Genomic DNA, 55,920 nt, shown 5'->3' on the forward strand with positions numbered 1-55,920 from the left:
TCGCTCCCTGAGCCGCACCAGGCAGATCTCGCGCACCAGCGCGGGCATCTGCATGGGCCGTATGGCCAGGCCGTCGCGCCGGAACTGGAACAGCGCCAGCGCCGGCACCACCGAGACGCCCAGGCCCGCTTCCACCAGCGCGGCCACCGTGGCCAGGTGCTCCACTTCCATCACCCCGTGCAGCTTCAGCGGATGCATGGCGGCGTCCAGGTGCTGGCGCACGCTGCTGGTCCGCGACAGCTGGATGAACGGCAGCCCGGCCAGCGCCTGCGGGGCGATACGCCGCTTGGCGGCCAGCGGATGATCGGCGGGGCATACCAGATGGAAGGTGTCATGAACGAGCGATTCCACGCGCAGGTCGGCGTCCTGCGCCGGTGCCGGTGCCAGCGCGAAGTCGGCCTGTCCGCGCCGCACCATGTCGATGCAGCCATCGGCCAGCTGGTCGTACAGCTCCAGCGAGATGCCCGGATAGCGCCGATGAAAGTCCGCCAGCAGCGGTGGCAGGTCGCCGCCCGCCAGCGACGGCAGCGCGGCAATAGCCACGCGCCCCTTGCGGCGTTCCGCGTGATCGCGCAGGTCCTCGAAGGCGCTCTCGAAATCGACCAGCAGCCGGCGGGCCACCTCCTCGAAGCGCTTGCCGTCGGCGCTCAGGTCCACATGTCGCGTGGTGCGCTCGAACAAGCGGCTGCCGGCCTGGTCTTCCAGCGTCTGGATCAGAGTGCTGAATGCCGATTGCGACAGATGGCAGGCCTGCGCCGCCCGGGTGAAATTGCGATGCGTGGCCAGCGCCACGAAGGCGCGGAGGTGCTTCACGGAGAGATTCGACAGCATGGTGGGATAGTGCGGCGGATTCATCCAGGAAGTCGATAGATTAATCCAAATAATCCGTTTTCGCGTAGCAGAACCCGGCCCTAGAATGAGACCGCTGCCTACTGGTCGGTGCATGGCCGGTAAGCATTGCCGATTGCCCCATTTTCCAGACGTTGCCAACGCCCATGACTGCTCCCCTGCTGATCGGGTCCGGGGCCGGATTCTCCGGCGACCGTACCGACGCCGCCCTGCCGGTGGTGCGTACGCTGATTGCCGCCGGCGGCCCGGCGGCGCTGATTTTTGAAACGCTGGCCGAGCGCACGCTGGCGCTAGCGCAACTGGCGCGCCGCGACAACCCCGAGCACGGCTACGAGCCGCTGCTGGACCAGTTGTTGACGCCCGTGCTGGGCCTTTGCCTGGCCAACCGCATTCCGATCATCGGCAATTTCGGCGCCGCCAATCCACGAGCCGCCGCGCGGCGCATCCTGGCGCTGGCGGCCGAACTGGGCCTGGCCGCGCCGCGTGTGGCCGTGGTGGAGGGCGACGACCTGTCGCATGACGCCGGCCGCGCCATGCTGCGCGGCATCGTCGGCGACGCGTTTCCTGAGGCGCGCTTTGTCTGCGCCAACGCCTATATCGGCGCCCAGGGCATTGCCGACGCGCTGCGTGACGGCGCGCAGGTGGTGGTATGCGGCCGCGTGGCCGACCCCGCGCTGGCCGTGGGTCCGGCGATGGCCCATTTCGGCTGGGCCTGGGACGACTGGACCCGCCTGGCCGCCGCCACCATGGCCGGCCATCTGCTGGAGTGCGGCGCACAGGTTAGCGGCGGCTACTTTGCCGACCCTGGCATGAAGGATGTGCCCGACGTCCACGACGTGGGCTTCCCGATCGTCCGGCTCGACGCCGAGGGTGGCATCGAGGTCTTCAAGGCGGCCAACACGGGCGGCTGCGTGGACCTGCGGACGGTCAAGGAACAACTGCTGTACGAAGTACACGATCCGTGCGCCTACCTGACGCCTGACGTGGTGGCGGATATCGGCCAGGTGACGGTCGAGCAGATCGCGCTCGATCGTGTGGCCGTGCGCCATATCCGCGGCCATGCGCGGCCGGCGGAGCTGAAGGCCAACCTGTTTCACTTGGGCGGTTGGTTTGCCGAGGGCGAGATTTCCTACGCGGGCCCCAATGCCGCCGCCCGGGCCCGCCTGGCCGCCGACATCGTGCACAAGCGCATGCAGGGGTTGGGGTTCGATGTGCCGATCCGCTTCGACCTGATCGGCGTGCTGAGCGTGTTTGGCGACGATGCCGGCACCATGCTGGCCGCGCCGCAGGCTGGCGAGGCCGAAGCGCGCGACGTGCGCATGCGCGCCGCGCTGGCGCATGAGGACAAGGCCGTGGCGCAGGCACTGCTGCGCGAAGTCAACGCGCTCTACACCTGCGGCCCGGCGGGCGGCGGTGGCGTGCGCACCGCGCTGCGCACGCGCCTGAACGCCACGTCGTGCCTGGTGCCGCGCCAGGCGGTGGCTGCGTCCCATTCGTTCGTCACTGCCTGACCGGAGCCCGCCATGACCGCAACCCAGCATGCGCCGCTCTACCAGTTCGCCCACGGTCGCACCGGCGACAAGGGCGACCGCTCCAACATCAGCGTCATTGCCTACGACGCGCGCGATTTCGACCACCTGGTGGCCCATGTCACCGAAGACGCCGTGCGCGTGCTGTTTGCCGCGCGCCAGCCCCGGGCTGTGAAGCGCTACGTCGTGCCGTCGATCCAGGCCATGAACTTCGTGATTGATGGCGTGCTCGATGGCGGCGTCAACGATGCACTGAATCTCGATACCCACGGCAAGGCGCTGGCCTTCCTGCTGCTGGGTTTGCCGATCCCCTTGCCGCCGCGGCTCGCCGGCGGCGCCGCATGATTGCCGAGCCGTCCCATATGTCAAAACGATTCGAGGAGACACAGATGTACGGAATTCGCAGGCCGCTGGCCGTTGCCGCTGCTATCGCCACGTTCGCGTGCCTGGCCTTGCCCGCTGGCAGCGCATGGGCGGAGTTCCCGGACAAGCCGATCCGCTTCGTCGTGCCGTTCGCGGCCGGCAGCGCTACGGACCAGCTTGCGCGGGCCATCGGGCAGGCCATGACGGTGGACAGCAAGGTCACCGTCGTGGTGGACAACAAGCCGGGTGCGAACGGCTTTATCGCCGCCACCGACGTGGCCAAGGCCACGCCGGACGGCTACACGGTGTTGATCACCACCAACACCACGCACGCCGCCAACGAACACCTGTTCAAGAAGCTGCCCTATGACCCGGTGAAGGACTACGCGCCGCTGTCGGCGCTGGGACGCGGCGGCCAGATCATGGTGGTCAACCCGCAGGTGCCGGCCAAGACCGTGGGCGAGTTCATCGCGCTGGCCAAGAAGGAGCCAGGCAAACTCAGCTTCGGCAGCGGCAGTTCGTCGTCGCGCATCGCCGGCGAGTTGTTCCAGCAGATGGCGCACGTGCAACTGCTGCACGTGCCGTACAAGAGCAATCCGCTGGCCATTACCGACCTGCTGGGAAACCAGATCCAGATGATGATCACGGACACCGCGACCGGCCTGCCGCAGGTGAAGACGGGCAAGCTGCGCGCGCTGGGCGTGTCGGGCAAGGCGCGCTCGCCGCTGGCGCCGGATGTGCCGACCATCGACGAAGCCGGCGTGAAGGGCTACGAGATGAGCTACTGGTTCGCTGCCTACGCCCCGGCCGGCACGCCGCCGGCGGTGGTGACGAAGCTGAACCAGATGCTGGTCAAGGCCGCGAAGAGCGACACCGCGTCGAACTTCTACAAGTCGACCGGCACCGACGTGTTCACCAGCACGCCGGCCGAACTGGCGAAGTTCCAGACCCAGGAATCGGACAAGTGGGGCCGCATCATCAAGGCCGCCAACATCCAGCCCGAATAAGCCCGCAAAGCCTCCTCCTCCCGCGCTCCCTTGCTGCCCGCCCCTGCGGCTGAAGGGGGCGCCGGGACGGCCCCGCCGGACAGCCCAGCCAGGCCGGTCATCACGCCTTTTCTTGTCCAGTTCCGCCCCCGGATAGCGCGTTTCCGCGTCCGCAGAAACGGGTACGCCTGTCGCCATACCCTACGCGCTCGCAGCATCGTATGACCGATGACCTCCGGCCCGGGCAACCTCGCGTGAAATAGTCGACGGACTTCGCCCCACCATTCTCGCGATCTGACGCAGGCTGCACCCCTCGTTTAGCAGGCGATGAATACAGTGACGCTCTTCGATATCAGTTGACTGTAGCTTCGTCCCATCCCAACACCCTAACATCAGGGTGTTGCACTTCATTCTAGAGACCGCCCAGCTATTCCGCCAAAGCATATGCGATGCATTTGCGACCCTTCGATACCGCAGCGTGGCGGCGCGCCAAGGTTACATATGAGGAAAGAAGTGATGATTCCGATTCCAATGATCATCCCGAAAAATGAGTGTTTTTATCGGGCGGTAGCGTCACATTCGCCCGAAATGAGATGACAAGGATTCCTTTTTCTGTTGGTAGGTGAAATATCGCTGGATCGGTTAAATCGGCAGTTTGATCGACTGCCCCTTACCTCCCGGCAATGCCAAAAGCAAAACACCCCAGCGCTGTCTCCAGGATCTGGGGTGCTCACCTCCGACACACCGGAGGCCGATTCAAAACTAGCTGGCTGGCCAGCTAATCCATCGTTACGGCGTCAGCTTCGACCGATAGTCCACCGCATACGGCAGCTTGCCGGGCTTGGACGAACTTACCGGTTGCGACAGTGCCGTGAACTCGGTTTCGTTGAATGTGCTCAGGCGGCCCAGCGTGGCGGCGGTCTTGTCGGCGCTGACGATGGTGTCGGGCGACAGGGCGACCATCGCTTCGGCGGCCTTGCGCACGGCGGCCAGGTAGGCCGTGGTGTCGTTCAGGTTCACCTGCTTCAGGTCCACGACCTTGCGCAGCCAGTCGCCCCAGTAGAACTCGGTAAATTCCGTGGCGCCGGTGGGCTGGCTGTAGCCGATGTCGCGCGTGAAGTAGACCAGCGAACGGTACGGGTCGTTGCCCAGGCCGTTTGCGAGGCCCAACTGGCGCGGCAGGTCGGCCGGGTAGGCCGGGCGGTTGTCGCCGTCCTTGAGCCAGACCAGCTTGCGTGCGCGCATCGTGCGGAAGAACTGGGCGCGATTCAGATTCGACAGGTTGTCCTGCACGCGAATCCACATCTTGGCCTGCGGGCCGCCGGTCGGCGCTTCCCAGACTGTGGTGAACGCATGGTGGCCATCGGTCAGGTACGGCTCGCCGTACGGGCCCACCACCAGCGTCTTCATGTCTTCGGGCTTCTCGCCAACCGTCTTCGTGCAAGTGAACGAGTTCAGGTTGTCGATGCGCGAATCCGTTTTGATGCCGTCCTTGGCGGTCTTGTTCTGGCCGTTGTTCTCGCAGGCGTCGTCGAAGTTCTTGACCGAATCCACGGCGTAGCGGCCCAGCTTGTAGTAGATCTGGTCGCGGCCGATGGCTGGCTGCGTCGGGCGCAGGTCCGCCATGGTGACCAGGATGTTCTGCTGGGCCGTGGCTTGCAGGTACGTCGAAATCGGCGTCGGCGCCGGCAGCGGCGTGCAAACGGCCGGCAGCACGCGCTGGGTGCCCGGCACCTGGCGCAGCTGGTAGGCCAGCTTGGTGCTGACGGGCAGCCAGGCCAGCGATGCGGTTTGCATCTGGCTGGCCACCGGCTCCTGCCATGTGCCCGAGATCAGGCCGAAGGCGGCGCCGCTGGCAAAGCCGTTGTAGATCAGCGGCACGTCCGACGGGATGTTGTCGGCTGCCAGCACGTTGCCGCCCACCGAAATGATGTTGCGGCGCGTGCGGCCGGTGGTGGCGTTGGCATCGTCGAGTTCGGGCTCGGCGCAGATCCAGTCGCCGTCCACCGCGTTGGCGGCCAGCGACGTCGCGGCGCGCACCACCCAGTTGCCGGTGGCGGCAGAGGCGCTGGCGCCCGTTTCGTCGACGAACAGGGCCGTGCTGCCTTGCTGCTTGCCGACGAAGACGCGGCCCACCTTGCTGCCGGCGATGGTCAGCGCGAAGGCGCCCGGATAGCGAGCCTGGTCGGCGTCGGCGCTGAGCGTGCCGGTCTGGCCGCCCGTGCAGTTGGCGCTGTAGCCCTGGCTTGCGCACACGCGTACCGAACCGTCGGCCTGGATCGCCAGTTGGCCGGCCGCGGCCGTGTCACCTGCCTGGCGCAGATAGCTGTAGGTGCCGGCGATGTCCTTCAGTTGGGCGCCCTTGTTTGCGGCAGAGATATAGCCCTGCAGCAGGCCGTTGCCGGTCTTGACGTTGGGCACCTGGCCCAGTGCGCCCGAAAGCAGGCCATCGTCCAGCGTGAAGCTGAACGTGATCGATGACGCGGCGGCGGCCAGCGCAGCCGGCACGTCGGCGCCCGAGGCCGTCAGTTTCGATACGCGGTAGGTGTCGCCGTTCTGCGTGTACTGGCCCACCAGTGCCCCGGCCAGGCCGAAGCGGGAATCGAGGAAGCGCAGGGTGATCTGGCCGGCGGCAGGCTGGTCGAGCTGGACCGATACCGTGTCGCCAAAGCTCACCGAACCCACATAAAGCGATCCGCCTGCCAGCGGCTTGACCTCGGCTGGCGTCGCGTCGGTGTTGGTGCCGCCGCTGGCGGTGTTGCCGTCATCGCCGCCGCCACAAGCGGTCATCGCCGCCGTGGCCAGCAGCAGCATGGCTGCCGTGCCGGCGCCGCGTTGCATCCACTGTCCAGGTTTCCTCGTCCTGCTTTCCATGTTTCTTCCCCGTTGTCGTTGTTGTGTCGATCGTTGCGTGCGCCGCGGGTGGTCGATGTGGCCGGTGCGACCAGTGCGGCGTGTGCGGCACGTGGCCGCGCGACAGTCTATGAACAAGGGATGACGTACCTGTGACAGCCTGACGTATCGGCATCCCCGGATTTTTCATCGGGATTCGCCTAGAGTGATCGGAGCGGGGCAACGCGGAGGGAAGGCGATGGCACACGGATTTCGGGGAATGTCGCACGGACGGCGCAGGCTCTTGATTGCGGGCGGGTGGTCCATGCTGCTGGCGGTGCCGGCCGGGCACGCCGTGGCGCAGTCCGCGCAAGGCAAGGCGAAATCGAAGATTGGCGTGGTCGGCTCGGGCCGGCTGGGCGGCGCGGTGGGCAGCCTGCTGGTGAAGGCGGGGCATCCGGTCATGTTCGCGTCGCGCCATCCCGACGAACTGAAAACGCTGACCGATTCGCTCGGGCCGCTGGCTCAGGCAGGCACGGTCGCCCAGGCCGTGGCGTTTGCCGACGTGATACTGCTTGCCGTGCCCTATGGTGCGGTGCCGGATATCGGCCAGCAGAACCGCTGGCAGGGCAAGATCGTGCTGGACGCCACCAACGCCGTGGCGGCGCGCGATGGCGCCATCGTGGACGAGGTCAAGGCCAACGGCATTGGTGCCACCACGGCCAAATACCTGGCCGGTGCGCGGATCGTGCGGGTGTTCAATTTCACGGGCGCGTCGGAGTTCACGCGCGAAAGTCACCGCAAGCCGCCGCTGATGGCCGTGCCGATGGCCGGTAACGATGCCGAGGCGCTGTCCGTGGCGGCCGGGCTGGTGCGCGATGCGGGGTTCGATCCGGTGGTGGTTGGCGGGCTATCGAGTGCCGACCGGTTTGCGCCCGGTGGCAAGCTGTTCCGCCAGATGGGGACTGCCGAAGAATTTCGCCGTGCGATGGACCAGTAGCTGGCCGGGGCGGCAGGGTGGAAGCCGCTGCGCCTTAGCGCCGGCGCCACTCCATCGCCACCATGGATGGCGTGAAGCCCAATTGGCCGAAGAATGCCGCTTCGGAAGAGCGCGCGGCTCGCAGAACCCAGGTGATGTCCGGGTCGTTGCCCATGACATGGCGCAGCAATGCGCGGCCAATGCCGCGGCGGCGATGTTGCGGTGCGACGGCGACCATGGAGATGTAGCCGTTGGAGATGTCGTCGCAGAGGGCGCGCGCGAAGCCGATGACCTCGCCGTTTTCCACGGCCACCGCCACGCGTTGCGAGTTGGCGATCAGTTGCGCGAAGCGCTCGGGATTGCCGACCCGTTGTTCCCAGCCGTTGGCAGCCAGCAGCAGCCGGGCTGCCTCTACCTCCGCGGGCAACGGATTACGGATTTCCATCGACAATTCCTCCTGCGTCATTCCGGAGCGCAAGCATGCAGACCCTCCATAAGTGGGGGGCGCAGAGCCGCTGCGCCGCGTTTTCGCGCGATGTGTCGCGCAATTTGTCGCGCATTTCGGCGACAGAGTGTAGCGAAGCCGATGCGGCGACGTCAAACAACTTTGTCCGGAAAATGCGACCGTCCACACGCTTGTGCAATCCCGGCACCGGGCGCGCAACGGCCTGTTGCGCGCCGAAAGCTGGCGGTATGATGGCTGTCATGAACGCCCCGATCTTCTCCTCCGCCCACCCGGCCGATCAGCTGGCCGAGTTCAGCGATGCCGATAGCGCGATGGCGCGTATCCGCGAGATCTACGACAGCTCCGTGGCGGCCGTGCGTGCGCGCTTCGACGCGTTTGCCAAGGGCAAGCCGCTGCCGTCGGCGGCCCACGCGTGCTACCCGTATCTCGGCATCTCCGTCAACCTGGAAACGATGGTCACCGATAGCCGCCCGTCATGGGGCACGGTGGCCTACCCCGGCGTTTACGGCACCACGGTCACGCGGCCGGATCTGCTGTGCGACTACTATCGCGACCAGATTGAACGGCTGATGCGCTATCACCGCGTGCCGGTGGTGGTGGGCCTGTCGCGCCGGCCGATTCCGCTGCCGTTCGTGATCGAGGCATCGACCACCGACATCAGCTTCACGCAGGCCCGCGAACTGGAAGCCTCGTTTGTGCTGCCCGAGCTGAGCCGCATCGACGATTCGATTGCCAACGGCACCTATGAGCCCACGCCGGGCGAAGCCTGGCCGTTGTCGCTGTTCCCGGCCGAACGCGTGGACCTGGCGCTGCAGCGCCTCTACCACTACACGGGCACGGCGCCCCATCACTTCCAGCGTTTTGTGCTGTTTACGAACTATCAGCGATATGTCGACGAGTTCGTGACGTTGGGGCGAAACCTGATGTCTGGCGACGGTGGCGACGGCTACGTGCGATTTGTCGAGCCAGGCGATGTGGTGCAGGACGTAGGCGGTGCGGAGCCCGACGACGCGACGCGCCCGAAGGCGCTACCGCAGATGCCTGCCTATCACCTGGTGCGCGAGGACGGGCTCGGCGTGACGCTGGTGAACATCGGCGTGGGGCCATCGAACGCCAAGACCATGACCGACCACCTGGCCGTGTTGCGTCCGCACTGCTGGCTGATGGTGGGCCACTGCGGCGGACTGCGTCGCTCGCAGCAGTTGGGCGATTACGTGCTGGCGCACGCCTACGTGCGCGACGATCATGTGCTGGACCACGACCTGCCGCCGTGGGTGCCGGTGCCACCAATCGCCGAAATCCAGGTGGCGCTGCAGGAGGCGGTGGCCCGCGTGACGGGTTTGTCCGGCACCGAGATGAAGACGCGCATGCGCACCGGCACGGTCGTGTCGACCGACGACCGCAACTGGGAACTGAAGTCGAAGGCGCTGTACGCCCGGTTCAACCAGTCGCGAGCCATCGCCATCGACATGGAAAGCGCGGCCGTCGCGGCCAATGGGTTTCGCCTGCGCGTGCCGTATGGCACGTTGCTGTGCGTATCCGACAAGCCCCTGCATGGCGAGCTGAAACTGCGCGGCATGGCCAATGCGTTCTACCGCCAGCGCGTCAGCCAGCACATGACGATCGGCCTGGAAGCCATCCGCATCCTGCGCGAGAACGGCGTCGACGAGTTGCACTCGCGCAAGTTGCGCAGCTTCGACGAACCGGCGTTCCGCTAACGCCTGGGGCCTGATGCCCGCGGCCCCGCCTCACGCCCTCAGGGAAAACAGAAATAAAAAAGTGCGCGGGGTTGCCGCGCGCAGTGAGGCGGGAAGGACGTCGGTTAGGCGGCCTTCCCTCGAGGAGACAAAATAGAAAGTCTCGGAGAAATCCTAGGTCTGAAGGCCAATCAGAAGCGATAGCCCACGCCGGCGCTGAACAGCCACGGATCGAGGCTGACCGTCGACACCTTGACTCCATTGGCGTAGACGTTGCTGGAAATCCAGACCTTCTTGGCGTCGACGTTCAGGAACCAGTTCTTGGTGAGCTTGTAGTCCATGCCGATCTGCAGCGCCGGGCCCACGCTCCACTTGTCCAGACCCAGCGTGCCACCGGCCAGGTCGGCACCGTAGACGCGCGTGGCGTTCACGCCGGCGCCCACATACGGACGGAAGGTGCCGTTCGGCAGGAAGTGGTACTGCAGCAGCAGGCTCGGCGGCAGGTGCTTGAACGTGCCGATCTTCGTGCCATCAAGGCTCACGTCCTGCTTCTGCGGGATGGTCAGCACCAGTTCGGCCGCGATATGCGGCACGATGAAATAGGTGATGTCAACTTCTGGGATCCACTTGTTGTTGACATGGATGCGATCCGATGCGCCAACGCCGCCCACGGGGTCGGACTTGTTGGCCATGTCGAGATAGGTGCCGCGCAGGCGGACCATCCAGTTGCCCTGCGCCTCGTCAGCGGCGGCGGCAGGCGCCGAAACGGCACCCATGGCGGCGGCGACGAGCGCCATGCAGATGGAGGAAACGAGGGTCTTGCGACGGGGAGAAGTTGCAGTGGTCATGTTGGTCAGGCACAAAACATCGAAAAGTGCGACCAGTGTGTCTTGTGCGAGGCACCCAAACCTTGATGCAGGACAAGTGAAGCGCAGCCGACACAAATTGCGTGGAACTGCGTCGTCAATGTGCGACAACGCCGGCGGCGCAGCCCTGCGAGGGCTTGCGGCACGCGGCGGATACTTCTATGGACATGCGGATTTATTCGTGGCGGACGCGCTTTGCCGCCCTTACGCTGTGGGCTCGTGGTTGTGCACCGCGCATGTCGTGGGCGTCCACCAGGACGTCTTTTCAGGTGTGCCCTGTGGGGGCAGGGCACACCGTTTTTCCGGTCAAGCAGCCTTGGCCCGGTCCTGGTCCTGCTGGGGGTCCCGTGCCTGCAGATGTCGGTTGACACCCGACACCATGGCCTTCAGCGACGCCGTGACGATGCTGGCGTCCACGCCGGCGCCAAAGCCCGTAGGCGAATCATCAACGCGCACTTCCACATAGCAGGCCGCATTGGCGTCGGCACCGGTGGTCATGGCGTGCTCGTGGTAATCCATCACCCGCACGGCAATGCCCAGGCCGCGTGAGAAGGCGTCGACCGCCGCGTCGATGGGCCCGTTGCCCGCACCGCGCACCCGAACGGGCTGGCCGTCGCGCGTCACTTCCATTTCGATTTCCACGGCGTTGTCGCGGGTCGACACCATGCGGTGCGACACATAGCGCAGCGGCGCGTCAACGTCGAGGTACTCGCGGCGGAACAGCGCGTAGAGGTCCTCGGCGCTGGCTTCGAGCCCGGTCTCGTCGGTCATCACCTGCACCGCACGGCTGAATTCGATCTGCAGGCGGCGCGGCATGTAGATGCCATGGGCCTGCTCCAGCAGGTACGCCATGCCGCCCTTGCCCGACTGGCTGTTCACGCGGATCACCGCGTCGTAGCTGCGGCCCAGGTCGGCGGGGTCGATCGGCAGGTAGGGCACTTGCCAGACCGCGTCGGGCTTCTGCTGTGCAAAGCCCTTGCGGATGGCGTCCTGGTGCGAGCCCGAAAAGGCCGTGAATACAAGATCGCCTACGTACGGATGGCGCGGATGCACCGGCAGCTGGTTGCAGTGCTCCACGCACTGACGTACTTCGTCGATATCGGAAAAATCGAGTTCGGGGTCCACGCCCTGGGTGTAGAGGTTCAGCGCCAGCGTGACCAGGTCGACGTTGCCGGTGCGCTCGCCGTTGCCGAACAGGCAGCCTTCCACGCGGTCGGCACCGGCCATCACGGACAGTTCCGCGGCCGCCACCGCCGTGCCGCGGTCGTTATGCGGATGGACGGACAGCACGATATGTTCGCGACGCGCCAGATGCCGGTGCATCCATTCGATCTGATCGGCAAAGATGTTGGGCGTGCTGCATTCCACCGTGGTCGGCAGATTCAGGATCATCGGGCGCGTGGCGTCCGGCTGCCAGACGGCGGATACGGCGTCAGACACTTCCAGCGAGAAATCGAGCTCGGCGAGGCTGAAGGTCTCGGGCGAATATTCGTAGGACCAGGCCGTACCCGGCATGGCGTCGGTGAGTTCGCGGATCAGGCGCGTACCGGACACGGCCACCTCCTTGATCTCTTCGCGCGACGCGTTGAACACGATGCGGCGCCAGGCCGGGGCAATCGGGTTGTACAGGTGTACGGTGGCACGTTTGGCACCCCGCACCGATTCCACCGTGCGGCGAATCAGGTCTTCGCGCGCCTGGGTCAGCACCACGATGGTGACGTCGTCCGGAATGCGGTCTTCCTCGATCAGCATGCGCACGAAATCGAAATCGGTCTGCGATGCCGATGGGAAGGCGACCTCAATTTCCTTGAGTCCAACTTTCACCAGCTGCTCGAAGAGGCGCAGCTTGCGGGCGCTGTTCATCGGCTCGATCAGCGCCTGGTTGCCGTCGCGCAGGTCAGTGCTCATCCAGCGCGGGGCGCGGGTGATCTGGCGCGATGGCCAGGCGCGGTCGGGCAAATCGACAACGGTGGCGGGACGGTACTTGGCGGCGGGGTTGCGCAACATGGGCATGGGTATCTCCTTCCTCGCTAAGGAAGCATCAGGAAGCGGCTCGGCATACGAGGGCTTCGCGTGAACGGGAAAAACGGAAAAAGGGTGGCGAAAGGTTGCCGAACTGCCACGGGGGCCCTAGGCCCGGCAACCGATCGGTAGGCCTAGCAGTAGCGAGGAAGCGCCCAGCAGAGCGCGGCACGACGTCAGGCCGGCCAGCGAACCATCAACGCACGCGCGCACGGCGGCACCGATGCGCGAGGCATCTGCGGCGTGGCGGAGGTCGAGGGCGTTGGCTGGCATCGTGCAAGAAGAGGATATCGCGTCGCCATCTGGCGAGCACGAACACGCAGAGCGTAGTGCAAAACAAGCGGCAGCGTCAACCGTCGGTATGTCGTCTGACTAGTCTGATTCGGCCTGGAATGCGCGGTGCCGCACGTCAAAGCCTTACCCCGAACGGATGACTTCCACCCGATATGTGGGGTAGCGCTCAGCCCTCTGGCCAGTACATCGCCATGCACATCCCGCCTAGGCTGACAGCAGCAGGAACGGGATCGATAACGAGACAGAGGGGCAATCATGCGTACACGTACGTGGGCGGGGTGGATCGCGTGCATGGCGATGGCCATGCTGATGGCGGCGTGCGGTGGGGGGGGCGGCAGCTCGGGCGCCGGCACGACGGCACCGGCGGGTAGCGGTGGCGATGCCGGCGGCAACGCGGGCGGCGGCAACACGGCCGTTGCCAAGTCGTACACGCTGGTCATGAACCGCACGTCGGGGCAGGTGGCCGTGGGCAGCACGATCTCGCTGACGGCATCGGTTGTCGACGATCTTGGCAACGATGTCACGGGCGCCACGACCTTTGTCTGGACCAGCAACAACAGCTCCGTGGCGGCGGTGGCCAACGGCACTATCCCTGGCAGCGCCGTAGTGACCGGCGTGGGCGTGGGCAACACGGCGGTGAACGTGGTGGCAACGGTGGCCGGTGCCAACGGCACCACTACCGTGCTGCCGCAGGTGGCCGCCACGATCACCGTGGTGGCCCCTGGCGTGCGCACGTACAGCCTGGCGCTGCCGTATCCGGTGCTGTCGATGACCGACGGGCAGGTGCTGCCGGTGACGGCGTCGCTGGTCGACAGCGACGGCGCAGACCGCTCCTCCGCAGCCACCGGGTGGACGTGGCGCAGCAGCACAACGGCGGTTCAGGTGACCGGCGCCGCCAACGTGGGTACGCTGCGCGGCGTGAATGCCAGCGATACGACGGCGCAGTCGGTGGTCACCGTGCAGGTCACGGCGCCCGACGGCAACACCCTGACCGGGGCGTTCCTGGTGTCGGTGTTCAAGACCAGCGTGTCGACCTATCGGCTGGTGCTCTCGCAGTACGGCAAGCAGATCAACGCGCTGAACGTGCTGAACGGCTATCCGCAGACCTACGACTCGCGCGTGCTGCGCAATGACGAGAGCGACGCGACGGCCGACTTCACCGGGCTGTGGACGTACATGACCACCTCGCCGTCGCTGGCGATGATGCCGAATTCGGCCACGCGTGTGACCACGGTCAGCACCAGCCGCCCGACCGGCATCGCCCCGCTGCAAAGCGTACTGGAGGAAATGGCCGGCAGCCTGACGCTTACCGCCAAGCCGCGCGCCCAGTTGCTGGTGACCGAGCAGCCGACCTGGGGGCTGATCTACAGCGGCCCGGACCCGTTCGTCGTGCCGGGTGGCGGGGCGCCGGTTTCCGCGCACCTGCTGCACCGTGGCATCGACGAAGGCGTCATGGGCTGCAATGGCACGTGGAACTGGCAGGTGGGCAGCGGTCCGATCTCGATCGTGTCGTACTTTGGCAATCTCGCGTCGCTGGTATCCTCCGGATCTGGGCCCTTCACGGTGATCGTGTCGTGTACCGCCGGAGCCGAAGCCATGCCGGTGTCGCTGACGATTCCGGGCGTGGCGCAGTAGGGCCGGGCTTGACCGGAAGAAAGCCCGCCGGGTGGGTCCGGCGGGCTTTTTCTTTGGAAAGGCATCACGCAGAAATGGGTACGCTTTTGCCCGATCCAGTCGATTTGCGCCCCTCTCCCGCCTGCGGGAGAGGGGCCGGGGGAGAGGGTAGGAAGGCTCAAATTGCCGCTTCAATGCCTTCAGGGCGGGCCTTCTCACCCACCCCTCTCCCACGGGTGGACATGCGGAGGCGCATCAAGAGCGGCGCCGCGCTGGCACGCAGAAACGGGTACGCAGGGGGTGCCGCGCCAAAGCAAAACGGCGACCCCAAGGGATCGCCGTTGCCGTATCCGCCCTGCCAGGGCCGGTGCCGGAATCAGGATTTGCGCACAAAGCGGATGATCTGCTCGTTGCTGCCGCCGGAACCGGCGCTGCCCGTACCGCCAGAACCGGAGCCCGACGTATTCGAGTCGCACGTGCCGCAGCCGCTGTTCGTGGCGCAGCCGCTGGCGCAACCCGCGGCCTGGCTTGGGGCCAGGCGCCGCGCCAGCCATCCGCGCCAGCCGCTGGCCGATACACCGCCCAGCATCGTCGCCAGGCGCGCCTTCACGCGCTCGCGGGTTTGCGGCATGTAGCGGCCCGCCACGTGGATGGCGCAGCCCAGCACGATCAGGGGCACGATCAGGGTTTCAAAGGCGTGATAGAGCGTCATGGCCGTTTGACTCGATGGCGGCGAGCCAGTTTCCTCGCAATCAGGTGAGCGCCAGCGCCACGCGGTACGTGATGAACGACGCGAGATAGGCCAGCCCGGCCAGGTAGGCGGCCGATGCCGCCATCACCTTCCAGGAGTTGGTCTCGCGACGGATCACCGCCAGCGTGGAAACGCACTGTGGCGCGAAGACATACCAGGCCAGCAGCGACAGCGCCGTGGCCAGCGACCATTGCGCCGCGATCATCGGCGCCAGCTGCACCGCCACGGCATCGTCGCTGCCCGACAGCGCGTACACAGTGGCCAGCGCGCCCACCGCCACTTCACGTGCGGCCAGGCCCGGCACCAGCGCGATGCAGATCTGCCAGTTGAAGCCGATCGGGGCGAATACGTGTTCCAGCGCGCGGCCGATCATGCCGGCGAAGCTGTAGTCGATCGGCGGCATGGTGGCGCCTTCGGGCGGCGACGGGAACGTGGCCAGGAACCACAGCAGCACGGTCAGCGTCAGGATCACCTTGCCCACGCGCGACAGGAAGATGCGCGCACGCTCCCACAGGCCAATGCCGATATCGCGCGGATTCGGCACGCGGTACGACGGCAGTTCCATCAGCAGCGGATGGTCGGTGCGGTCGCGGCGGAACCACTTGAGCACGTAGGCCACCAGCAGCGCGCTGACGATGCCGGCCACGTACAGCACGAACAGCACCAGGCCCTGCAGGTTGAACAGGCCCGCCACGGTACGTTCGGGAATGAACGCGCCGATCAGCAGCGCATACACGGGCAGGCGCGCCGAGCAGGTCATCAGCGGCGCCACCAAGATGGTGGTCAACCGGTCGCGCGGGTCCTGGATCGTGCGCGTGGCCATGATGCCCGGAATCGCGCAGGCAAAGCTCGACAGCAGCGGAATGAACGACCGGCCCGACAGGCCCGCGCTCATCATCAGCCGGTCCAGCAGGAACGCGGCGCGCGGCAGGTAACCCGATTCCTCGAGCGTCAGGATGAACAGGAACAGGATCAGGATCTGCGGCAGGAAGACGACCACGCTGCCCAGGCCCGCGATCAGGCCATCCACCAGCAGGCTTTTCAGCATGCCGTTGGGCATCATGCCGCCGACCCATTCGCCAATGAAATGCACGCCGCCTTCGATGCCGTCCATCATGGGCTCGGCCCACGAGAACACGGCCTGGAACATGAAGAACAGCAGCACGGCCAGAATGACCAGGCCGAACACCGGGTGCAGCACCACGCGATCCACGGCGTCGTCGAAGCGTGCGGTGCGCGTGGGCATCGTCACGGCCGCGTCCAGCAGACGCTTGACTTCGGCGTGGGTGTCCAGCTCGGACACGCTGTCGAGTGCCTGCGCCGGGGGCGCGGGCGGCAGCGTCTCGTCGAACAGCTTCACCAGCGCGGCGGCGCCATCGCGCTTGACGGCCACGGTCTGCACCACGGGCACGCCCAGCGCCTGCGACAGCGCGTCGCGATCGATCACGATGCCGCGGCGGGCCGCCGCATCGCTCATATTGAGCACCACCACCATGGGCAGGCCCAGGCGGCGCAGTTCCAGCACGAAGCGCAGGTGCAGGCGCAAGTTGGTGGCGTCGACCACCGACACCAGCAGGTCGGGCCGTGCCTCGCCGGGACGCTGGCCCATGCAGACCTCGCGTGTGATGGCTTCGTCCAGGCTGGCCGAATGCAGGCTGTATGCGCCGGGCAGGTCGAGGATGCGCACGGTGCGGCCGGCCGGCGAGACGAACTGGCCTTCCTTGCGCTCGACGGTCACGCCGGCGTAGTTGGCCACTTTCTGGCGGCTGCCGGTCAGGCGATTGAACAGTGCGGTCTTGCCGCAATTGGGGTTGCCTACCAGCGCGATGCGCAAGGCGGAGGCATTCTGGGCAACTGACATGATGGGAATAGGGTCAGGCGAAGGCGGGCAGGCCCTCAGGCGATGCGCTGGGCGTCGGCGTCGGAAGCGTCGGTCGTATCGGCCGTCCTGGCCAAATCGGCCTGGCCTGCCGGTGCGATGTTCGACACGGTGGCGGTGGCCACTTCCACGGCAATGCGATCGGCCTCCGAACGGCGCAGCGCAAAGCGCGTGTAACCCACCTGGGCCACCAGCGGATCCTTGCCAAACGGGCCGAAGGTGACAATCTGCACGGATTCGCCGGGCACGAAGCCCAGATCCCGCAGACGTCGCGCGACGGGGTCGTTAAGGGTGGCATCGTCCACCGATTTCACGATGGCGACCGTGCGCCGGGGCAGTTCAGACAACCGCATATGCTTCCAGTCCAAGGGCGGGATCGCCGCCGCGCGACAGAGAAAATCCTGTCGGGTACGTAAATAGAAATCGTTCTCGATTGTATAGCATTCGCGCCATTTGCGCGCTGAAGCCACACAGTTGTTAGCTGTTTGTAATGTGGACGGAATAACTCGCGCTGCCGGACGTTTACCGTGTAACGACACTCTCCCTGCCGCCTCCGCCGCCTCTATACCGATGGACAACGATTTCTCAGACGATGCGCTGCGCGAAGTGATTCCAAGGCTGCGCCGCTTTGCGGTGTCGCTGACGCGGAACGAGTCCAGCGCGGACGACCTGGTGCAAGCCTGCCTGGAACGCGCGCTGTCGCGCCGTGTGACGCGGCAGGACGGCGGGGACCTGCGCGCCTGGCTGTTCTCGATCCTGTACCGGCTGTTCATCGACAGCCAGCGCCGTGCCAAACGGTACGCGGGCCTGCTGACGCTCTTCGGGGTCGGGAGTGACGAGGACAGCGTCCCGTCTACCGAAGATGTGGTGCTGACCCGATCGGCGCTGGACAACTTCAATCGGCTGTCCGCCGAACAGCGCGCGCTGCTGATGCTGGTGACGGTGGAAGGGCTCAGCTACCAGGAGGCCGCCGATGCACTCGACGTGCCCATCGGCACGGTCATGTCGCGCATCTCGCGGGCGCGCAAGGCACTGCGCGAACTCACCGACGGCAAGGTCGTCCATCCACCCCTGCAGGTGCTCAAATGAATACCCTGATGCCCACCGAACCGGAACTGCACGCCTACGTCGATGGCGAACTGGACGAAACGCGACGGCTGCAGATCGACGCACTGATCGACAGCCACCCGGAACTGGCGCGCGAAGTGGAACAGATCCGGCAGGACATGCAGCGCCTGCGCGCCAGCATGGAGCCGCCTCCGGCCGACACACCGGCCCGGCTCGACCCGTTCCGCATCCGCCGCGGCCTGCGCGACCGCTTGCGCCACCGCGCGGCCATCGCCGCGTCGCTGGTCATGGCGCTGGCCGTGGGCGGCATGGGCGGCTGGCAGTCGCGCGAGATTGCGCTGCGCCAGAGCTATCCGCCGATGGCCGATGCGATGTCGGCCTATCGCCTGTTCGCCGTCAGCGCCACGCCGCAGATGGTCGACGTGAAGGTCGATGCCCAGGCCACCGATGAGCGCGAGCTGCAGACATGGCTGAATCGCCATTTCGTGCAGCCGGCGCCGCTGCCCGATTTCTCGGCCTATGGGTTCCATCCCGTGGGGGGGCGGTTGATGTCGTCCGAACAAGGCCCGGCCGCGATGATCCTGTACCAGAACCCGCAAATGCAGTCGATCGTTTACTACGTGCGGCCGCAGGGCGATCTGCGCCTGCGCAACGGGTCGCGCACCGAGGGCAACCTGATGGCGCAGTACTGGCGCAACGGCCGCTATCTGTATGCCGTGGTCAGTCCAACCGATAATCCGGCCGCGCTGCCCGTGCAGCGCGCCGTGGCGCCGGGCGATACCTGAAAAGATGCCTGCCGGCGGAAATAGTGGCCGGGGGTCGATCGTCATACTGGGGCACAGAGCATGACCGCAGCTCCATGCATGTGCTCCAGGATGAAAGGATCGATGATGAAACGGAACCACCCCCTGCTGGCCGCCCTGGCCACTACCGCCACCGCCTTCACTTTCGCGCAAGGCGCGATGGCGCAGGACACCCCCGCACCGCAGACCCCGGCCACCGCCGCCACCCCCACCGCAACCGCCCCCGTCAGGAACATCGTGCTGGTCCACGGCCTGTACGCCGATGGATCGAGCTGGGAGAAAGTCATTCCGCTGCTGCAGGCCAGGGGCTACCACGTGACGTCGGTGCAGAACCCCACCACGTCGCTCGATGCCGATGTCGACGCGGTCAAGCGCGCGCTGGCCCTGCAGGACGGCCCCACGCTGCTGGTCGCGCACTCGTATGCGGGCATGGTCATCAGCCAGGCCGGCGACGACCCGAAGGTGGCCGGCCTGGTCTATATCGCCGCGCGGGCGCCCGATGCCGGCGAAGACTATCCGGCGCTGACGCGCAGGTTTCCGGCCGCGCCCGCTTCGGCAGGCCTGCAATGGTCGGCGGACGGCTACGGCAAGCTGTCCGAGCAGGCGTTCGTGAATGACTTTGCCGGCGACCTGCCGAAGCCGGAGGCCGAAGCCTACTTCGCCGTGCAGCAGCCGATGGGTAAGGCCATCACCATGGCCCGCACCACCGTGGCGGCCTGGCGCCACAAGCCCACGTGGTACGCCGTGTCGACCCAGGACCGCACCATCAACCCCGACCTGGAGCGTTTCATGGCCAAACGCATGGGCGCGTTCACGATCGAGATTCCGGCGAGCCATGTGTCGTTGATCTCCCATCCGAAGGACGTCGCCGACCTGATCGTGCAGGCGGCCAGCGGGCAGGGCACGGCCAAGGTGGCCAGTACCGGGGCGGGGAAGGCGCTCTACGCCGCGACGGCCACGCGCGACCTGTTCTCCGATGGCGCCTGATCAGGGATTACCCCTGTTTCGCGCAGGAATCAGCCGGCCTGGGCACCTTTCTCTTGCGAATACCTGGCGAATAACACATTTGCGGTATTGGTACGGCGCGCCCCCCCGGCATAAGCTGCACGCACGCTGAACACCCCGTTCCACGCGTACTTCAGAGCCACTGGCCCTTGGGCCGGTGGCTTTTTCTTTTGCCCCGCGCTTGCGTTCCGCCGCTAGATGCCGGCTTGGTCCGCCGCCGTCCTGACGGTCGCCACGAAATGGTCGCGCGCTGGATGATCGGGTGCCTGCTTCCACACACAATAGACCTCCGACGGCACCGTGGCGTCGGCCAGCGGCCGAAATGCCGCCCCCGCCATGCCGGATCGCGCCATGGCGGCCGGCACCACGGCCACGCCCATGCCCTGCGATACCAGCGACACCACCGACAACCAGTGGCGCACCTCGTGCCGGATCCGGGGATAGAAGCCTTGCGCGGCGCACATGTCGAAGATGCGGCTGTAGTAGTCGGGCGACGCCTTGCGCGAAAACAGCACGAATGGCTCGCCGCGCAGGTCGGTCAGCGCCACCATGTCGCTGGCGGTCAGCGGGTGGTCGGCCGGCATGCAGCAGACGAACGGTTCGGAATGCGCCAGCGTAGCCGCCAGTTCATCGGGCACCCGGCTGGTGTGGACAAAGCCCGCATCAAGCTCGCCATGCAGCAGCGCGTCTATCTGTTCCTGCGAATTGAGTTCGGTCAGCGCCACATGGATGCCCGGATAGCGCCGCTGGAATTCCTGCAGCCGCTGCGGCAGCCCGCGATACAGCATCGACCCCACAAAGCCCACCCGCAGGCGGCCTACCGCGCCAGCCTCGATCTCGCGCGCCAGCAGCCGCGCCGATTCGGCCTGTGCCAGCAGGGCGATAGCCGATTCCTGAAATGCCCGGCCGGCGGCGGTCAGGCGTACCCCGCGACTGTCGCGCTCGAACAGGCGCGCGCCCACCGAGGCCTCGAGTTGCTGGATGTTGAGCGACAGCGGCGGCTGGGAAATCGACAGACGCCGGGCGGCGCGGCCGAAATGCAGTTCCTCGGCCAGCACGAGGAAGTAACGCAGGTGACGGAATTCCATGGCGATACAAATTTCGTATTGATCAAGCCAATTTTAGAATTGGACGCGAATCGCTGGCGATCAAATAATGGATCCCAAACCATCCCGCCCCGTTCTGCAGGGCAGGGAGCCAACGGAGACACCGCATGCCGACCAGCGCCACCCGCCCCGCCGCATCGCCACCCGCACCTTTCAGCCAGCCTCAAGCCCAGCCAGACGCCCATCCGGTGCCCGACCGCCACGGATCGAGCCTGTTCACGGCGGACCCCGACCTGCGTGCGCTGCTGCCGCTATACCTACCGGCCGACCTGTTCACTCACCTGCTGCCGCACCTGGAGCGCATGGGCGCGCTGGCTGGCGGCGTGCTCGACGAACTGGCCAACGTGGCCGACCACGAGCCGCCGACGCTGTCGCACCGCACGCGCACCGGGCTGGACGACCAGCGCATCCACAAGCATCCGGCGTACGTCGAACTGGAACGCGTGGCGTTTTCGGAGTTCGGCCTGGCCGCCGCGTCGCATCGCGGCGGGGTGCTGGGCTGGGACAAGCCGATGCCGCCGGCAGCCAAGTACGCGCTGACCTATCTGTTCGTGCAGGCCGAATTCGGCCTGTGCTGCCCGCTGTCGATGACCGATTCGCTGACGCGCACGCTGCGCAAGTTCGGCGACCCGGCGCTGGTCGACCGATTCCTGCCCAACCTGACCACGCAGGTGTTCGACGACCTGTACCAGGGCGCGATGTTCATGACCGAACAGGGCGCGGGTTCCGATGTGGCGGCCACGGCCACGCGAGCCATTCGCGACGACAGCGCCGAAGGCGGCTGGCGTCTGGTGGGCGACAAGTGGTTCTGCTCCAACCCCGACGCCGCGCTGGCCATGGTGCTGGCGCGTGTCGAGGAGGCCGATGGGACGGCGGTCGACGGCATCAAGGGCGTGTCGCTGTTCCTGCTGCCGCGCACGCTGGCGGACGGCAGCGCCAACCACTACCGGATCATCCGTCTCAAGGACAAGCTTGGTACGCGCTCGATGGCCAGCGGCGAAATCCGGCTGGAGGGCGCGCACGCGCACCTGGTGGGTGAACTGGGCCGTGGCTTCGTGCAGATGGCCGACATGATCAACAACTCGCGGCTGTCGAATGGCGTGCGGGCGGCGGGCCTGATGCGCCGCGCGCTGACCGAGGGGCAGTTCATCGCCCGCGAGCGCCGTGCCTTTGGCAAGCGGCTGGCCGACATGCCGCTGATGCGCCGCCAACTGCTCAAGCTCACGCTGCCCACCGAGCAGGCCCGCACGATGGTGTTCCAGACCGCCGAGGCGCTGCGTCGCGCCGATGCGGGCGAGGCCGACGCCTATCCGCTGATGCGCATCCTGACGCCGCTGATCAAGTTCCGCGCCTGCCGCGACGCCCGCAAGGTGACCGGCGATGCGATGGAGATTCGCGGCGGCTGCGGCTACATCGAGGAATGGAGCGATCCGCGTCTGGTGCGCGACGCCCATCTGGGATCGATCTGGGAGGGCACCAGCAACATCGTGGCGCTCGACGTCTTGCGCGCGATTCGCCGCGAGGGTTCGCTGCCGGTGCTGCAGGCCCATCTGACCGCGCTGCTGCAGGACACGCCGATGCAGGCACAGGCGCACGAAGTCTTTACCGCGGCCATCGCCAATGCCGCCGCACTGGCCGCGCGTGCCGCCGATGCCGGTGCCGATGGCGACGTGCTGGCCCGCCAAGCCGCCTCGGCCCTGTACCACGTGACCAGCGCCGTGGCCATGGCCTGGGAAGCGGGCCGGATCGGCTCGGTGCGCCGCATGCGTCTGGCGCAGGCGGTGCTGACCCATCGCGTACTGCCACAAGACCCGCTGGGCGGTGGCGCCGAACCCGACTGGCTGGCCGACACCGTGGCACCGCCCGCCGATGGCGTGGTGCGCGCGGCTGGCCAGGTCGACCAGGTCAACGTGTTCTGACGTTCCACAGTCTGCTGTTCTGAACGGGCGCGCGCCCCAACCCTTAACCCGAATCGCGCGCCCCATATAAAAAGCTTCACCGGAGACAACGCATCATGCCCCAATGCCACCGCCGCGCGGCCCTGGCCGCCTTTGCCTCGATGGCCGCCTGCACGCTGTTTGCAACGGCTACCCCCGCCTTCGCGCAGAAGGATTTCCCGAGCAAGCCGATCATGCTGGTGGTGACCTACCCGCCGGGCGGCCCTACCGATGCGATGGCCCGGACGCTGGCCGCCGCGCTGAAAAACAGCCTGGGCCAGCCCGTGGTGGTGGAAAACCGCGCCGGCGCGGGCGGCAACATCGGTGCCGAGGTGGTGGCACGGGCCGAGCCTGACGGCTACACGTTGATGTTCGGCACGTCGGCGCCGCTGGCGATCAACGTGAGCCTGTATCGCAAGATCAACTACGACCCGGTCAAGAGCTTTGCACCGGTGATCCAGATCGGGCAGTTGCCCAATGTGCTGGTGGTGAATCCGGCCGTGCCCGCGAAGAACGTGCAGGAGCTGATTGCCTATGGCAAGGCGCATCCGGGCAAGCTCAGCTATGCGTCGTCGGGCAACGGGGCGTCGTCGCACCTGGCCGGGGTGCTGTTCAACAACCTGGCCGGCACCGACTTCCAGCACGTGCCGTACAAGGGCACCGGCCCGGCGCTGAACGACCTGCTGGGCGGGCAGGTGAGCATGACCTTCACCGACGTGCTGACCGCGCTGCCGTTCATCAAGAGCGGCAAGGTGCGCGCGCTGGGCGTGACCACCAAGGGCCGCTCGCAGGCGCTGCCCGACGTGCCGACGGTGGCCGAGCAGGGTGTTGCCGGGTTCGATGTTTCGGTATTCTTTGGCGTGGTGGCACCGGCAGGAACGCCGCCCGCCGTCATCGGCAAGCTGAACCATGCGTTCGCCGACGCGCTGCAGCAGCCTGAAGTCCGCAAGACGCTGCTGGCGCAGGGGCTGGAACTGGCGCCGTCCACGTCGCCGGAACAGCTGGGCAACTTCGTGAAGGCCGAGGTCGGCAAGTGGCGTGCCGTCGTGCAGAAATCCGGCGCACAGCTGGACTGACATAACGACAACAGCATCACAAGGAAGAGACATGACGCCATCCCAATCCGGCAAGAGCGGCGCGCTGGCCGGCATCCGCGTAGTGGATTTGTCACGCATCCTGGGCGGCCCGTTCTGCGGGCAGATCCTGGGTGACCACGGGGCCGACGTGCTCAAGATCGAACCCCCGCAGGGCGACGACACGCGCACCTGGGGCCCGCCGTTCCGCGACGGCGTGGCGTCGTACTACTTCGGCCTGAATCGCAACAAGCGCGTGATGAAGCTGGACCTGACCGCCGACGCCGACCGCGCAGTGCTACTGGCCCTGCTGGCCGATGCCGATGTGCTGGTCGAGAACTTCAAGACCGGCACGATGGAGAAATGGGGGCTGGGCTACGACGCGCTGTCGCAGCGTTTTCCGCGCCTGGTGCATTGCCGCGTGTCGGGCTTCGGTGCCGATGGCCCGCTGGGCGGCCTGCCCGGCTACGACGCCGCCATTCAGGCGATGGCCGGCATCATGAGCATCAACGGCGAAGCCGACCGCGACCCGCTGCGCGTGGGTTTGCCGGTGGTCGACATGGTGACGGGTTTGAATGCGGCGCTGGGCGTGCTGCTGGCGCTGCAGGAGCGCGAGCGCAGCGGGCGCGGGCAGTTCGTCGAGGCGGCGCTGTATGACTCGGGCCTGTCGCTGCTGCATCCGCATGCGGCCAACTGGTTCATGAACGGCAAGACCCCGGGCCGCACCGGCAACGCACACCCCAACATCTACCCGTACGACACGGTGGCCACGGCGACCGATCCGATCTTCCTGGCCGTGGGCAACGACCGGCAGTTCCGCATCTTGTGCGCGCACATCGGCGTGGCGGAATTGGCCGACGACGAGCGCTTTGCCACGGCCGGCGCGCGTTCGGTCAACCGGGCACAGCTGAAAGGCACGCTGGAATCGAAGCTGGCGGCGTGGGACGGCAAGGCGCTGGCCGACGAACTGTCGGCGGCCGGCGTGCCATGCGCGCCCGTGCTGTCGGTGCCCGACGCGCTGACGCATCCGCACACCGCGCACCGCGAGATGGTGGTGGAGATGCCTGGCGGCTACAAGGGGCTGGGCGCCCCGGTCAAGCTGAGCCGCACGCCGGCGACTTACCGGTATGCGCCGCTGACCGAGGGCAATGCGTTCCTGCCCAGAGAGGCGGCGAACGATTGAGGTGGCGCGCGGGATTGCTCCCCTCTCCCGCAGGCGGGAGTGGGGCTGGGGGAGAGGGCGAGCGGTTCAACCAGCGACAATTCGCAATGTGAACCTCAGCGCCCTCCCCCCCCGACCCCTCTCCCACTGCATGGGAGAGGGGAACCAACCCCCAGCGATGACACTTACCCCGGAATCATCCCCGTCAGCCAGTAGGCCTGGATCATCGTGATCACGCCCACGATGAACGCGAACAGCAGGCTGTGCTTGACCGTGAAGCGGAACAGTTCCGATTCCTTGCCCACCAGGCCCGTTGCCGCGCAGGCTACCGCGATCGATTGCGGCGAGATCATCTTGCCCGTCACGCCGCCGGTGGTGTTGGCGGCCACCAGCAGCGTGTCCGATACGCCGATCTGGTGGGCCGTGGTGTGCTGCAGCGAGCAGAACAGCGCGTTCGACGACGTATCCGAGCCCGTCAGGAACACGCCCAGCCAGCCCAGCAGCGGCGAGAAGAACGGGAACGCGGCGCCGGTGCCGGCCAGCAGCAGCGCCAGCGTGGACGACATGCCCGAGTAGTTGGCTACGAAGGCAAACGCCAGCACCAGGCCGATCGACAGCACCGGGCGGCGCAGTTCCAGCAGCGTCTCGACGAAGGTCAGGATGGCGTCGCGCGGCTTCATGCGCTGCAGCAGCACCGAAATGATCGCCGTCAGCAGGATCGCCGTGCCCACGGCCGACAGCAGGTCGAGCTTCAGCACGGCCTCGTAGGGCTTGGGCGATGCCACGATCGGCGCGGCCTTGATGACGAGCTGGTCCAGCATCGGCACCTTGAACTTCAGCACCGAACCAGCCAGTGCCCCGTTGCCGGCAAACAGCGCCTTGAACGACGGCAGGCTCCACACCGTGACGATGGCCGTCAGGATGCCGAACGGCGCCCAGGCGCGCACGGTCTGGCCAAACGTGTACGGCGATGGCTTGCGGCGCGATGGGGCACCCATGCCGCCGCCAAAGCCTGCCATGGCCACCGTGCCGCCAGACATCGTGCCGCCGGCCGTGCCGCGCGCCGCCTGCGAAGCCGAACGCGGCTGCCACACGCGCAGGAACGAAGCCAGCGCAATCAGGCTGACCAGTGCCGACGTGATGTCCGGCAGTTCAGGCCCGATGTGGTTCGACGTGAAGTACTGGGTCACCGCGAAGCTGCCACCCACCACGAACGCGGCGGGCCACGTCTCGCGCACGCCCTTCCAGCCGTCCATCATGAACACCAGCCAGAACGGCACGGCCAGCGACAGCAGCGGCAGTTGCCGGCCGGCCATCGCGCCGATGTGCATCGGGTCGATACCCGTGACCTGACCGGCCACGATGATGGGGATGCCCATCGCGCCAAAGGCCACCGGCGCCGTGTTGGCGATCAGGCAGAGCCCTGCCGCGTACAGCGGATTGAAGCCTAGGCCCACCAGCAGCGCGGCGGTAATGGCCACCGGCGCGCCGAAGCCTGCCGCGCCTTCCAGGAACGCGCCGAACGCGAAGCCGATCAGCAGCATCTGCAGGCGCTGGTCGTCGGTGATCGACAGCACCGACGCGCGGATCACGTCGAACTGGCCGGTCTTCACGACGATCTTGTACAGGAACACCGCCGTGACGATGATCCAGGCAATCGGCCACAGCCCGTAGGCAAAGCCGAAGCCCGCGGCGGCAAACGCCTGCTGCGCAGGCATGCCGTAGGCGAAGATCGCCACGACCAGCGCGAGCGCCAGGGTGACGGCGGCCGCCACATGGCCCCTCATGCGCAACACGGCCAGCGCGACGAAGAAGAACAGGATGGGTACGGCTGCTGCGAGCGCGGACAGCCAGAGGCTGCCCAGCGGCGTGTATAGCTGGGTCCAGGGTTGCACGGGATGTCTCCTCGTTGGTGTTTAAGTTCTTGAATTCTTGTAGGTGGCGGCGCCGGAGCCGGCGCGGCTACTCGGGCTGGTTCCGCTCGGCCAGCAGGTCCGACAGGCTCTTGGGCGCGGGCGTCAGCGGCTTGCGGTGCTGGGTCCAGCCCATCTGCGCCGCCGGCGTGAAGGCGCGCAGCCGCGTGGCGGCCCAGCGGAACACGCGATAGGCGGCCGGGTGCGCGAAGGCCCCGCTCCAGAAGCGCCACACCAGGTGTTCGCGCTTGCTGTACTTGGCGCCCTGGCCCTTCAGTGGGTGCGGCACGGCTTCGTCGGGGTTGCGGTTCGCTTCGGTGCGCAGGCGCACCAGCAACTGCGGAATCGGAATGCGCACCGGGCACACTTCGCCGCAGGCGCCACACAGGCTCGATGCGGTGGGCAGGTCGGCCGTGGCATCGAGGCCCAGCAGGTGGGGCGAAATGATCTTGCCGATCGGGCCCGGGTAGGTCGTGCCGTAGGCATGGCCGCCGATGCGCGTATAGACCGGGCAATGATTCATGCAGGCGCCGCAGCGAATGCACTGCAGCGTGGCGCGCAACTGTGCATCGGCATAGGCCTGGCTGCGGCCGTTGTCGAGCAGCACCAGGTGCACTTCGCGCGGGCCGTCCTGCTGGCCGGGCTGGCGCGGGCCGGAAATCAGGTTGAAGTAGGTGGTGATGGCCTGGCCCGTGGCCGAGCGCGTCAGCAGGCTCGACAGCGGCACGATATGCGCCAGGCTGGCCACCACTTTCTCCATGCCCATGACGGCCACGTGCACGTTGGGCACGGTCGTGGAAAGGCGGCCGTTGCCCTCGTTCTCGACGAGCCACAGCGTGCCGGTGTCGGCGGCCGCGAAGTTGACGCCCGACAGGCCGATGTCGGCTTGCACGAACGCCTGGCGCAGCGCGCGCCGGCCGGTCTGGATCAGCGCGTCGACGTCTTCGGTGTAGGGCGTGTCCGGGATGTTCTGCTCGAAGAGCGTGGCGATGTCGGCCTTGGTCTTGTGAATCGCCGGCATGACGATGTGCGACGGCTTTTCGCCGGCCATCTGGACGATGTACTCGCCCATGTCCGACTCGACACAGTCGATGCCGCGCTCGGCCAGGTAATGGTTCAGCTCCATTTCCTCGCTGGCCATCGACTTGCCCTTGATCACGCGCCTGGCGGCGTGGGTCTGGGCGATGCGATGGATGATCGCGTTGGCCTCTTCGGCCGTCTCGGCCCAATGCACCTGTACGCCGGACTTCGTCAGGTTGGCTTCGAGCTGGGTGAGCAGGTCGGGCAGGTTGGCCAGCGCATGCTGGCGCACCGCTTCGCCCAGGTCGCGCAGGTGTTCCAGTTCGTCGCCGTCGGGAAACTGCACGGCGCGCTTCTGCTGCAGGAAATCCATCGCGCCGCGAAAGCTCTGGCGCAGCTTGGGATCATCGAGCGCTTCGCGCGCCCGGGCGCGGAAGTCGGCGGTGGGAACGAAGTGAAGGGGCTGCTGGCTCATTGCGCGTGGCCTCCAACGAGGTCGTTGACGATGACTACCCAGAGCTGGCGGGGGCCATGCGCCCCGTAGGCCAGCGTCTGCTGGATGTCGGAGGTCTTGGACGGACCCGACACCATCACCAGGTTGGTGGGCATGCCATCGGTCCAGCGTTCGGCGCGCACGGCGCTATGCAGGTCTGGATGCAGCGTCGAGGCGTACACCAGCGCGATATGGACGGGCGGCACCAGCGACATCGTGCGCGGCGACCCGGCATCGGGCGCCAGCACCAGCGTGCCGGTGGCGGCCAGGCCCGAACGGGCCACCGTGAAGCCGGCGTCGACCGTATCGAACAACTCGGCTTTCCACGCCTCGATCGGGCGGTCGAAATCCAGCGTGGCGATGCCGGCGGGCAGCGCCCGGGCCAGCGCAGCGCCTTCGGGGCGGCCCGTGTCCAGCAGCAGCCGGCGCACGCCGTCCGCGGCCAGCCGCGAGGCGACCCATGCGGGCCAGCCTGCCGCGTCGGTACAGAGCACCTCGGCATGCGACGCGCTCAGCGCGGCCTGCATCGATTCCACCAAGGCGGCAACCGACGGGCGCGCGCCACGCCGAGCGTCGAAATGGTCGTCGATACGGCGATCCAGGGCAGCAGTGTCCGGGGCCAGGGTCGATCCGGAAGTGGGCACGGCGGCGCGCAGACGGCCCAGCATGCGCTCGCGCGCGGTCATGGCGGTCATGCGGCACCTCCGGTACGGCGCCAGAGGAACGACGCCAGGTGCTCCACCGGCAGCGGCGCGCCCGCATGGGCGGCGGCGTGGCCGATATTGAGCAGGCAGCCGCAGTCGGCGGACACCAGGCGGTCGCAGCCGGTGGCGCAGGCGGAGGCCACCTTGTCGCGCACCATGGCGCCCGAGATATCGGCGTGCTTGAGTGAGAACGTGCCGCCAAAGCCGCAGCATTCCGATTCCCGCACGTGCTCGACGCGGGTCACGCCCGGCAGCGCATCGACCAGCGCCACGCCGTGGGCACGCGTACCCATTTCGCGGCGTGCGCCGCACGAGGTATGCAGCACCACCCGTTCGTGATCGCCGGCCGGCACGTCGTCAAAGCGCACATGCAGCACATTGAGCAGGAATTCCGCCAGTTCGTAGACCCGCCCGGCGATGTCGGTAGCCAGCCGTGCGGCCTCCGGGTCATCGGCGAACAGCGTGGGCCAGTGGTGGCGCATCATGCCGCCGCACGACCCCGACGGCACGATGATCGGCCAGGGCTCACGGAACAGTTCCAGTTGTGCGCGGGCCACCTTGCGGGCCTGCTCGGGATTGCCACTGCTGTACGCGGGCTGGCCGCAGCAGCTCTGGCCGCGTGGAAAGTGGACGGTCAGGCCTTCGCGCTCCAGCAGGCGCACGGCGTCGAGGCCGGCTTGCGGAACGAACAGGTCGACGAGACAGGTGCCGAACAGATAGACCTGTTGCGGGACGGTCGTCGGGTATTGCCTGGATTGCATTGTCTGCCTCCGGTATGGCGCCGCTGCGGGTCACGCGCTTTGCGGCATTTTTGAGCGCATAATTCCCGCTCTCGCGCCGGAGTACAAATTGGTTGGACCAATCTGGCTTGGCGGGGCCGACGAAAGGGGACTGGGGAAGGGATCGATGGGGGGCAGCGCACGCAACCGCGTGGAAGACGTCATGCGCAGGCTGGAGACCGCGTTGCTGGACGGCACGTGGCCCGTTGGCACCCGCCTGCCCGCCGAACGCGTGTTGGCCGAGCAGTACGCGGTGGCGCGCAACACGATCCGCGAGGCGATCCAGCGGCTGGCGGCACGCGGGCTGCTGCAGAGCCGGCGCGGCGCCGGCGTATACGTCACCGATCAGCTGCGTACCGGCATTGCATCGCCCTGGGGCCAGCTGGTGGCCGACCATCCTGCCCTGCGCGACGACATCCTGGAGTTTCGCCGCGTGCTGGAGGGCGCCACCGCCTACTTTGCCGCGCTGCGCGCGGACGCCGCGGACCTGAAACGTATACGTGGGCTGCTGAAGGAACTGGAGCGCTCGCGCAAGACCGACGACAAGGCCGCCGAAGCCGATGCCGACGCGAAGCTGCACGACGCCATCGCGCAGGCGTCGCACAACACCATGTTCCTGCACCTGCATACCAGCGTGATCGGCATGTTGCGCGAGCACATCACGATCAACGGCACCGGCTTGCGCGAGGCGGACGACGAATCGTCGGACCTGCTGCTGCGCCAGCACCGCACGCTATGCGAGGCGATCCTGACGCGGCGGCCCGAAGAGGCGCGCACGGCCATGCAGACCCATATCGACTTCGTGCGCAGCAAGGTGGACGGCGAAAGCGCCTGAGCGGCGCCGCCGGGGAACGGGGCGGGCGCGCTAATGGCCGCAATGGGCCGCAATCGACCGTAATTGGTCGTACCAGTTGCTGCGTACCCGTTCCCAATGGAATCAGTGACTTGGCGCGGCGGGCTACACCAGCCCGGACGTCGACAGTTCGCGCTTCACATACGCGTAGAAGATGGGCCCGGCGATCACGCCAGGGATGCCGTACAGCGTTTCCATCACCAGCATCACCGTCAGCAGCTCCCACGCGGCCGCCTGTATACGCGCGCCGATGATGCGGGCGTTCAGGAAGTATTCGAGCTTGTGGATCACCACCAGGAAGAACAGCGACACGACGGCAATCGGCAGCGACACCGACAGCGACGCAATCACGATGGCCGTGTTCGAGATCAGGTTGCCCAGCACCGGCAGCAGCCCGGCGATAAAGGTGATGGCCACCAGCGTCTTGGACAGCGGCAGGTGCTGGTTGAACAGCGGAAGCGCCACCAGCAGGTAGATCGACGTCAGGATGGTGTTGATCGACGAGATCTGGATCTGGGCGAAGATGAACTGGGCGAACGACCGCTGCAGCGTGCTCGCGCGGTTGATCAGCGCGCTGGCCAGCGGCCGGCGGTTGGGCCGCGAGATGGCGCGGTACAGCGCCACCATGGCGCCGATGATCAGGCCAAGCACGATGTGCAGCAGGGTGCGGAGGATATCGGTGCCCAGCCGCTGCGCCATCTGGGCATGCTCGCGCATGGCCCCCAGCAACGTGGTGACCAGTTCCTCGGTGCCACTGGGCAGGTAATCGCTCAGCCAAGTGGGTAACTGGGTGCGGGACTGGTCGATGATGTCGGCGGCATGGTCAAGCAACCGCTCGAGGGTGGCGCTGTCCACGTTCAGAAAATGCACCAGTGCCCAGATGCCACCGGTCAGTACCAGCAGGATGATGGCGGACAGGATGGCCACGGCCAGCGCGTCGCGCCGGGAATGGGTCAGGCGGGGCGCCAGCACGTCGACCAGCGAGTACAGCAGCAGCCCGGCCAGCAGCGCTGCCACCAGGTTGGCATGCATGACCAGCAGCAGCGCGCCGCCGGTCAGTACATATGACACCGCCGTGACGCTAAACCAGCTTCCCGGCACCAGGCGGGTGCCGGCTGACGACGGGGACGTTGGGGGGGACGAGGATGTGGCGTCTTTCATGGCGCCATGGTCGGCGCGGTCTTCCGGGTTTTCCAGCTGCGGCATGTCTCGGCTGAACACGATTGATTTGGAATGAGTAGGCGGATTGTCGACGTGGCGCGTAACAATGGCAAGACAGCTTGAGCAGACAAGCGATCTTGCCGTGCCGGGCGCGAAACTTGCGTCGCCGCCGTGGCCTATATTGGGGAGCAGAAGACGGCGCAGCCGCGCCAGGAGACCGCGTACCATGGCCTTCACCCACACCGTCGGCGTCCGCCGGCACGTGTTTGCCGACCTGCGCACGCTGCTGGCCCGCGCCAGCCCGGCGCGATCGGGCGACGCGCTGGCCGGTATCGCCGCCGCCACCGAGGAAGAACGGATGGCGGCCCGCATGGCGCTGGCCGAGATGCCGCTGGCCCGCTGCCTGACCGAAGCCCTGGTGCCCTACGAGGACGACGAGGTCACGCGGCTGATCGTCGACAGCCACGACGCGGCGGGCTTTGCCGAGATCGCCAGCCTGACCGTGGGCGACTTCCGCAACTGGCTGCTGCGCCACGAGACCGATTCGGCCACGCTGGCACGGGTGGCACCCGGTATCACCCCCGAGATGGCGGCGGCCGTCAGCAAGCTGATGCGCAACCAGGACCTGGTGGCCGTGGCGCGCAAATGCCGCGTGGTCACGCGCTTTCGCGGCACCATCGGCCTGGCCGGCCGGCTGGCCGTGCGGCTGCAGCCCAACCATCCGACCGACGACCCGCGCGGCATCGCGGCGTCCATCGTCGACGGGCTGCTCTACGGGTGCGGCGACGCCACGATCGGCGTCAATCCGGCCAGCGACAACCTGGGCGCCATCGTCACGCTGCTGAAGCTGATCGACGACATCCGGGCCCGCTACGACGTGCCCACGCAATCGTGCGTGCTGACCCACGTCACCCATACGCTGCGGGCCATGGAGCAGGGCGCGCCGGTCGACCTGGTGTTCCAGTCCGTGGCCGGCAGCCAGGCCGCCAACGCGGCGTTCGGCATCTCGCTGGCGCTGCTTGACGAGGCGCGGCAGGCCGCGTTGTCGCTGGCGCGCGGCACGGTGGGCAACAACGTCATGTATTTCGAGACCGGCCAGGGCAGCGCGCTGTCGGCCAACGCCCACCACGGCGTGGACCAGCAGACCATGGAGACCCGCGCCTATGCCGTGGCGCGGCGCTTCGAGCCGTTACTGGTCAACACGGTGGTGGGCTTTATCGGGCCCGAGTACCTCTACGATGGCAAGCAGATCATCCGGGCCGGCCTGGAAGATCATTTCTGCGGCAAGCTGCTGGGCGTGCCGATGGGCTGCGACGTCTGCTACACGAACCACGCCGAGGCCGACCAGGACGACATGGACACGCTGCTGACGCTGTTCGGCGTGGCCGGCATCAACTTCATCATGGGCGTGCCCGGCGCCGACGACATCATGCTGAACTACCAGAGCACGTCGTTCCACGATGCGCTGTACCTACGCGAAGTGCTGGGCCTGCGGCCCGCACCCGAGTTCGAGGCCTGGCTGCAGCGCATGGGCATGCTGGACAGCGCCGGCCGCCTGCTGCCACCTTCCGCGCGCCAGCCGCTGCTGGCCATGGCCGAATCGCTCTGACCCCGATCCAGGAGACGCCATGCCAAACCGCCCAGCGCCCCCAGAAGATTCCGCCGACCCCTGGCGCCGCCTGCGCCAGTTCACGCGCGCCCGCGTAGCCATCGGCCGCACGGGCCATGCCCAGACCACCGAAACCGTGCTCGCGTTCGGCCTGGCCCATGCGCAGGCGCGCGACGCGGTACACCTGCCGCTGGATGCCCAGGCCATCGACGCCGCACTGCAAGCCGCTGGCCTGAGCGTGGTGCATGCCCATAGCGCCGCGCACGACCGCGACCAGTACCTGCGTCGCCCGGACCTGGGCCGCCGGCTCGACGATGACAGTCTTGCTGCGCTGGCCGTCGATACCCAACCGTGCGACGCGCTGTTCGTGATTGCCGATGGCCTGTCCGCGCTGGCGGCGCAACGGCACGCTGTGCCGCTGCTGCAGGCCGTGCTGGCGCGGCTGCCGTCATGGCGCATCGGCCCGGTGGTGGTGGCCCGGCAGGCGCGCGTGGCGCTGGGCGACGAGATTGGCGAACGGCTGCATGCGCGCCAGGTGGTGATGCTGATCGGCGAGCGCCCCGGGCTCAGTTCGCCCGATAGCCTCGGGATCTACCTGACCTACGATCCGCGCGTGGGGCGTACCGATGCGGAGCGCAACTGCATCTCGAACGTGCGGCCGGAAGGGCTGTCGTACGCGCAGGCGGCCGACCGTCTGGCGTTTTTGCTACGTGGGGCGGTGGCGCTGGGCAGGTCCGGGGTGGACCTGAAAGACGACAGCGTCGCCATTGCGGCGACGCTGCCAGGGGCGTGAAACGCCAGGAGGAGGGCTACGACATCATCACGCGCGAGAACTTGCCGCGCTGTGCGTCTTCCATCAGCATCATGAACTGGTCGCGGTCCATGTGGACCAGCTCCAGGTGGTCGCCCGCCTCGAACCAGATTTCCGGTTCGGCGAACAGGCTTTCGTCGACATAGGTCTGCATGCCGTACGACATCGCGCACGGCGGGATGGCGCCGAGATCGCAATCCTTGAAGACTTCGCGGATTTCGTCCTCGTGCGCCAGCACCAGCTTGCGGCCCGTCATCTCGCAGAGGGTCGATAGCTGCAGATGGTGGTTCGACGGGATCACGGCGGCCACGTAGCCGCCTTCATCCTCCAGCAGCAACGTCTTGGCCAGACGGTGCCCCGGGACATGGGCCGCGTGCGCCGTGGCCATGCTGCTGAGACTGTAGGGGTGACGAATGATGTCGAACCGGCTGTTCATGCGGCTGAGCCGGCCAGCCAGGGTGCCTGCCATTGCCATGATCGTCTTCCTTCCCGCGCGGGTGGTCGCGGTTTAGTCCTGAGTGTTCTCACTATAGGCACTGTCGCCGGGCATGCGAGGCCAGATTGCCTGCAGCTCGGTCTTCAGGAAGGTCAGCAGATAGCGCGTGGCCATGGTCTGGTAGCGGTTGGGCATCGTCAACATGTAGAGCTTGCTGCCGAACACGCTGATGCGATAGTCGGCCAGCAGCGGCACGAGTGTGCCGTCCGCCAGATCCCTGCCCACCGCATAGAGCGGAAAAATGCCGATGCCGAGCCCGCTGACCACCGCATCCTTCAGGAACGCGAAGTTCTCTGAGCTTAGCGTGGGCGCCAGCACCACCTGCTCGCGCTCCCCGGTGGCTTGGCGGATACCCGAAGCCTTCAGTTTCTGGCCAATCGGCGATGCGCAGACGATGGCATGGGCGCCAAGGTCGGCCAGCACTGTCGGCTTCGACCGGCCCGCCAGATAGGCGGGGGCGCCGCAGACAATCCAGTCGACCGTGCCGATCTCTGTGGCCACGACCGAATCGGGCGGGGTCGAGATGATGCGCAGCGCCACCTCGACATCCTCGGATACGAGGTTGTGGATGCGGTTGTCGAACACCACGTCGAGCGTGATGTCTGGATAGCGCTGCTTGAACTGCACCAGCAGCGGCGACAGCATGGCGTGCCCCAGGCCGGTGGGTACCGACAGCCGCACATGGCCCTGCAGGCTCTTGCCCATGCTGCTGATCAGCGCATTGGCCGCCGCCACTTCGCCCAGGATGTTGCGGCCATGCTCGTAGAGTCCGGCGCCGACGGGCGTGGGTTCCACGTGGCGCGTGGTCCGGCGCAGCAGCTGCACGCCCAGTTCTTCCTCCAGCGCTTTCAGGTGATAGCTGACATTGGCGCGCGTCATCTTGAGCTTGCGCGCGGCGGCGCTGAGGTTGCCGGCGTCGACGATATCGACGAACAGGCGCAGGGCGTTGAGATCCATGACGAGACTGGGGCGGGAATGAAAAAGGGGCCCGAAGGCCCCTCAGTTTGCCATGACGGCGAGGATGTGCGTCCCGGCTCCGGAGACTCAGTGCTCGTGGTGCAGGTACTTCGCCTGGCGCGGCAGGCGCAGGCTGACCAGGAATGCAATCACCATCATGACCGTGACATACCAGTAGAACGTGTCCTCCTGGCCTGCCTTTTTCAGGGCCAGCGCCACGTATTCGGCCGTGCCACCGAACAGCGCGTTGGCGATGGCGTAGGCCAGGCCCACGCCCAGCGCGCGCACTTCGGGCGGGAACATCTCGGCCTTCACGATGCCGCTGATCGACGTGTAGAAGCTGACGATGGCCAGCGCCACGCAGATCAGCAGGCCAGCCATTTCGGGGCTCGACACCGTCTTCAGCGCGGTCAGGATCGGTACCGTGGCAATGGCGCCCAGCGCGCCGAACAGCATCATGTTGTGGCGGCGGCCGATGCGGTCGGACAGCGCGCCGAAGAACGGCTGCATGCACATGTAGAGGAACAGGCAGACCGTCATCACGTAGCTGGTGGTCTTAATCGGCAGGTGGGCCGTGTTGACCAGGAACTTCTGCATGTACGTGGTGAACGTGTAGAAGATCAGCGAACCGCCAGCCGTGTAGCCGAGCACCGTGAAGAACGCGGCCTTGTGATGGCGGAAGATCTCGCTCACCGTGCCGGCGCCCTTGCTGTTGCGCTGCTGCGCGGTGGTGGTCTCATGCAGCGTGCGGCGCAGCAACAGGGCCACCACGGCGGTGATGGCGCCCACCACGAACGGGATGCGCCAGCCGTAGGATTTCAGTTCGGCTTCGGTCAGCAACTGCTCCAGCAGCACAATGACCAGCACAGCCAGCAGCTGGCCGCCGATCAGCGTCACGTACTGGAACGACGAGAAGAAGCCACGGCGGCCCTTGAGCGCCACTTCGCTCATGTACGTGGCGGTGGTGCCGTATTCGCCGCCGACCGACAGGCCCTGCAGCAGGCGCGCCACCAGCAGCAGCGCCGGCGCCCAGTTGCCGATGGTGTCGTAGGTGGGCAGGCAGGCGATCAGCAGCGAGCCGAAGCACATCATGACCACCGAGATCAGCAGCGAATTCTTGCGGCCGTTGCGGTCCGCGATGCGGCCAAATAGCCAGCCGCCGATCGGTCGCATCAGGAAGCCCGCCGCAAACACCCCGGCGGTGTTCAGGAGCTGTGCCGTGGGGTCGCCCTTCGGGAAGAAGGCCGGCGCGAAATAGATCGCGCTGAAGGCATAGATATAGAAGTCGAACCACTCCACGAGGTTGCCGGACGACGCGGCCACGATGGCAAAGACGCGCTTTCTGGTTTCTTCGGGGGACGGTGCCGTGCCGTTGACGGCGGAGGAGGCGATGTCTGTCATAGGACCTTCTGTTCTTGACTTGGCGGCGGGGGCGCCGCTGGATACGGACGAGGAGAGCGAGGTACGACGTGGACCGGCAAAACCGCCATGCCGGACTGGGGCGTCGCAAGTCGGGCCCGTGTGCCCGCCTAGCGTAGCGCGGAACGGCCTGTCACCCAAGGGGGGCGGCTTTCACAATCGCCCTGGCATGTTGCAAATGCCTTGCCACCAGCGGCTTTGCGCCGCATTGTCTGATTGGCTGGAAAGAGTTTTTACAAAGCGCGCCGTCCCGGCATGAAAATCCTGACTGGCCTGACCTCCGTCACCGGGCTGGCTTGCGTGGGCCGCACGGCTGCGCAATCATGCAGGGCGATTCTGAACGCCGTGCCTTTCAACTCCCTTTTCAATGTCCAATCCGCGCTTCCTGCCATTCCTGCTGGCACCCTTGCTGTGGCTGCCCGCCGCGGCCGCACTGGCCGAGGGCGATCCCAATCTCGTGCAGTGCCAGCGCATCAACCAGGCGCAATTGCGGACGGCATCCGAGGAGACGCTGCTGTTCCTGCGCTGCCGCGCGCGGCAGATTTCCTATGACGCCCCGCGACTCAAGGGGGTGACGCAGAAATTCCGAGACGACCTGGTGTTCTCCTGCTTGGACCAGGCCGACGAGATCGAGCATCAACTGCGGGTAAGCCACGGCTATACGCGTGAAACGCTGGCTCGCAAGAAATGTGATCATTGAGACTCGTTTGCCGATTGTCAAATTATATTGACGGTTCTGTCCAAGTTGACGTGGATTGTCAAAATCAATGGTCGGCGTACCATTGGCGGCCATTGTTGTTGTACCGACTCACCCGGAGACTGCCATGGCCCTCGACGCCGAATCCTTTTCCCTGCTGCGCGCGTCCGTGCAGCGTTTCATCGATGAGCGCCTGAAGCCGGCCGAAGATACCCTCGAGGAAATCGATGACGTGCCGGCCGACATCGTGGCCGACATGAAGGAGATGGGCCTGTTCGGCATCTCCATCCCGGAAAACTACGGTGGTATCGGCCTGTCGATGTCGCAGGAATGCGATGTGGTCTATGACCTCGGCCATACGGCATTCGCCTTCCGCTCGGTCTTCGGCACCAACGTGGGCATTGGCTCGCAGGGAATCCTGATGGATGGCACCGAGGAGCAGAAGCAGACCTACCTGCCCAAGATCGCCAGCGGCGAGCTGGTCATCTCCTTCGCGCTGACCGAGCCGAACGCCGGTTCCGACGCCGCGTCGCTGCAGATGCGTGCGGATCTCGATGGCGACCACTATGTCATCAACGGCACCAAGCGGTTCATCACCAACGCGCCGCGCGCCGGCGCCTTCACGCTGATGGCCCGCACGGGCGGCCCGGGTGCCTCGGGCATCTCGTCGTTCATCGTGCCGGCCGACACCCCGGGCATCTCGCTGGGCAAGCCCGACAAGAAAATGGGCCAGCGTGGCACCAAGACGTGCGACGTGGTACTGGAAAACGTGCGCGTGCCGGCCGCGAATATCATCGGCGGCGTGCCGGGCGTGGGCTTCAAGACGGCCATGAAGGTGCTGGATCGTGGCCGCCTGCATATCTCCGCGCTGGCTTGCGGCATGGCGCATCGCCTGATTACCGATGCAGTGGCCTACGCGAAGGAGCGCAAGCAGTTCGGCAAGCCGATTGGCGACTTCCAGCTGATCCAGGCCATGCTGGCTGACAGCCAGGCCGAACTGTACGCAGGCCTGTCGATGGTGCGCGACTGCGCCCAGCGCTACGACGCCAAGCCGGCCGGCCAGAGCGACCCCGAAGTGAGCATGCTGGCGTCCTGCACCAAGATGTTCTGTACCGAAATGGTGGGCCGCGTGGCCGATCGCGCCGTGCAGATCCACGGCGGCGCCGGCTACATCGCCGAATACAAGGCCGAGCGGTTCTACCGCGACGTGCGTCTGCTGCGCCTGTACGAAGGCACCACGCAGATCCAGCAACTGATCATCGCCAAGCAGCTGCTGCGCGACTGATCCGGCTGACAGCAGCGGACTGAACCGAGGGGATAGGAGACAGGATGAGCAAGATCCAGGTTGCGGCCCCACGGGGGGCGGTCGCTGCAGACCACGGCGCGGTGCATCGGCTCCGGGCCGTGGTGGCCACGTATCGCACCACGTTGCAGGCCTATACGCTGGTCGTGTCGGCCGACATGTTGATGGCCCTGTCGACCGGCCCCGAGCCGGCGCATTCGGCCCGCGACTATCGCGCCCAGGCGCATCTGGACCGTCTGCGCCACGCCGTCCACGATTGCGGGCTGGCGCTGCCCAGTGCCATCGTCGTGGCGGTGGCCGGCGGCACCATGCGTTGCGAATGCGACCACCTTTATTCGCTGGACCTCGACCCACGGGCAGGCGACAGCCTGATCGTGCTCGATGGCTACGACCGCCTGGCCGAGCTTGCCGATTCCGGGCGCGGCCATATCAAGACGCTGGTCACGGCCGTGCTTTGCTCCAACGTGACAACCGCTGCCGAACCCGCCATGCCCGCCACGGAAGCCGACTGCGCGCTGATGCACGTGTCGGCGGCCGCGCGCTGGGCCGGCGCCACGCGCGTCTGGCAGTAAGCCCGTGACGCGCGTGGCGCTACCCCATGATCCGGGCTCAGGCCCAGACCGTGTCGACTTCGCGTAGCAGATGGCCCGCCAGGATGTAGTCGCCAAGGCGCGATGCCTTGGCTTCGAGATCCAGCAATTCCCGGTCGGCCAGCAGGCCCAGGTCGAACTGGCAGTACAGATTGCGCTGCCGGAACGTGGTCTTGGGCCTGCCCAGCCCTTCCTGCAGGGCTTCGCGTGAGCGGACGGCGATACTTTCCTGTCCGCGGTATTGCACCTTGATGCCGCGCTTCTCGCCAAGCCGGCCGAGTTCGATGGCGTCCTGCCATCCCGTCTCATAGTCCAGCTCAAGACCAAGCGCCTGCTCCGAGGCCAGAAGCCTGATGGCTTCCGCCTTGCTGCCAGCTCGCACAATTGACATCCACACCTCAAGCGTCAAGAAAGACTGTATAAATATACAGTGTCCGGGCCATTGTCTCAAGGTCCTGGGCGGCTCAAAGGGCGCATACGAATCAAGTGGCGCCAAGGTCTCAAGGCTTGCTGGCGTCCGGCGGTGCCGCGGCTGCCGGTGTCGCGGGCTCGGCAGGAACCGCCGCAGGCGCCGTCGGGCCGGCGCCGAAATCGCCGGCGAATGCCTGCGTCAGCATCGCCGGACCCAGGTAGCGCCGGATCGCGGCATTGACGGCGGCGGGCGTGGCCGTGCGGATGCCTTCCTCGATGGCCGCCGTGTGCGCCATGGTCCGGCCCAGGTACGCCTGGTTGGCCAGCGTGCCGGCCAATGCGCCGTCGCGCGTGCGGCTGACCATGCCCTGCTGCAGCAGGCCACTGACGGCTTCGGCCAGTTCGCTGGCCGTGACGCCGTCGCGGATAAAGCGGGCCATTTCTTCATCGACGGCCTTGCGCAGGCGCGGCAGGTTCTGCGGGGCATAGGCCGCCCACAGCCCGAACCGGCCCGCGCGATCCAGCGCGCCAATCGACAGCGAGCTGGACACCCCATAGCTGATACCGTCGAGCTGCCGCAGGCGGTCGGCCAGCCGGCTGCGCATGCCGGTGCCGCCGAACACGCGGCTCGCGATCAGCATCAGCGGGTAGTCGGGCGAGTCGCTGACCAAATCCACAGGCTGCGAGGCCAGATAGACCGCATTGGCCTTGCCCGGCGTATCGAGCGTGAATTCGGTGGCGGGAATTGCCACGAACGGCCGGTCCACCCGCTCGAAAGGCACCTGGGCACGCCAGTCGCCGAACAGGAAGCCGGCCTGCCGGACCGCGTCGTTGACATCGAAATCGCCAACAATCGCTAGTTGCGCACGCTCCGCGCCATAAAACCGCGCATGGAAATCCCGCAGGTCCGTTATCGATATGGCGCGCAGGTCGGCCACGCTTTCGTCAAACGTCGGCGTGTAGCGCGGGTCGCCGGGCGGGTACGGATTGCCGTGGCGCCCCAGGGCATTCGGCGCCAGTGCATTGGGTTGCTTACGCTGGCTTTCGATGCCGGCGATGCTGCTGGCCCGCAACGTCTCCAGTTCATTGCCAGGGAAGGTTGGCATGCGCAGCACGGTGCGCAGCAGCGCCAGCAGGTCGGGCAGGTATTCGCGCCGCGTGTCGAAGCGGACGGTCAGCCGTTCGTCGCCGCCGGAGATCGACACGTTGGCTTTCAGCGCTTCAAGGCGGTCGGCAATCTGTTGCCGGGTGAACGCACCGGCGCCGCGGTCGAGCATGGCGCCGGTCAGCGACCCCACCAGGTTCTTGCCCTGTAACGCCTGCAGGTTGCCAATGCGCAGGATCAGCGTGCCATTGACGGCGCCGCCGCGCGTGGGCTTGGACAACAACGCGAGCTGCATGCCATTGGGCAGCGTCTGCCGCACGGTATGGGCGTCGATGTTGGCGGGGCTCGGATCGAAGGCGGCCACCGCCTGCGCCGCCGGCTTGCCCGTATAGTGCTGCGTCAACGTGGCCAGGTCCGGTGCGGCCGGGATGGCGGCCAGTTGTGGCTTGTCCCCCGGCACGAATTCGCCGACCGTGCGGTTGGCGGGGCGGAAGTAGTTTTCGGCCACGCGCTGCACGTCGGCCCGCGTGGTGGTCTCTACGCGGTCGCGGTTGATGAAGAACAGCCGCCAGTCGCCCTTGGCGATGGCCCCGGACAACGCCACACCGTAGGCCGCCGGATCGTTCAGCGTTTTTTCATAGGCATTGCGCAGCCGCACGCGGGCGCGCTCGATTTCCTCGTCGGTGACCGGCTGCGTCGCGACGCCCTCCACGGTGGCGATCAGCGCATCGCGCACTGGCTCGATCGGGCGGTTCTTGCTGGTGCCCGCCGCAAACTGGATGACGCCGGGGTCCTTCATCGACGTGAAGAACGACCCCTGCCACGCCGCCTTGCGGGTGTCCACCAGGCTGCGTTCGAGCCGGCCGCCCGGCGTGTCCGCCAGGATGACCGCCAGCATGTCCAGCGCGGTGATGTCGGGGTGCGCGCCCGGTGCCACGTGGTACATCGCCGACACGATGCTGCTGTCGCCAGGGCGCACCAGCGTCAGTTCGCGCGCGCCTTCCTGGGCCGGCTCGACGGTGTATTCGGACGGCAGCACGCGCGTCGGACGCGGAATCGGGCCAAAGGCCTGTTCGATCCGCGCGAGCGTGCGCGCCGCGTCGAACTGCCCGGTGACTACCAGCACGGCGTTGTCGGGCTGGTAGTAGCGGCGATAGAACGCCTGCAGATTGTCGATGCCCACGCGCTCCACGTCGCTGCGCGCGCCGATGACGGCCTTGCTGTAGTTGTGCCAGCGGTAGGCGGCCGCGTACATCTGCTGCTGCAGCATGCGCATGGGATTGTTCTCGCCAATCTCCATTTCGTTGCGCACCACGGTCATTTCGCTGTCCAGGTCCTTGCGCGCCACGAAGCTGTTGACCATGCGGTCGGCCTCCATGCGCAGCGCCCAGTCGAGGTTGTCATCGCTGGCCGCGAAGGTCTCGAAGAAATTGGTACGGTCCTGGTTCGTGGTGCCGTTGTACTGCATGCCGCGCCGTGCGAACTCGGTCGGAATGGTCTTGCCCGGCAGCGACGGCGTGCCCTTGAACAGCAGGTGTTCCAGCAGGTGCGCCATGCCCGTTTCGCCGTAGTTCTCATGGCGGCTGCCCACCAGGTAGGTCATGTTGACCGTGGTGGTGGGCTGCGCATCGTCGGGTGCCAGCAGGATGCGCAGGCCGTTGGGCAGCCGGTATTCGGTGATGCCTTCCACGGTGGTGACCGGCGTGGCGCGCGCCACTGGCGCGGCGGACGGCGGTGCCGTCAGCGGACCGGTGCGCGCCGCCTGGGCAGCAGGGATAGTCAGGCCGCATACGATGGCCAGGGCAATACCGGCAATATGGGTCAGGCCGACAACGGGACGACGGTTCATGCAAACTCCAGAGGCGGCACGCAACGCCGCGGGTGAGCAGATTCTAGCCCCAGCGGCGTGCCATGCAACGCGGGCGACCGCACTTTCAGAATCGTGGGCAAAGTACGTCGTAGTTCATTCAAAACGACTTCAGGAGAATGTCCGATTCCAGCGCATTCGAGACGCCGCTCTGGCGTAGGATGCATGCCATGGAACTCGATCCCGACACCTGCTACAAGGCCGTGGCATCACACGACCGCCGCTTCGACGGACGCTTCTTCGTAGGCGTGTCGTCCACGGGCGTGTATTGCCGGCCGATCTGCGCGGTGCGCACGCCGAAGCGCGAAAACTGCACGTTCTACGAATCCGCCGCGGCAGCGGAAAAGCATGGCTTCCGGCCGTGCCTGCGCTGCCGGCCGGAACTGGCGCCGGGGCATGGCCTGGCCGATATTTCCGGACGGCTGGCGCAGGCCGCGGCCACGCTGATCGACGAGGGCTTCATGGCCGGCGCCGGCGTGGCGCAACTGGCCGCGCGGATCGGCGTGACGGAGCGTCACCTGCGCCGGCTGTTCGACGCCGAGTTCGGCGTGTCGGTGCATGAGTACGCGCAGACGCAGAAGCTGCTGCTTGCCAAGCGCCTGTTGACCGATACCGTGCTGCCCGTGACCGAAGTGGCGCTGGCGGCCGGGTTCGGCAGCGTGCGCCGCTTCAACGATGTGCTCAAGGAGCGGTATGGCCTGACGCCGCTGGCCATGCGCAAGCGCGCGGCCGATGGCATGGCAGATCGGCTAGTTTTCGAGCTGGGATACCGGCCACCGCTGGCCTGGGCGGAGTGGCTCCGCTTCCTGGCCGTGCGGGAGGTGGACGGGATCGACCAATGCCACGCTGGCGTCTACACGCGCAGCATCGCGATCGAGGCTGGCGGCCACCGGCATCTGGGCTGGGTGCGGCTGGAACATGTGCCCAAGCGCACGGTGGTGCGGGTGACGTTGTCCGGCTCGCTGGCGCACGTGATTCCGCAGGCCCTGGGCAAGGTGCGCCGTCTGTGCGATCTGGGCTGCCGGCCCGACATCGTCGACGCCCACCTGGGCGAACTGGCGGCGGGCACGCCGGGCATGCGCCTGCCGGGCACGTTCGACGGGCTGGAAATCGCGGTGCGGGCCATCGTCGGGCAGGTGATTTCGGTGGTGCAGGCGCGCCGCATCCTGGCGCGGCTGGTGCGCATCGCCGGCGAACCATTGCCGGCGCAGGCATTGGCCGGTCTGGTGAATCCGGTCGATGCCAGCCAGGCGGCGCCCGTGACCCATGCCTTTCCGACCGCCCAGGCACTGGCCGCGCTGCCCGATTCCGATTACCAGGCGGCCGGCGTGTCGGTGCCGAAGATCCGCGCGATCCGGGCGCTGGCGCGGCAGGTGGCGGCCGGGGAGATCCGGCTCGACCCGCACGCGGCGCCCGAAGACACCGTGGCGCGGCTGTGCGAGATCGACGGCATTGGCGACTGGACGGCGCAATACGTGGCCATGCGGGCGCTGGGCTGGCCCGATGCCTTCCCGGGCACCGACTACGCCCTGCGCAAGGTGCTGGACGTCAGCACCGTACGGGCGATGCAGGCCAGGACGGCGCAATGGGCGCCGTGGCGCGCCTACGCGGCGATCCACCTGTGGCATCGCTACGAGGAAATCAAGGACGGTGCGCTGGCGCCAGGCGCCGGCGGCGACAGCATCGACATCAAGGACAGCAACATCAAGAACAGCGAGGAAGAAGCAGCATGAACAGCTATCTGATCATCGACAGCCCGCTGGGCAACATCCTGCTGCGGGCGCAAGACGGCCTGCTGACGGGCGTGTTCTTCGCGGGGCAGAAGTACTACCCCAGCCAAACCCGCGCCACGGCGCCGGAATCCGACGCCGACGCACGCGTGCTGGCGCAGGCGGCGCAAGAACTCGACGCCTACTTCGACGGCAGGCTGCACACGTTCACCGTGCCGATCCGGTTTGCCGGCAGTGCGTTCCAGCAACGCATCTGGCAGGCCCTGTGCGACATCGAATTTGGAGAAACGTCGACGTACGGGCAACTGGGCGCCGGCCTGGGCCTGCCGCCGAGCCATTCGCGTGCGGTGGGTGGGGCGGTGGGACGCAATCCGCTATCGGTCATCGTGCCGTGCCATCGCGTGCTGGGCGCGTCGGGGGCGCTGACCGGGTACGCGGGCGGGGTCGACCGCAAGCGCGCGCTACTGGGTCTGGAGGGTGTGCTGCAAGCCGGGGACGTGGATGGCCCCGGTCACGCGCAGGCGGGCCAGGCCGCATTGGCGCTGTATTGATCGGTGCCTGAGCGGTGCCGCGGCTTTTCATCGCGATCGACACGCCGGCCGCGCTGGCAGACGCGTTGCTGCAAACCCTGCCCGCCCATCGCGATATCCGGCCCACGCCCACCGCGCAGCTGCACCTGACACTGCGCTTTCTGGGCGAATGCGATGCGGCGGCCATAGCGGCCATTGCGCAGGCGCTGCATGCCGTGGCTGCCCGGCCCCTGGTGCTGCAGGTCAGTGGCGTGGGCCGGTTTCGGGGCCGTCAGGGTTCGATACTCTGGGCCGGACTGGCCGAATCGGCGCCCTTGCAGGGTCTGGTCGATGCAGTGAGCGCGGCGCTCGACACCCTGGGCATCGCGCCTGACCCGCGTCGCTTTCGGCCGCATCTGACCCTGGCGCGCTGCCGTCCGGGGGCGCCCGAGCCCCTTTTGCGCGATTGGCTTGGCGCATTCCGCGATCTGGCGCCGCCGCCATGGCAAGTCGACCGATTCCTGCTCTACGAGAGCGTTCTTGGCCCGGAAGGTGCGCAGCACGCCGTGCGCGACACCTATCGGGCGATCAGCCCAGATTGCTGACGCCCAGCGCAACCCCAAGCCCGCACAACGTCGTACCGATGACCCGGTCCAGCAGCCGCTGGCGTCGCAGCAGGGCCGCGCGCAGCGTCGGGGATCCGAAGCACCACGCGACGATGCCGAACCAGACCAGGTGCACCAGCGACATGAACAAGCCATAGCCGAACTGGGCCGCCAGCGGCGTATGGGGGCTGACCACCTGCGTGTAGGTGCTGACCACGAACAGCGTGGTCTTCGGGTTCAGCGCGTTGGTCAGAAAGCCCATGCGGCAGGCCGCCGCACCGGAAATGGCCGGCGCGGCCGTGGTATCCACACTGACCGCCGTGCGGTTGCGCAGCGTCTGGAGGCCGATCCACACCAGATAGCCGGCGCCGAGCAGCTTGATGACCGACAACACCCCATGGGCATGGGCGATCAGCAGCGACACGCCGAACATCGTATAGGCCACATGCACCTGCACGCCCAGGGCGATGCCCAGCGCGCACAGCAGCCCGGTGCGCCGGCCGAACAGATAGCTGTTGCGGGTGACCATGGCGAAATCCGGCCCCGGACTGATGACGGCCAGGACGGTGATGGTGGCGACGGCGGCCAGTTCGGTGAGCGGGGTCATTTCTGGTCAGTTTTCGTTGCGGAAGAGGGTGGCCGGGCTTTGTTGGCTGGCGCCATTCTGTCTCGCAGAAACGGGTACGCAAAGCGATTTATACTGGCGTAATTCCGTGATAAAAACTGACTGATCGCATGGCTTCGATGCACTGGCTGGGCTGGATTCGCTTTTTCGAGGCGGCGGCGCGGCATCAGAATTTCGCCCGCGCGGCGGACGAGCTGCACCTGACGCACGGCGCGATCAGCCGCCAGATCCGGCAACTGGAGGACGCGCTGGGCGTGCCCCTGTTCGAGCGGCGCAACCGGGCGGTATTCCTGACCGAAGCGGGCCAGACGCTGCATGAGGCGGCCACGCAATCGATGGATCTGCTGGCGGCGGCGGCCGAGCGGATCCGCGCGCCGGCGCCGAACGCGGCGCTGGTGCTGTCGTGCGAGCCCACCATTGCCATGCGCTGGCTGATTCCGCGGCTCGGGCGATTCTCGGCCGCACATCCCGACATTGCGTTGCACCTGATGGCCGCCGGCGGCCCGGTGGAATTTGCCGCGCAGGGCATCGATGTTGCACTGCGGCGTAATGACTTCGCGTTCGATCCGCAGTGGCACACCAGCGAACTGGCGCCCGAGCGGGTGGGGCCGGTCTGCCGGCCCGACCGGGCATCAGCCGCCCTTGCCGACGCGTCCGACGCCGTCAGGCTACATACCCGCACGCGGCCCGATGCGTGGCAGCGCTGGGCCCGCAGCGCCGGGGTGACGCTGCCGGGGGCGCCTGAAAGCGGCCTGGCTGGGCAGCGCGACGCCTGGTACGAACACTTCTACCTGAGCCTGCAGGCCGCCGCTGCCGGGTTGGGCTGGGCCGTGGCATCCGAGTGGATGGCCGCCGACGAACTGGCCGATGGCCGGTTGATCGCGCCGCACGGGTTTGTGCCCGATGGGTCGGCGTACCACCTGATTTCCCCCGTGCCGTTTGCCAGGGATCCGCGCCGCGCCGCGCTTTTGCGCTGGCTGCGCGCCGAACTGATGCGGCCGAAAGCCGGGGTGGCGAACACGCCCGTCGGGTGACAGGCCAATCATGCCGAAAGCGCAGCGGAAGCTACCCCACGGAAGTCGGTTGCTAAAGTTACGTCGTATTTTGCCGAAGGCCATGGCATATGCTTGCGCCGCTAGGGTGGCGCGCTTACCATGCGGCGGCTGACGCGCCGCGCGCTGACAGAACCGTTGCGTCCCCGCCCTGGCGATCCGCGGCGCAACCACTATTAGAAGTAGCGTATTCCATGAGTCTTCAAGATCCCCGCGGGCCGCTGGCAGGCCAATCCTTGTCCCAGTTCGAGGGCGAGCCCGACGAGCGTGACTCTTCGCATTCCGATGAGCGCTACCGGCTGACGCACAGCTCGCAGATCGGCACGGTACTGCGCGACATGGCCTGGCAGAAGTGCCTGCTGAACGTACGCTCGCGCAACGGCTCGGAGATCGTGACGTCGATCCTGCATGTCGACCCGGCCAACAAGACGTTCATTTTTGACTGGTGCCGCGCCGATGGCGAACGCCAGGCGCTGATGGGATCGGAAAAGAATGCCTTTTCTGGCCTGCTGCGCGGCGTGCCGGTGAACTTCATAGTGGGCACGCCCGGTGCTACGCGCTTCGAGGGTGGCCCGGCCTTTATCGCCGACTTCCCCGAAAAGCTCTACCACTTCCAGCGCCGCCGCCATTTCCGCGCCCGCACGCTGCTGACCAAGGGCTATCGCTGCGAAATCATGCTGCCGGAGTCGGCCGACAAGTCCACCCTGCAACTCGATATCGCCGACCTTTCGCTGTCGGGTGTGGGCCTGCGTTCACGCCAGGTGGGTGCCGACCAGCTGCCGGTGGGCACGGTCATCAAGAAGTGCCGCCTCGATTTTGCCGAGCTGGGCCGGCTTGAGCTGGACATGCAGGTGGTGGGCCACTGGCTGGTCGGGTTTGACGACAATACCGTCCACCACTACGGCTGCGCGTTCCTGAATCCGGACGGACGCATGGAAAACTTCCTGCAGCGCCTGGTGTTCCAGCTGGAACTGGCGCACCGGGGCTGAACCCCGGCGCTGCCGTCAACGGCGGTCAGCTTCCTACCAGCTTGCCGATCGCGGCTGCCGCCTCGCGCATGGGGCCGAGCAGCCGCGCGATCATTTCGGATTCCGATACCTTGTTGGCCTTCACGCTCACGCTGATGGCCGCCACCACCATGCCCGTCTGGGCACGCACCGGCACGGCAATCGCGCGCAGCCCGGGCTCCAGTTCCTCGTCGATCAGCACATAGTCCAGCTCGCGTGCGCGCTGGAACGCCGTTTCCAGCTCTGGCCGCGACACCTTGGTCAGCAGCGTGCGCGGGCGCAGTTCGGCATGCTCGAAGAACGCTTCGAGCACGGCGTCCGGCTGGTGGGCCAACAGCAGGCGGCCCGTCGACGTGCAATAGGCCGGCAACCGGCTGCCCATGCCCAGCGCGTGGGTCAGCACGCGATGCACCTCGGAGCGCACCAGGTACAGGATGTCGATGCCATCCAGGATGGCTAGCGCCGACGTCTCGTGCACGCGTGCGCTCAGCGTGTCGAGAATGGGCTGCGCCGACGACACCAGCGACGTCGACGAGAAATAGGCATGTCCCAGGTGCAGCACGCGCGGCCGCAGGGCAAAGTGCCCGTCCTGCTGGCTCACGTATCCCAGTTGCTCCAGCGTATAGAGACAGCGCCGCACCGATGCGCGCGACAGCTGCGTGCGCTGGGCCACCTGCGAGATCGTCAGCGGCCGCTTGCGCTCCGAGAACGCCTCCAGCACGGTCAGGCCGCGCGCCAGCGACAGCATGAAGTTCGGATCCCCGGCAAAGCTGTTCAGAATATCGGCCGGCGGATGGGCGGCGCGGACGGTGTCGGCCTGGGCTGGCTTGAGATGGATGGGATTGGGGGCGTCCATGGCAGGGGCGATGCGCTGTTCGATAATCGCGCATCTTAACGCTCCGGCACGTGAATTGCCGAATTCCGGACAAAAAAATGTCGCCGATTGGGGCGGCGACCGGGGAAGGGGGTTATCGGGCAAGACGGGGGTCCAGCCGACATCGTCGAGTATAGAGAGCCGCACAGAGACATTACATACAACTAACGTAGGGTGTGCCGCACTTTGTGGCACGGGCGCCATGTCGCTTGTCTTTCTGCCGGCTACGGCTTGCCCAGGAACAGGTAGAACGCGTATTGACCGCCGGCCGCCCGCCCGAAAGCCAGGTAGAACGGGCCGACCGGGCTGTCCACACCCAGGAACAGCGACCCCGATTTCAGCGCGCCGGTGGGACTGCCCGGCACCAGCGGTGCGCCCACGCGGCCGATTTCGAGCGACGCACCTGCGTAGACGCCTTCCAGCAGCGTCTGCTTGGCGAGCTTGTTGTAGTAGACCAGCCGGGCGAACTGGATATTGCCGCCAATCAGCTGGCCGGTGCTGTAGCCGGACTGCTGCAGGAAGCCGCCCCACTGGAACAGGTCGTAGCGGGGCAGCCCCGGCCCGCCAATATTGCTGCCGGCGCGGATGCCCAGGTTCACCGTGCTGCGGCCGAACGAATACGCGCCCGTGGCCGTCAGTTCGCCCTTCGTGTAGGTATCGGTGGCCCCCATGCTGGCCTGCGACGAGAACACGTTGATCGATCCGCCGTAGCCAAAACGCGGAAAGTTGATGCTGTCGAGCTGGTCGAACAGTAGCCGGCCGGTGATGGCGCGCCGCTGCACGTCGCTGCCGGTAGTCGGTGCGAGCGATTCCGGGCCGGTGGACAGCGACACGTTCTGGTGCCCGATCAGCACGCCCAGCCGCGCTTCGCCGTATTTGGTGAACTGGCTGCCCACATCGAACGCGAAATCGGTGCGGCGCAGATCGTATTCGGCGATCTTGCTGTCGCCGCTGAACACATTGACGGGGCGGCGTTCCAGTTCGATGCGCGGCGCCACGAAGAACCGCTGGCGCGTATCGAGCGGCTGGTAGAACTCGCTGACCAGGCTCGATGTCTGGCCCACCTGCACGTCGTTGCGCCATTCGGCGCCGAGCGAATTCAGCCAAGTGCGGCGATAGCTGGCCAGCAGGTTGAAGAAGGCGTTGCCACGGAAGTCCGAACTCAGGCCCAGCCCGAAGCGCAGGTAGTCGGGCCCATAGCTCTTTTCGATGGCATCCACATTCAGCACCCGCTTGCCCGGTTCCTCCAGAAAGCGGTAGTTCACGTGCTCGAAATCGCCGGTGCCGAACAGGCGCCGCATGTCGCGGTCCAGCGTGGCCTGTGTGATCGGCTCGCCGGGGCGGGTTTCCATGGTGCCAGCCGCAAAGGCCGGGTTGACGCGCTCCAGCGGCGCGAAGCGGATCTCGTCGACCGGACGCAGGTCGGGCGGGGGCAGGGCGCGCTGCGCCACGCGCAGGGCGGCGTACTGGTCCTCCGGCAGCGCCAGTGCGGACAGCCGGTCGGCCACCTGGCGCGCGGCGGCTTCGCCGATCGGAATGGTCTTGGGCAGGTGGTTGAAGTCGCCTGCGGAGAAATCGCCCAGGGCCGGTTCGATCAGGATGTCGGTCGGCTTCAGCGACGCCAGCGACGTGCGCACGTTCTGCTCGGTCAGGATATTGAGCATCTGCCCGGTCACCCCGATCAGTGAGGTCAGTTCCTCGCGCTTCATCAGAGGCGTGCCCAAGTTCACTGCGATGACGATGTCGGCGCCCATGGCGCGCGCCACGTCCACGGGCAGGTTGTCGGTGAGCCCGCCGTCGACCAGCAGCCGGCCTTCGTACTCGGTGGGCGCCACCGCGCCGGGCACCGACATGCTGGCGCGCATGACGTTGGCCAGTTCGCCCTCGCTGAAGACCACGGGCGTGCCGGCCACCAGATCGGTGGCCACCGCACGATAGGGAATCGGCAGCGCGTTGAAATCGCGATAGCCGGGCGCGTTGGCCAACTGGCGCAGCACGGTTTCGAGCTGCACGCCGGACACCACCCCCTTTGGCAGCAGCAGCCCGTCCGACCGTACCCCGATCTCGGGCGTCACGAGGTTGGTGTGATCCTCGATCTTGCGGCGGATGGCCAGGTCCTGGCGTGGCGGCCGTTCCTTGAACAGTGCATCGGTCGACAGGCCGCCCACAAGCTTTTCCATATCGGCGGTGCTCATGCCTGTGGCGTACGCGCCGCCGACCAGGGACCCCATGCTGGTGCCGGCGATGCAGTCCACCGGCACGCGTAGGGATTCCAGCACCTTCAGCACCCCGATATGCGCCGCGCCGCGCGCGCCGCCGCCGGACAGCACCACGCAGATGCGCGGCCGTCCGTCCGGATGTGGCTGCAGCGCCGGGCGGGCAATGGGCTTGTCTGGCGTGGCGGGGGTCAGGACCGGCGGCGCGGTGGGTGCCGGGTTGGGCGGCGGCATCAGCTGGCGACCCGCGTCGGCTGCAATGGCGGCGGCGCAGGCCAGCATTGCCGCCAGGCCTGCGGCGGACCGATGCAATGCGGAAGTGACGCGCGTGGCAGTGTCCATGGCAATAGGCAGTCCGCCGTGTACCGGCTCGGCGCCATCACACTAGCAGCAGCGCCCAGCCCGGCACAGCCTTGTCGAAACAATTCAATATCGCCCCGGTTTCCTGCATATCAGGGATTGCCTCGGCATGCATTGGACCAAAGACCCTGATCGGGCAGGCGTCATATACTGGCGCGGTTCTGTTCTTCCACTGTCTTGCCGTGTCCGCCGCCGAGTCCGCCGCCGCCCCTTTCCCCCCGCCCGATGATCCCAAGCCGCAGCCGCCCGAGCGCCCCGGCGACAACGAGTGCTGCCAGAGCGGCTGCGATCCGTGCGTGTTCGATTTCTACAACGACGAGATGGACCGCTATCGCCAGGAGCTGAAGGCGTGGGAAGCGCGCCAGGTCGGGCGCGTCAAGGTGGACCCGTGAGCCACGCGACAGACCACGACGACCCCGGCGCGGCGCTGCTCGACCATGTCGAACGCCATCCGCGGCTGTTCGTGCTGACCGGCGCGGGCATCAGCACCGATTCCGGCATCCCCGGCTACCGGGACGAACAGGGGCGCTGGCAGCGATCCGCGCCGATGACGATCACGGCGTTCCTGAGCGGGCATGCTGCGCGCCAGCGCTACTGGGCGCGCAGCATGGTGGGCTGGCCCGTGGCGGACGCCGCGCAGCCGAACATCAGCCACCGGGTGGTGGCGCGGCTGGGCGACGCCGGGCGCGTGGCGGGCCTGGTCACCCAGAACGTGGATGGCCTGCACCAGCGCGCGGGCAGCCGCAATGTGACCGAGCTGCACGGCAGCATTGGCCAGGTGGTGTGCCTGTCGTGCGCCACGCCATACCGGCGCGTCGATATCCAGCGCTGGCTCTGGCTGCGCAATCCCGATTTCCGCGATGTGTCCGCGCTGCCGGCGGCCGATGGCGACGCGCATCTGGAGTCGCCGCTGTTCGACAACTTCGCCGTGCCGGATTGTGAGCGTTGCGGCGGCGTGCTCAAGCCGGACGTGGTGTTCTTTGGCGAGTCGGTGCCGCGCGACCGCGTGGACGCGGGTCGCCGCGCACTGGATACCGCTGACGGCATGCTGGTGATTGGCTCGTCGCTGACCGTGTTCTCGGGCTACCGCTTCTGCCTGTGGGCCGCCGAACGCGGCCTGCCGATTGCGGCGCTGAACCTGGGCACCACGCGTGCCGATCCGCTGCTGGCCTGCAAGATTTCCGCCCCGATCGGGCCGACCCTGGCGGGGCTGGCCGCGTCGCTGGGGCTCGAGGCTGATTGACCGCGCCAGCCGGCACGGCTAGGATCTGACCGTTGCCGGCGCATTTGCGCTGCCCTTGCGCTCCTGCAAGGCTGACACCCCCGATCTACCGATCACACCATGACGCCCCGAGCCATCGCCACCCTCGCTGTTGCTGCCGTTGTCGCCGAACCGTGCGGCCTGCCAGCGCGCGAGCGCGGTCTGCTTGGTGCCGGTCCTGTCGCGCCCCCCCCGTTCGCGCCGCCCATGGCGCCTCCGACGGCGCCCCCCCGCGGCTGATTTCCGCCGCTTTACGTCCCCGGCTTTCCTGATGGATGTCGTGCTGACGCGTGCCGCGTGAGCACGCGCCGGGGCTTGCGTGGTTTCGACAGGACCCAACAATGACTTTCCAGAAAAATGCCGTGGCGGTAGGTGCTGCCACGCAAACGCGTGCGCGCCTGCTGGCCGCACATGGCGCCACCCCGTTGTTCGTGCTGCTGTGGAGCGGCGGTGCGATCTTCAGCCGCTGGGGCCTGGCGCACGCCTCGCCCTTTGCCTTCCTGACGCTGCGCTTTGCCATCGCGCTCGGCGTGCTGGCGTCGATCGGACTGCTGCGGCGCCGCCTGCTGCCGGCCGCCGGTACGCGCGGCTGCGTAGCCCTGGCTGGCGCGCTGATGATCGGCGGCTATTCGATCTGTTACCTGCTGGCGCTGGACTACGGCATGACGCCGGGCGTGCTGGCCACGGTGCTGGGCGTGCAGCCGATCCTGACACTGCTGTGGTCGGAGCGGCGCGTCTCGCTGGTGCGAATGGCCGGACTGGTGCTGGCGCTGGGCGGGCTGGTCACGATCGTGGCCGATAGCCTGCTGGCGGCGCGGCTGTCGGCCGGCGGCTGGGTTTGCGCACTAGGCGCGCTGGCGTGCATGACGACCGGGGCCGTCTGGCAGAAGGGCGTGAAGCAGCCGCCGATGGTAGTGCTGCCGCTGCAATACACGGTGGCGCTGCTGATGTGCCTGGCCTGCCTGCCGTTCCAGCCGTTCCGGTTCGAGTCGATGGTCGGATTTTTCGTGCCGCTGCTATGGATGGGGATCGTGATCTCGGTGGTGGCCACGCTGCTGTTCTACCGGCTGATCCAGCGCGGCAACCTCGTCAACGTTACCAGCCTGTTCTACCTGGTGCCGCCGGCCACCGTGCTGCTGGATTACCTGTTCCTCGGCAACCGTCCCGCACCGCTGGCGCTGGTCGGCATGGTGGCGATACCGGTGGGCCTGGCGCTGGTGTTCCGGCCCGCGCGTTAGCGCCGGGCTAGTGCAGGTCGACCTTCACGCTGATGCCGCCGGGTGTCACGGTGATGGCGCCCGGCTGCACATCCTTGCCATTGAAGCGCAGTTCCTCGGGCTTGAACGTGTAGAGCGGATAGTCCTTGAGCAACTGCTCGGCCACCACGGCGCCGATGGCGTTGAGTTGCGGCGTGTACTGGTTCATGCCCTGTACCTGCACGTCCTGGACGGTGGGATTGTCCAGCAGTACGGCGCGGCGCGTGGGGTCGTACTTCACGCCGCTGTTCAGCGACATCGTGCCGTTGACCGGCGGCGCCGGCAGGATCGTGTTGGACATGGCCGCGTCCATCTGCGTGGTCACGCGGTTGGTGGCCTGGTCGAGCACCAGCCGCGGATTCGACAGCTGCACGCTGACCAGCTCGCCATAGCGCAGGGTGGTCGGAAACTTCTTGGCCACGGCGCTCTGCAGTTCGGCCTTGGTGAACGTATATTCGCCGGTCCAGACGTTGTAGCCGGCGTGGGCCGTGCCAAGGGCTGTGGCGGTGATGGCCAGGGCCAGGAATCGTCGCAGGTGGCGAGTGGGGCGTGAAGGCTGGGCGGTCAGGGGCATGGAGGCGGAACGGTCTGTCGATAGCCCGTGTGACCCGGCCAGCGTGGTGATCGTTCCGGATTGTGCGCCATGCGCTACGTCAGCTTCAGTAATGCGGCGGGATCTCGTGCTGCGGGTTGCCCTCGGCGCCCGTAGGTGCGGCAGCGCGCACCTGCTGGTAGAGCGCACGGAACTGGGCCTGCAGCAGGTCGAGCTGCTGCTGCTGGCGGGCAACGGTCAGGTTGAGCGTCTCGATCAGGTCCTCCTGGAAGGCGACCTTGATTTCGAGATCGATCAGGCGGGATTCCATCAGCGATTCTCCGGTTGGGTGCGGCATTGTAGGGGATGCTACGCCGTGCCCAGCCGGAGGCAGATGGATCAGCTGCGCGATGCCGCTATTCCT

At 66.9% G+C, this 55,920-nt stretch carries 51 protein-coding genes and 1 pseudogene (2 of these 52 only partly in view); 26 read left to right on the forward strand and 26 right to left on the reverse strand.

Annotated features, from left to right (window positions below):
- Window positions 1-831: the 5' portion of a LysR family transcriptional regulator gene (locus tag CYJ10_RS28810; protein ID WP_101684911.1), read on the reverse strand. 72 nt of this gene lie to the left of the window's left edge; 831 of the gene's 903 nt are visible here — the first part of the coding sequence; it begins with the start codon at window positions 829-831; its stop codon lies beyond the left edge, outside the window.
- A gap of 164 nt (window positions 832-995) precedes the next feature.
- Between CYJ10_RS28810 and CYJ10_RS28815 the strand changes: the two genes are divergently transcribed.
- From CYJ10_RS28815 to CYJ10_RS28825, 3 genes are read left to right on the forward strand one after another with little or no spacing between them, the layout of a single operon-like run.
- The gene (locus CYJ10_RS28815) at window positions 996-2,360 is read left to right on the forward strand and encodes an acyclic terpene utilization AtuA family protein (RefSeq protein ID WP_101684852.1); all 1,365 of its coding nucleotides are present in this window, start codon (window positions 996-998) and stop codon (window positions 2,358-2,360) included.
- 12 nt (window positions 2,361-2,372) lie between these two features.
- On the forward strand, window positions 2,373-2,723 hold the full coding sequence (locus tag CYJ10_RS28820; protein ID WP_101684853.1) for an AtuA-related protein: 351 nt from the start codon (window positions 2,373-2,375) through the stop codon (window positions 2,721-2,723).
- A 44-nt stretch (window positions 2,724-2,767) separates the two neighbouring features.
- Complete coding sequence (locus CYJ10_RS28825) at window positions 2,768-3,748, forward strand: Bug family tripartite tricarboxylate transporter substrate binding protein (protein WP_101684854.1); 981 nt, start codon at window positions 2,768-2,770, stop codon at window positions 3,746-3,748.
- Window positions 3,749-3,931: 183 nt separating this feature from the next.
- Here the strand turns inward: CYJ10_RS28825 and CYJ10_RS28830 are convergent.
- Window positions 3,932-4,104, reverse strand: a pseudogene (locus tag CYJ10_RS28830) (helix-turn-helix domain-containing protein); the annotation flags it as partial.
- A 412-nt stretch (window positions 4,105-4,516) separates the two neighbouring features.
- A complete protein-coding gene (locus CYJ10_RS28835; RefSeq protein WP_257993582.1) occupies window positions 4,517-6,568 on the reverse strand; it encodes a ParB/Srx family N-terminal domain-containing protein in 2,052 nt (683 codons plus the stop codon).
- Window positions 6,569-6,839: 271 nt separating this feature from the next.
- Here CYJ10_RS28835 and CYJ10_RS28840 point away from each other — a divergent pair, with 271 nt between their 5' ends.
- A complete protein-coding gene (locus CYJ10_RS28840; RefSeq protein WP_101684855.1) occupies window positions 6,840-7,559 on the forward strand; it encodes an NADPH-dependent F420 reductase in 720 nt (239 codons plus the stop codon).
- Between the two features lie 34 nt (window positions 7,560-7,593).
- Here the strand turns inward: CYJ10_RS28840 and CYJ10_RS28845 are convergent, their stop codons facing one another.
- Window positions 7,594-7,983: a GNAT family N-acetyltransferase gene (locus tag CYJ10_RS28845; RefSeq protein ID WP_101684913.1), complete on the reverse strand. Its 390-nt coding sequence runs from the start codon at window positions 7,981-7,983 to the stop codon at window positions 7,594-7,596.
- Window positions 7,984-8,231: 248 nt separating this feature from the next.
- On the opposite strand from CYJ10_RS28845, the gene CYJ10_RS28850 reads away from it, so the two are divergent.
- Window positions 8,232-9,722 carry an AMP nucleosidase gene (locus CYJ10_RS28850; RefSeq protein ID WP_101684856.1) on the forward strand — a complete coding sequence of 497 codons (1,491 nt, stop codon included), beginning with the start codon at window positions 8,232-8,234 and terminating at the stop codon, window positions 9,720-9,722.
- A gap of 170 nt (window positions 9,723-9,892) precedes the next feature.
- Here CYJ10_RS28850 and CYJ10_RS28855 read toward each other — a convergent pair whose 3' ends face one another.
- Window positions 9,893-10,549 (reverse strand): OmpW/AlkL family protein, encoded by a 657-nt coding sequence (locus tag CYJ10_RS28855; RefSeq protein WP_374703319.1) that lies wholly within the window; start codon window positions 10,547-10,549, stop codon window positions 9,893-9,895.
- 324 nt (window positions 10,550-10,873) lie between these two features.
- Window positions 10,874-12,574 (reverse strand): 2-isopropylmalate synthase, encoded by a 1,701-nt coding sequence (gene leuA, locus CYJ10_RS28860; protein WP_180863101.1) that lies wholly within the window; start codon window positions 12,572-12,574, stop codon window positions 10,874-10,876.
- A 564-nt stretch (window positions 12,575-13,138) separates the two neighbouring features.
- On the opposite strand from leuA, the gene CYJ10_RS28865 reads away from it, so the two are divergent.
- Window positions 13,139-14,518 carry a hypothetical protein gene (locus CYJ10_RS28865; RefSeq protein WP_257993583.1) on the forward strand — a complete coding sequence of 460 codons (1,380 nt, stop codon included), beginning with the start codon at window positions 13,139-13,141 and terminating at the stop codon, window positions 14,516-14,518.
- Window positions 14,519-14,873: 355 nt separating this feature from the next.
- On the opposite strand, the gene CYJ10_RS28870 is transcribed toward CYJ10_RS28865, so the two are convergent.
- The 3 genes from CYJ10_RS28870 to CYJ10_RS28880 are packed head-to-tail and all read right to left on the reverse strand — an operon-like array spanning window position 14,874 to window position 17,480.
- The gene (locus tag CYJ10_RS28870; RefSeq protein WP_101684860.1) at window positions 14,874-15,209 is read right to left on the reverse strand and encodes a DUF6587 family protein; all 336 of its coding nucleotides are present in this window, start codon (window positions 15,207-15,209) and stop codon (window positions 14,874-14,876) included.
- 40 nt (window positions 15,210-15,249) lie between these two features.
- The gene (gene feoB, locus CYJ10_RS28875) at window positions 15,250-17,109 is read right to left on the reverse strand and encodes a ferrous iron transport protein B (RefSeq protein ID WP_101684861.1); all 1,860 of its coding nucleotides are present in this window, start codon (window positions 17,107-17,109) and stop codon (window positions 15,250-15,252) included.
- A gap of 35 nt (window positions 17,110-17,144) precedes the next feature.
- Window positions 17,145-17,480 carry a FeoA family protein gene (locus tag CYJ10_RS28880; RefSeq protein WP_101684862.1) on the reverse strand — a complete coding sequence of 112 codons (336 nt, stop codon included), beginning with the start codon at window positions 17,478-17,480 and terminating at the stop codon, window positions 17,145-17,147.
- 217 nt (window positions 17,481-17,697) lie between these two features.
- Here CYJ10_RS28880 and CYJ10_RS28885 point away from each other — a divergent pair, with 217 nt between their 5' ends.
- The 3 genes from CYJ10_RS28885 (at window position 17,698) to CYJ10_RS28895 (ending at window position 19,985) form a co-directional block, all read left to right on the forward strand.
- Window positions 17,698-18,216 carry a sigma-70 family RNA polymerase sigma factor gene (locus CYJ10_RS28885; protein ID WP_101684863.1) on the forward strand — a complete coding sequence of 173 codons (519 nt, stop codon included), beginning with the start codon at window positions 17,698-17,700 and terminating at the stop codon, window positions 18,214-18,216.
- Window positions 18,213-18,980, forward strand: coding sequence for an anti-sigma factor family protein (locus CYJ10_RS28890; protein WP_101684864.1), 768 nt, complete (start codon window positions 18,213-18,215; stop codon window positions 18,978-18,980). Before CYJ10_RS28885 ends, CYJ10_RS28890 begins: the two co-directional genes overlap by 4 nt.
- A gap of 105 nt (window positions 18,981-19,085) precedes the next feature.
- Window positions 19,086-19,985: an alpha/beta hydrolase gene (locus CYJ10_RS28895; RefSeq protein ID WP_101684914.1), complete on the forward strand. Its 900-nt coding sequence runs from the start codon at window positions 19,086-19,088 to the stop codon at window positions 19,983-19,985.
- A gap of 212 nt (window positions 19,986-20,197) precedes the next feature.
- Here CYJ10_RS28895 and CYJ10_RS28900 read toward each other — a convergent pair whose 3' ends face one another.
- Window positions 20,198-21,091 (reverse strand): LysR substrate-binding domain-containing protein, encoded by an 894-nt coding sequence (locus tag CYJ10_RS28900; protein ID WP_101684865.1) that lies wholly within the window; start codon window positions 21,089-21,091, stop codon window positions 20,198-20,200.
- Between the two features lie 125 nt (window positions 21,092-21,216).
- Between CYJ10_RS28900 and CYJ10_RS28905 the strand changes: the two genes are divergently transcribed.
- From CYJ10_RS28905 to CYJ10_RS28915, 3 genes are all read left to right on the forward strand, one after another.
- Entirely contained in the window at window positions 21,217-23,028 is a 1,812-nt protein-coding gene (locus tag CYJ10_RS28905; protein WP_101684866.1) for an acyl-CoA dehydrogenase family protein, read from the forward strand.
- A gap of 95 nt (window positions 23,029-23,123) precedes the next feature.
- Entirely contained in the window at window positions 23,124-24,122 is a 999-nt protein-coding gene (locus CYJ10_RS28910) for a Bug family tripartite tricarboxylate transporter substrate binding protein (RefSeq protein ID WP_101684867.1), read from the forward strand.
- A 31-nt stretch (window positions 24,123-24,153) separates the two neighbouring features.
- Window positions 24,154-25,302 (forward strand): CaiB/BaiF CoA transferase family protein, encoded by a 1,149-nt coding sequence (locus tag CYJ10_RS28915; RefSeq protein WP_101684868.1) that lies wholly within the window; start codon window positions 24,154-24,156, stop codon window positions 25,300-25,302.
- Between the two features lie 164 nt (window positions 25,303-25,466).
- On the opposite strand, the gene CYJ10_RS28920 is transcribed toward CYJ10_RS28915, so the two are convergent.
- The 4 genes from CYJ10_RS28920 to CYJ10_RS28935 form a co-directional block, all read right to left on the reverse strand.
- Entirely contained in the window at window positions 25,467-27,176 is a 1,710-nt protein-coding gene (locus CYJ10_RS28920; protein WP_101684869.1) for a lactate permease LctP family transporter, read from the reverse strand.
- 67 nt (window positions 27,177-27,243) lie between these two features.
- Complete coding sequence (locus CYJ10_RS28925) at window positions 27,244-28,689, reverse strand: LutB/LldF family L-lactate oxidation iron-sulfur protein (RefSeq protein ID WP_101684870.1); 1,446 nt, start codon at window positions 28,687-28,689, stop codon at window positions 27,244-27,246.
- Window positions 28,686-29,402 carry a LutC/YkgG family protein gene (locus CYJ10_RS28930; RefSeq protein WP_101684871.1) on the reverse strand — a complete coding sequence of 239 codons (717 nt, stop codon included), beginning with the start codon at window positions 29,400-29,402 and terminating at the stop codon, window positions 28,686-28,688. The genes CYJ10_RS28925 and CYJ10_RS28930 overlap by 4 nt, the downstream gene beginning before the upstream one ends.
- The gene (locus tag CYJ10_RS28935) at window positions 29,399-30,172 is read right to left on the reverse strand and encodes a (Fe-S)-binding protein (protein WP_101684872.1); all 774 of its coding nucleotides are present in this window, start codon (window positions 30,170-30,172) and stop codon (window positions 29,399-29,401) included. The genes CYJ10_RS28930 and CYJ10_RS28935 overlap by 4 nt, the downstream gene beginning before the upstream one ends.
- Before the next feature lie 145 nt (window positions 30,173-30,317).
- On the opposite strand from CYJ10_RS28935, the gene CYJ10_RS28940 reads away from it, so the two are divergent.
- A complete protein-coding gene (locus tag CYJ10_RS28940; RefSeq protein ID WP_101684873.1) occupies window positions 30,318-31,025 on the forward strand; it encodes a FadR/GntR family transcriptional regulator in 708 nt (235 codons plus the stop codon).
- A 123-nt stretch (window positions 31,026-31,148) separates the two neighbouring features.
- Here CYJ10_RS28940 and CYJ10_RS28945 read toward each other — a convergent pair whose 3' ends face one another.
- Window positions 31,149-32,204, reverse strand: coding sequence for an AI-2E family transporter (locus CYJ10_RS28945; protein ID WP_101684915.1), 1,056 nt, complete (start codon window positions 32,202-32,204; stop codon window positions 31,149-31,151).
- A gap of 226 nt (window positions 32,205-32,430) precedes the next feature.
- On the opposite strand from CYJ10_RS28945, the gene CYJ10_RS28950 reads away from it, so the two are divergent.
- Complete coding sequence (locus CYJ10_RS28950; protein WP_101684874.1) at window positions 32,431-33,813, forward strand: ethanolamine ammonia-lyase subunit EutB; 1,383 nt, start codon at window positions 32,431-32,433, stop codon at window positions 33,811-33,813.
- A 19-nt stretch (window positions 33,814-33,832) separates the two neighbouring features.
- Window positions 33,833-34,606 carry an ethanolamine ammonia-lyase subunit EutC gene (eutC, locus tag CYJ10_RS28955; RefSeq protein WP_101684875.1) on the forward strand — a complete coding sequence of 258 codons (774 nt, stop codon included), beginning with the start codon at window positions 33,833-33,835 and terminating at the stop codon, window positions 34,604-34,606.
- 16 nt (window positions 34,607-34,622) lie between these two features.
- Here the strand turns inward: eutC and CYJ10_RS28960 are convergent, their stop codons facing one another.
- From CYJ10_RS28960 to CYJ10_RS28970, 3 genes are all read right to left on the reverse strand, one after another.
- Window positions 34,623-35,099, reverse strand: coding sequence for an aminoacyl-tRNA deacylase (locus CYJ10_RS28960; protein WP_101684876.1), 477 nt, complete (start codon window positions 35,097-35,099; stop codon window positions 34,623-34,625).
- Window positions 35,100-35,132: 33 nt separating this feature from the next.
- Window positions 35,133-36,077 (reverse strand): LysR family transcriptional regulator, encoded by a 945-nt coding sequence (locus CYJ10_RS28965; protein WP_101684877.1) that lies wholly within the window; start codon window positions 36,075-36,077, stop codon window positions 35,133-35,135.
- Window positions 36,078-36,164: 87 nt separating this feature from the next.
- Window positions 36,165-37,478 carry an MFS family transporter gene (locus CYJ10_RS28970; RefSeq protein ID WP_101684878.1) on the reverse strand — a complete coding sequence of 438 codons (1,314 nt, stop codon included), beginning with the start codon at window positions 37,476-37,478 and terminating at the stop codon, window positions 36,165-36,167.
- 385 nt (window positions 37,479-37,863) lie between these two features.
- Between CYJ10_RS28970 and CYJ10_RS28975 the strand changes: the two genes are divergently transcribed.
- The 3 genes from CYJ10_RS28975 (at window position 37,864) to CYJ10_RS28985 (ending at window position 40,068) form a co-directional block, all read left to right on the forward strand.
- Window positions 37,864-38,196 (forward strand): hypothetical protein, encoded by a 333-nt coding sequence (locus CYJ10_RS28975; protein WP_101684879.1) that lies wholly within the window; start codon window positions 37,864-37,866, stop codon window positions 38,194-38,196.
- Window positions 38,197-38,320: 124 nt separating this feature from the next.
- Entirely contained in the window at window positions 38,321-39,478 is a 1,158-nt protein-coding gene (locus tag CYJ10_RS28980) for an acyl-CoA dehydrogenase family protein (RefSeq protein WP_101684880.1), read from the forward strand.
- A 44-nt stretch (window positions 39,479-39,522) separates the two neighbouring features.
- Window positions 39,523-40,068, forward strand: a complete 546-nt coding sequence (locus CYJ10_RS28985; RefSeq protein WP_101684881.1) for a hypothetical protein — start codon at window positions 39,523-39,525, stop codon at window positions 40,066-40,068.
- 37 nt (window positions 40,069-40,105) lie between these two features.
- Here the strand turns inward: CYJ10_RS28985 and CYJ10_RS28990 are convergent, their stop codons facing one another.
- Window positions 40,106-40,477 (reverse strand): PHA-granule associated protein 4, encoded by a 372-nt coding sequence (locus tag CYJ10_RS28990; protein WP_101684882.1) that lies wholly within the window; start codon window positions 40,475-40,477, stop codon window positions 40,106-40,108.
- A 109-nt stretch (window positions 40,478-40,586) separates the two neighbouring features.
- Window positions 40,587-43,451 carry a M16 family metallopeptidase gene (locus CYJ10_RS28995; protein ID WP_101684883.1) on the reverse strand — a complete coding sequence of 955 codons (2,865 nt, stop codon included), beginning with the start codon at window positions 43,449-43,451 and terminating at the stop codon, window positions 40,587-40,589.
- Window positions 43,452-43,639: 188 nt separating this feature from the next.
- On the opposite strand from CYJ10_RS28995, the gene CYJ10_RS29000 reads away from it, so the two are divergent.
- From CYJ10_RS29000 to thpR, 3 genes are read left to right on the forward strand one after another with little or no spacing between them, the layout of a single operon-like run.
- A complete protein-coding gene (locus CYJ10_RS29000; RefSeq protein ID WP_101684916.1) occupies window positions 43,640-45,202 on the forward strand; it encodes a DNA-3-methyladenine glycosylase 2 family protein in 1,563 nt (520 codons plus the stop codon).
- Window positions 45,199-45,750 (forward strand): methylated-DNA--[protein]-cysteine S-methyltransferase, encoded by a 552-nt coding sequence (locus CYJ10_RS29005; RefSeq protein ID WP_101684884.1) that lies wholly within the window; start codon window positions 45,199-45,201, stop codon window positions 45,748-45,750. The genes CYJ10_RS29000 and CYJ10_RS29005 overlap by 4 nt, the downstream gene beginning before the upstream one ends.
- Window positions 45,751-45,764: 14 nt before the next feature.
- Window positions 45,765-46,313: an RNA 2',3'-cyclic phosphodiesterase gene (thpR, locus tag CYJ10_RS29010; protein WP_101684885.1), complete on the forward strand. Its 549-nt coding sequence runs from the start codon at window positions 45,765-45,767 to the stop codon at window positions 46,311-46,313.
- Here the strand turns inward: thpR and CYJ10_RS29015 are convergent.
- The gene (locus CYJ10_RS29015) at window positions 46,297-46,920 is read right to left on the reverse strand and encodes a LysE family translocator (protein ID WP_101684886.1); all 624 of its coding nucleotides are present in this window, start codon (window positions 46,918-46,920) and stop codon (window positions 46,297-46,299) included. The genes thpR and CYJ10_RS29015 overlap by 17 nt on opposite strands.
- A 137-nt stretch (window positions 46,921-47,057) precedes the next feature.
- Between CYJ10_RS29015 and CYJ10_RS29020 the strand changes: the two genes are divergently transcribed.
- A complete protein-coding gene (locus tag CYJ10_RS29020) occupies window positions 47,058-47,972 on the forward strand; it encodes a LysR substrate-binding domain-containing protein (RefSeq protein ID WP_101684917.1) in 915 nt (304 codons plus the stop codon).
- Window positions 47,973-48,184: 212 nt separating this feature from the next.
- On the forward strand, window positions 48,185-48,979 hold the full coding sequence (locus CYJ10_RS29025; RefSeq protein ID WP_101684887.1) for a flagellar brake protein: 795 nt from the start codon (window positions 48,185-48,187) through the stop codon (window positions 48,977-48,979).
- 25 nt (window positions 48,980-49,004) lie between these two features.
- Here CYJ10_RS29025 and CYJ10_RS29030 read toward each other — a convergent pair whose 3' ends face one another.
- Both CYJ10_RS29030 and CYJ10_RS29035 read right to left on the reverse strand, forming a co-directional pair.
- Window positions 49,005-49,853: an IclR family transcriptional regulator domain-containing protein gene (locus tag CYJ10_RS29030; RefSeq protein WP_101684888.1), complete on the reverse strand. Its 849-nt coding sequence runs from the start codon at window positions 49,851-49,853 to the stop codon at window positions 49,005-49,007.
- A gap of 242 nt (window positions 49,854-50,095) precedes the next feature.
- The gene (locus CYJ10_RS29035) at window positions 50,096-52,429 is read right to left on the reverse strand and encodes a patatin-like phospholipase family protein (RefSeq protein ID WP_257993585.1); all 2,334 of its coding nucleotides are present in this window, start codon (window positions 52,427-52,429) and stop codon (window positions 50,096-50,098) included.
- A gap of 71 nt (window positions 52,430-52,500) precedes the next feature.
- On the opposite strand from CYJ10_RS29035, the gene CYJ10_RS35300 reads away from it, so the two are divergent.
- The 3 genes from CYJ10_RS35300 (at window position 52,501) to CYJ10_RS29050 (ending at window position 54,946) form a co-directional block, all read left to right on the forward strand.
- Entirely contained in the window at window positions 52,501-52,839 is a 339-nt protein-coding gene (locus CYJ10_RS35300; RefSeq protein ID WP_374703320.1) for an oxidoreductase-like domain-containing protein, read from the forward strand.
- Window positions 52,836-53,690, forward strand: coding sequence for an NAD-dependent protein deacetylase (locus CYJ10_RS29045; RefSeq protein WP_101684890.1), 855 nt, complete (start codon window positions 52,836-52,838; stop codon window positions 53,688-53,690). The genes CYJ10_RS35300 and CYJ10_RS29045 overlap by 4 nt, the downstream gene beginning before the upstream one ends.
- A gap of 359 nt (window positions 53,691-54,049) precedes the next feature.
- On the forward strand, window positions 54,050-54,946 hold the full coding sequence (locus CYJ10_RS29050) for a DMT family transporter (RefSeq protein WP_101684891.1): 897 nt from the start codon (window positions 54,050-54,052) through the stop codon (window positions 54,944-54,946).
- 7 nt (window positions 54,947-54,953) lie between these two features.
- Here the strand turns inward: CYJ10_RS29050 and CYJ10_RS29055 are convergent, their stop codons facing one another.
- From CYJ10_RS29055 to CYJ10_RS29065, 3 genes are all read right to left on the reverse strand, one after another.
- Window positions 54,954-55,538: a DUF1439 domain-containing protein gene (locus CYJ10_RS29055; RefSeq protein ID WP_101684892.1), complete on the reverse strand. Its 585-nt coding sequence runs from the start codon at window positions 55,536-55,538 to the stop codon at window positions 54,954-54,956.
- A gap of 85 nt (window positions 55,539-55,623) precedes the next feature.
- Window positions 55,624-55,827, reverse strand: coding sequence for a SlyX family protein (locus tag CYJ10_RS29060; RefSeq protein ID WP_101684893.1), 204 nt, complete (start codon window positions 55,825-55,827; stop codon window positions 55,624-55,626).
- Window positions 55,828-55,912: 85 nt separating this feature from the next.
- Window positions 55,913-55,920 carry the 3' portion of a VOC family protein gene (locus CYJ10_RS29065; protein WP_101684894.1) on the reverse strand. Its footprint extends 421 nt past the window's final position, so the window shows 8 of its 429 coding nt (coding positions 422-429); its start codon lies off the right edge, out of view; its stop codon occupies window positions 55,913-55,915.

Origin of the sequence: Cupriavidus pauculus (genome assembly GCF_002858765.1) — a bacterium.
Lineage (GTDB): Bacteria > Pseudomonadota > Gammaproteobacteria > Burkholderiales > Burkholderiaceae > Cupriavidus > Cupriavidus pauculus_B.

Bases quoted from the DNA above. Each gene is read 5' to 3' on its own strand.
- CYJ10_RS28890 (WP_101684864.1), top strand. From the start codon at position 18,213: ATGAATACCCTGATGCCCACCGAACCGGAACTGCACGCCTACGTCGAT.
- CYJ10_RS28910 (WP_101684867.1), top strand. From the start codon at position 23,124: ATGCCCCAATGCCACCGCCGCGCGGCCCTGGCCGCCTTTGCCTCGATG.
- CYJ10_RS28950 (WP_101684874.1), top strand. From the start codon at position 32,431: ATGGCCTTCACCCACACCGTCGGCGTCCGCCGGCACGTGTTTGCCGAC.
- CYJ10_RS28990 (WP_101684882.1), bottom strand. From the start codon at position 40,477: ATGTCAATTGTGCGAGCTGGCAGCAAGGCGGAAGCCATCAGGCTTCTG.
- CYJ10_RS29030 (WP_101684888.1), bottom strand. From the start codon at position 49,853: ATGGACGCCCCCAATCCCATCCATCTCAAGCCAGCCCAGGCCGACACC.
- CYJ10_RS28880 (WP_101684862.1), bottom strand. From the start codon at position 17,480: ATGCGGTTGTCTGAACTGCCCCGGCGCACGGTCGCCATCGTGAAATCG.
- CYJ10_RS29055 (WP_101684892.1), bottom strand. From the start codon at position 55,538: ATGCCCCTGACCGCCCAGCCTTCACGCCCCACTCGCCACCTGCGACGA.
- CYJ10_RS28900 (WP_101684865.1), bottom strand. From the start codon at position 21,091: ATGGAATTCCGTCACCTGCGTTACTTCCTCGTGCTGGCCGAGGAACTG.
- CYJ10_RS28850 (WP_101684856.1), top strand. From the start codon at position 8,232: ATGATGGCTGTCATGAACGCCCCGATCTTCTCCTCCGCCCACCCGGCC.
- CYJ10_RS29060 (WP_101684893.1), bottom strand. From the start codon at position 55,827: ATGGAATCCCGCCTGATCGATCTCGAAATCAAGGTCGCCTTCCAGGAG.
- CYJ10_RS29005 (WP_101684884.1), top strand. From the start codon at position 45,199: ATGAACAGCTATCTGATCATCGACAGCCCGCTGGGCAACATCCTGCTG.
- CYJ10_RS28960 (WP_101684876.1), bottom strand. From the start codon at position 35,099: ATGGCAATGGCAGGCACCCTGGCTGGCCGGCTCAGCCGCATGAACAGC.
- CYJ10_RS29035 (WP_257993585.1), bottom strand. From the start codon at position 52,429: ATGGACACTGCCACGCGCGTCACTTCCGCATTGCATCGGTCCGCCGCA.
- CYJ10_RS28905 (WP_101684866.1), top strand. From the start codon at position 21,217: ATGCCGACCAGCGCCACCCGCCCCGCCGCATCGCCACCCGCACCTTTC.
- leuA (WP_180863101.1), bottom strand. From the start codon at position 12,574: ATGTTGCGCAACCCCGCCGCCAAGTACCGTCCCGCCACCGTTGTCGAT.
- CYJ10_RS28925 (WP_101684870.1), bottom strand. From the start codon at position 28,689: ATGAGCCAGCAGCCCCTTCACTTCGTTCCCACCGCCGACTTCCGCGCC.
- feoB (WP_101684861.1), bottom strand. From the start codon at position 17,109: ATGTCAGTTGCCCAGAATGCCTCCGCCTTGCGCATCGCGCTGGTAGGC.
- CYJ10_RS28975 (WP_101684879.1), top strand. From the start codon at position 37,864: ATGTCCAATCCGCGCTTCCTGCCATTCCTGCTGGCACCCTTGCTGTGG.
- CYJ10_RS28835 (WP_257993582.1), bottom strand. From the start codon at position 6,568: ATGCAACGCGGCGCCGGCACGGCAGCCATGCTGCTGCTGGCCACGGCG.
- CYJ10_RS28945 (WP_101684915.1), bottom strand. From the start codon at position 32,204: ATGAAAGACGCCACATCCTCGTCCCCCCCAACGTCCCCGTCGTCAGCC.
- CYJ10_RS28885 (WP_101684863.1), top strand. From the start codon at position 17,698: ATGGACAACGATTTCTCAGACGATGCGCTGCGCGAAGTGATTCCAAGG.
- CYJ10_RS28940 (WP_101684873.1), top strand. From the start codon at position 30,318: ATGGGGGGCAGCGCACGCAACCGCGTGGAAGACGTCATGCGCAGGCTG.
- CYJ10_RS28865 (WP_257993583.1), top strand. From the start codon at position 13,139: ATGCGTACACGTACGTGGGCGGGGTGGATCGCGTGCATGGCGATGGCC.
- CYJ10_RS28855 (WP_374703319.1), bottom strand. From the start codon at position 10,549: ATGACCACTGCAACTTCTCCCCGTCGCAAGACCCTCGTTTCCTCCATC.
- CYJ10_RS28840 (WP_101684855.1), top strand. From the start codon at position 6,840: ATGTCGCACGGACGGCGCAGGCTCTTGATTGCGGGCGGGTGGTCCATG.
- eutC (WP_101684875.1), top strand. From the start codon at position 33,833: ATGCCAAACCGCCCAGCGCCCCCAGAAGATTCCGCCGACCCCTGGCGC.
- CYJ10_RS28820 (WP_101684853.1), top strand. From the start codon at position 2,373: ATGACCGCAACCCAGCATGCGCCGCTCTACCAGTTCGCCCACGGTCGC.
- CYJ10_RS28870 (WP_101684860.1), bottom strand. From the start codon at position 15,209: ATGACGCTCTATCACGCCTTTGAAACCCTGATCGTGCCCCTGATCGTG.
- CYJ10_RS28895 (WP_101684914.1), top strand. From the start codon at position 19,086: ATGAAACGGAACCACCCCCTGCTGGCCGCCCTGGCCACTACCGCCACC.
- CYJ10_RS29020 (WP_101684917.1), top strand. From the start codon at position 47,058: ATGCACTGGCTGGGCTGGATTCGCTTTTTCGAGGCGGCGGCGCGGCAT.
- CYJ10_RS29000 (WP_101684916.1), top strand. From the start codon at position 43,640: ATGGAACTCGATCCCGACACCTGCTACAAGGCCGTGGCATCACACGAC.
- CYJ10_RS28995 (WP_101684883.1), bottom strand. From the start codon at position 43,451: ATGAACCGTCGTCCCGTTGTCGGCCTGACCCATATTGCCGGTATTGCC.
- CYJ10_RS28965 (WP_101684877.1), bottom strand. From the start codon at position 36,077: ATGGATCTCAACGCCCTGCGCCTGTTCGTCGATATCGTCGACGCCGGC.
- CYJ10_RS28935 (WP_101684872.1), bottom strand. From the start codon at position 30,172: ATGCAATCCAGGCAATACCCGACGACCGTCCCGCAACAGGTCTATCTG.
- CYJ10_RS28825 (WP_101684854.1), top strand. From the start codon at position 2,768: ATGTACGGAATTCGCAGGCCGCTGGCCGTTGCCGCTGCTATCGCCACG.
- CYJ10_RS29025 (WP_101684887.1), top strand. From the start codon at position 48,185: ATGAGTCTTCAAGATCCCCGCGGGCCGCTGGCAGGCCAATCCTTGTCC.
- CYJ10_RS28970 (WP_101684878.1), bottom strand. From the start codon at position 37,478: ATGACAGACATCGCCTCCTCCGCCGTCAACGGCACGGCACCGTCCCCC.
- CYJ10_RS28915 (WP_101684868.1), top strand. From the start codon at position 24,154: ATGACGCCATCCCAATCCGGCAAGAGCGGCGCGCTGGCCGGCATCCGC.
- CYJ10_RS29050 (WP_101684891.1), top strand. From the start codon at position 54,050: ATGACTTTCCAGAAAAATGCCGTGGCGGTAGGTGCTGCCACGCAAACG.
- CYJ10_RS28845 (WP_101684913.1), bottom strand. From the start codon at position 7,983: ATGGAAATCCGTAATCCGTTGCCCGCGGAGGTAGAGGCAGCCCGGCTG.
- CYJ10_RS28930 (WP_101684871.1), bottom strand. From the start codon at position 29,402: ATGACCGCCATGACCGCGCGCGAGCGCATGCTGGGCCGTCTGCGCGCC.
- CYJ10_RS29015 (WP_101684886.1), bottom strand. From the start codon at position 46,920: ATGACCCCGCTCACCGAACTGGCCGCCGTCGCCACCATCACCGTCCTG.
- CYJ10_RS28985 (WP_101684881.1), top strand. From the start codon at position 39,523: ATGAGCAAGATCCAGGTTGCGGCCCCACGGGGGGCGGTCGCTGCAGAC.
- CYJ10_RS28980 (WP_101684880.1), top strand. From the start codon at position 38,321: ATGGCCCTCGACGCCGAATCCTTTTCCCTGCTGCGCGCGTCCGTGCAG.
- CYJ10_RS28815 (WP_101684852.1), top strand. From the start codon at position 996: ATGACTGCTCCCCTGCTGATCGGGTCCGGGGCCGGATTCTCCGGCGAC.